48 protein-coding genes and 1 tRNA gene (1 of these 49 running past the window's edge) are annotated in these 57440 nt (G+C 74.1%); 28 read left to right on the top strand and 21 right to left on the bottom strand.

What is annotated here, in order from left to right; genetic code table 11:
* Positions 1–285: the start of a hypothetical protein gene (locus tag AC067J_RS36095; RefSeq protein WP_478306572.1), read on the bottom strand. The gene continues 543 nt to the left of window position 1, outside the view; only the first 285 of its 828 coding nucleotides appear in the window; it begins with the start codon at positions 283–285; its stop codon lies beyond the left edge, outside the window.
* Between the two features lie 381 nt (positions 286–666).
* On the opposite strand from AC067J_RS36095, the gene AC067J_RS36090 reads away from it, so the two are divergent.
* Positions 667–1386, top strand: a complete 720-nt coding sequence (locus AC067J_RS36090) for a hypothetical protein (protein ID WP_478306570.1) — start codon at positions 667–669, stop codon at positions 1384–1386.
* Between the two features lie 115 nt (positions 1387–1501).
* On the opposite strand, the gene AC067J_RS36085 is transcribed toward AC067J_RS36090, so the two are convergent.
* Entirely contained in the window at positions 1502–2002 is a 501-nt protein-coding gene (locus AC067J_RS36085; RefSeq protein WP_478306568.1) for a cupin domain-containing protein, read from the bottom strand.
* 114 nt (positions 2003–2116) lie between these two features.
* On the bottom strand, positions 2117–3232 hold the full coding sequence (locus tag AC067J_RS36080) for an FAD-dependent monooxygenase (protein ID WP_478306566.1): 1116 nt from the start codon (positions 3230–3232) through the stop codon (positions 2117–2119).
* Between the two features lie 202 nt (positions 3233–3434).
* Between AC067J_RS36080 and AC067J_RS36075 the strand changes: the two genes are divergently transcribed.
* Positions 3435–4382, top strand: coding sequence for a TetR/AcrR family transcriptional regulator C-terminal domain-containing protein (locus AC067J_RS36075; protein WP_478306564.1), 948 nt, complete (start codon positions 3435–3437; stop codon positions 4380–4382).
* A 38-nt stretch (positions 4383–4420) separates the two neighbouring features.
* On the opposite strand, the gene AC067J_RS36070 is transcribed toward AC067J_RS36075, so the two are convergent.
* On the bottom strand, positions 4421–5389 hold the full coding sequence (locus AC067J_RS36070; protein ID WP_478306562.1) for a GlxA family transcriptional regulator: 969 nt from the start codon (positions 5387–5389) through the stop codon (positions 4421–4423).
* 98 nt (positions 5390–5487) lie between these two features.
* Here AC067J_RS36070 and AC067J_RS36065 point away from each other — a divergent pair, with 98 nt between their 5' ends.
* A complete protein-coding gene (locus tag AC067J_RS36065; RefSeq protein ID WP_478306560.1) occupies positions 5488–6111 on the top strand; it encodes a cysteine hydrolase family protein in 624 nt (207 codons plus the stop codon).
* Here AC067J_RS36065 and AC067J_RS36060 read toward each other — a convergent pair.
* A complete protein-coding gene (locus tag AC067J_RS36060) occupies positions 6098–6880 on the bottom strand; it encodes an SDR family oxidoreductase (RefSeq protein ID WP_478306558.1) in 783 nt (260 codons plus the stop codon). The two genes, AC067J_RS36065 and AC067J_RS36060, sit on opposite strands and share 14 nt — an antisense overlap.
* Positions 6881–7162: 282 nt before the next feature.
* Here AC067J_RS36060 and AC067J_RS36055 point away from each other — a divergent pair, with 282 nt between their 5' ends.
* Complete coding sequence (locus AC067J_RS36055) at positions 7163–8083, top strand: sigma-70 family RNA polymerase sigma factor (protein WP_478306556.1); 921 nt, start codon at positions 7163–7165, stop codon at positions 8081–8083.
* Between the two features lie 109 nt (positions 8084–8192).
* Here the strand turns inward: AC067J_RS36055 and AC067J_RS36050 are convergent, their stop codons facing one another.
* From AC067J_RS36050 to AC067J_RS36040, 3 genes are all read right to left on the bottom strand, one after another.
* Positions 8193–9659, bottom strand: coding sequence for a trypsin-like serine peptidase (locus AC067J_RS36050; RefSeq protein ID WP_478306554.1), 1467 nt, complete (start codon positions 9657–9659; stop codon positions 8193–8195).
* 108 nt (positions 9660–9767) lie between these two features.
* Positions 9768–10418 (bottom strand): DinB family protein, encoded by a 651-nt coding sequence (locus AC067J_RS36045; RefSeq protein ID WP_478306552.1) that lies wholly within the window; start codon positions 10416–10418, stop codon positions 9768–9770.
* A gap of 48 nt (positions 10419–10466) precedes the next feature.
* Positions 10467–11042 (bottom strand): nucleosidase, encoded by a 576-nt coding sequence (locus AC067J_RS36040; protein ID WP_478306550.1) that lies wholly within the window; start codon positions 11040–11042, stop codon positions 10467–10469.
* Between the two features lie 396 nt (positions 11043–11438).
* Here AC067J_RS36040 and AC067J_RS36035 point away from each other — a divergent pair, with 396 nt between their 5' ends.
* The 10 genes from AC067J_RS36035 (at position 11439) to AC067J_RS35990 (ending at position 24989) form a co-directional block, all read left to right on the top strand.
* On the top strand, positions 11439–12779 hold the full coding sequence (locus AC067J_RS36035; RefSeq protein WP_478306548.1) for a hypothetical protein: 1341 nt from the start codon (positions 11439–11441) through the stop codon (positions 12777–12779).
* A gap of 16 nt (positions 12780–12795) precedes the next feature.
* Positions 12796–13752: a glutamate ABC transporter substrate-binding protein gene (locus AC067J_RS36030; protein WP_478306546.1), complete on the top strand. Its 957-nt coding sequence runs from the start codon at positions 12796–12798 to the stop codon at positions 13750–13752.
* 142 nt (positions 13753–13894) lie between these two features.
* Positions 13895–15262, top strand: coding sequence for a hypothetical protein (locus AC067J_RS36025; protein WP_478306544.1), 1368 nt, complete (start codon positions 13895–13897; stop codon positions 15260–15262).
* Positions 15263–15267: 5 nt separating this feature from the next.
* Positions 15268–17907: a serine/threonine-protein kinase gene (locus AC067J_RS36020; protein ID WP_478306542.1), complete on the top strand. Its 2640-nt coding sequence runs from the start codon at positions 15268–15270 to the stop codon at positions 17905–17907.
* A 3-nt stretch (positions 17908–17910) separates the two neighbouring features.
* Positions 17911–19314, top strand: coding sequence for a PP2C family protein-serine/threonine phosphatase (locus AC067J_RS36015; RefSeq protein ID WP_478306540.1), 1404 nt, complete (start codon positions 17911–17913; stop codon positions 19312–19314).
* A gap of 203 nt (positions 19315–19517) precedes the next feature.
* On the top strand, positions 19518–20876 hold the full coding sequence (locus tag AC067J_RS36010) for a vWA domain-containing protein (RefSeq protein ID WP_478306538.1): 1359 nt from the start codon (positions 19518–19520) through the stop codon (positions 20874–20876).
* A 73-nt stretch (positions 20877–20949) separates the two neighbouring features.
* On the top strand, positions 20950–22242 hold the full coding sequence (locus AC067J_RS36005; protein WP_478306537.1) for an FHA domain-containing protein: 1293 nt from the start codon (positions 20950–20952) through the stop codon (positions 22240–22242).
* A gap of 155 nt (positions 22243–22397) precedes the next feature.
* Entirely contained in the window at positions 22398–23315 is a 918-nt protein-coding gene (locus tag AC067J_RS36000; RefSeq protein ID WP_478306535.1) for an ABC transporter ATP-binding protein, read from the top strand.
* Positions 23312–24487 carry an ABC transporter permease gene (locus tag AC067J_RS35995; RefSeq protein ID WP_478306533.1) on the top strand — a complete coding sequence of 392 codons (1176 nt, stop codon included), beginning with the start codon at positions 23312–23314 and terminating at the stop codon, positions 24485–24487. The genes AC067J_RS36000 and AC067J_RS35995 overlap by 4 nt, the downstream gene beginning before the upstream one ends.
* A 97-nt stretch (positions 24488–24584) precedes the next feature.
* Positions 24585–24989 carry a globin gene (locus AC067J_RS35990; RefSeq protein WP_478306531.1) on the top strand — a complete coding sequence of 135 codons (405 nt, stop codon included), beginning with the start codon at positions 24585–24587 and terminating at the stop codon, positions 24987–24989.
* A 72-nt stretch (positions 24990–25061) separates the two neighbouring features.
* Here the strand turns inward: AC067J_RS35990 and AC067J_RS35985 are convergent, their stop codons facing one another.
* The 5 genes from AC067J_RS35985 to AC067J_RS35965 form a co-directional block, all read right to left on the bottom strand.
* The gene (locus AC067J_RS35985) at positions 25062–25757 is read right to left on the bottom strand and encodes a DUF8010 domain-containing protein (protein ID WP_478306529.1); all 696 of its coding nucleotides are present in this window, start codon (positions 25755–25757) and stop codon (positions 25062–25064) included.
* A 56-nt stretch (positions 25758–25813) separates the two neighbouring features.
* A complete protein-coding gene (locus AC067J_RS35980) occupies positions 25814–26257 on the bottom strand; it encodes an acyl-CoA thioesterase (RefSeq protein WP_478306527.1) in 444 nt (147 codons plus the stop codon).
* 107 nt (positions 26258–26364) lie between these two features.
* A complete protein-coding gene (gene ettA / locus AC067J_RS35975; protein WP_327681382.1) occupies positions 26365–28029 on the bottom strand; it encodes an energy-dependent translational throttle protein EttA in 1665 nt (554 codons plus the stop codon).
* Positions 28030–28266: 237 nt separating this feature from the next.
* Positions 28267–29775: a Cys-Gln thioester bond-forming surface protein gene (locus tag AC067J_RS35970; protein WP_478306525.1), complete on the bottom strand. Its 1509-nt coding sequence runs from the start codon at positions 29773–29775 to the stop codon at positions 28267–28269.
* Between the two features lie 361 nt (positions 29776–30136).
* A complete protein-coding gene (locus AC067J_RS35965; RefSeq protein ID WP_478306524.1) occupies positions 30137–30670 on the bottom strand; it encodes a single-stranded DNA-binding protein in 534 nt (177 codons plus the stop codon).
* Positions 30671–31316: 646 nt separating this feature from the next.
* Between AC067J_RS35965 and AC067J_RS35960 the strand changes: the two genes are divergently transcribed.
* Positions 31317–31389: transfer RNA gene (locus tag AC067J_RS35960), tRNA-Arg, on the top strand.
* Positions 31390–31687: 298 nt separating this feature from the next.
* On the opposite strand, the gene AC067J_RS35955 is transcribed toward AC067J_RS35960, so the two are convergent.
* Complete coding sequence (locus AC067J_RS35955; RefSeq protein WP_478306522.1) at positions 31688–32401, bottom strand: TetR/AcrR family transcriptional regulator; 714 nt, start codon at positions 32399–32401, stop codon at positions 31688–31690.
* A gap of 119 nt (positions 32402–32520) precedes the next feature.
* Between AC067J_RS35955 and AC067J_RS35950 the strand changes: the two genes are divergently transcribed.
* The 3 genes from AC067J_RS35950 to AC067J_RS35940 all read left to right on the top strand — a co-directional run bounded on the left by AC067J_RS35950 (position 32521) and on the right by AC067J_RS35940 (position 34830).
* Positions 32521–33096 carry a GNAT family N-acetyltransferase gene (locus tag AC067J_RS35950; protein WP_478306520.1) on the top strand — a complete coding sequence of 192 codons (576 nt, stop codon included), beginning with the start codon at positions 32521–32523 and terminating at the stop codon, positions 33094–33096.
* Between the two features lie 138 nt (positions 33097–33234).
* Complete coding sequence (locus AC067J_RS35945; RefSeq protein ID WP_478306681.1) at positions 33235–34047, top strand: enoyl-CoA hydratase/isomerase family protein; 813 nt, start codon at positions 33235–33237, stop codon at positions 34045–34047.
* A 195-nt stretch (positions 34048–34242) separates the two neighbouring features.
* Positions 34243–34830 carry a phosphatase PAP2 family protein gene (locus AC067J_RS35940; RefSeq protein WP_478306518.1) on the top strand — a complete coding sequence of 196 codons (588 nt, stop codon included), beginning with the start codon at positions 34243–34245 and terminating at the stop codon, positions 34828–34830.
* A gap of 230 nt (positions 34831–35060) precedes the next feature.
* Here AC067J_RS35940 and AC067J_RS35935 read toward each other — a convergent pair whose 3' ends face one another.
* Positions 35061–36278 carry an acyl-CoA dehydrogenase family protein gene (locus AC067J_RS35935; protein ID WP_478306516.1) on the bottom strand — a complete coding sequence of 406 codons (1218 nt, stop codon included), beginning with the start codon at positions 36276–36278 and terminating at the stop codon, positions 35061–35063.
* Between the two features lie 114 nt (positions 36279–36392).
* Between AC067J_RS35935 and AC067J_RS35930 the strand changes: the two genes are divergently transcribed.
* Positions 36393–37037, top strand: a complete 645-nt coding sequence (locus AC067J_RS35930) for a TetR/AcrR family transcriptional regulator (protein ID WP_478306514.1) — start codon at positions 36393–36395, stop codon at positions 37035–37037.
* Positions 37038–37238: 201 nt separating this feature from the next.
* Positions 37239–38693 (top strand): cellulase family glycosylhydrolase, encoded by a 1455-nt coding sequence (locus AC067J_RS35925; protein WP_478306513.1) that lies wholly within the window; start codon positions 37239–37241, stop codon positions 38691–38693.
* Between the two features lie 116 nt (positions 38694–38809).
* On the opposite strand, the gene AC067J_RS35920 is transcribed toward AC067J_RS35925, so the two are convergent.
* Entirely contained in the window at positions 38810–40834 is a 2025-nt protein-coding gene (locus AC067J_RS35920; protein ID WP_478306512.1) for a M3 family metallopeptidase, read from the bottom strand.
* 216 nt (positions 40835–41050) lie between these two features.
* Between AC067J_RS35920 and AC067J_RS35915 the strand changes: the two genes are divergently transcribed.
* On the top strand, positions 41051–42766 hold the full coding sequence (locus AC067J_RS35915) for a bifunctional 3'-5' exonuclease/DNA polymerase (RefSeq protein ID WP_478306510.1): 1716 nt from the start codon (positions 41051–41053) through the stop codon (positions 42764–42766).
* An 81-nt stretch (positions 42767–42847) separates the two neighbouring features.
* Here AC067J_RS35915 and dhaM read toward each other — a convergent pair whose 3' ends face one another.
* Positions 42848–43240 (bottom strand): dihydroxyacetone kinase phosphoryl donor subunit DhaM, encoded by a 393-nt coding sequence (gene dhaM, locus AC067J_RS35910; protein ID WP_478306508.1) that lies wholly within the window; start codon positions 43238–43240, stop codon positions 42848–42850.
* 130 nt (positions 43241–43370) lie between these two features.
* On the opposite strand from dhaM, the gene dhaK reads away from it, so the two are divergent.
* Together dhaK and dhaL are read left to right on the top strand one after the other, a co-directional pair.
* The gene (gene dhaK, locus AC067J_RS35905) at positions 43371–44366 is read left to right on the top strand and encodes a dihydroxyacetone kinase subunit DhaK (RefSeq protein ID WP_478306506.1); all 996 of its coding nucleotides are present in this window, start codon (positions 43371–43373) and stop codon (positions 44364–44366) included.
* A gap of 189 nt (positions 44367–44555) precedes the next feature.
* The gene (gene dhaL / locus AC067J_RS35900) at positions 44556–45194 is read left to right on the top strand and encodes a dihydroxyacetone kinase subunit DhaL (protein ID WP_478306504.1); all 639 of its coding nucleotides are present in this window, start codon (positions 44556–44558) and stop codon (positions 45192–45194) included.
* A gap of 147 nt (positions 45195–45341) precedes the next feature.
* Here the strand turns inward: dhaL and AC067J_RS35895 are convergent, their stop codons facing one another.
* Entirely contained in the window at positions 45342–46514 is a 1173-nt protein-coding gene (locus AC067J_RS35895) for a PP2C family protein-serine/threonine phosphatase (protein WP_478306503.1), read from the bottom strand.
* 174 nt (positions 46515–46688) lie between these two features.
* Between AC067J_RS35895 and AC067J_RS35890 the strand changes: the two genes are divergently transcribed.
* From AC067J_RS35890 to AC067J_RS35880, 3 genes are all read left to right on the top strand, one after another.
* Positions 46689–47630: a PrsW family intramembrane metalloprotease gene (locus tag AC067J_RS35890; protein ID WP_478306502.1), complete on the top strand. Its 942-nt coding sequence runs from the start codon at positions 46689–46691 to the stop codon at positions 47628–47630.
* Between the two features lie 369 nt (positions 47631–47999).
* A complete protein-coding gene (locus AC067J_RS35885; protein WP_478306500.1) occupies positions 48000–48218 on the top strand; it encodes a heavy-metal-associated domain-containing protein in 219 nt (72 codons plus the stop codon).
* Positions 48219–48291: 73 nt separating this feature from the next.
* Positions 48292–50625, top strand: a complete 2334-nt coding sequence (locus tag AC067J_RS35880) for a heavy metal translocating P-type ATPase (RefSeq protein ID WP_478306498.1) — start codon at positions 48292–48294, stop codon at positions 50623–50625.
* A gap of 90 nt (positions 50626–50715) precedes the next feature.
* Here AC067J_RS35880 and AC067J_RS35875 read toward each other — a convergent pair whose 3' ends face one another.
* The 3 genes from AC067J_RS35875 to recD2 all read right to left on the bottom strand — a co-directional run bounded on the left by AC067J_RS35875 (position 50716) and on the right by recD2 (position 55714).
* Complete coding sequence (locus tag AC067J_RS35875) at positions 50716–51435, bottom strand: SDR family NAD(P)-dependent oxidoreductase (protein WP_478306496.1); 720 nt, start codon at positions 51433–51435, stop codon at positions 50716–50718.
* A 563-nt stretch (positions 51436–51998) separates the two neighbouring features.
* On the bottom strand, positions 51999–53288 hold the full coding sequence (locus AC067J_RS35870) for a citrate synthase (protein ID WP_478306494.1): 1290 nt from the start codon (positions 53286–53288) through the stop codon (positions 51999–52001).
* Positions 53289–53512: 224 nt separating this feature from the next.
* The gene (recD2, locus tag AC067J_RS35865; RefSeq protein WP_478306679.1) at positions 53513–55714 is read right to left on the bottom strand and encodes an SF1B family DNA helicase RecD2; all 2202 of its coding nucleotides are present in this window, start codon (positions 55712–55714) and stop codon (positions 53513–53515) included.
* Positions 55715–55876: 162 nt separating this feature from the next.
* Here recD2 and AC067J_RS35860 point away from each other — a divergent pair, with 162 nt between their 5' ends.
* Positions 55877–56668 (top strand): VOC family protein, encoded by a 792-nt coding sequence (locus AC067J_RS35860; RefSeq protein ID WP_478306492.1) that lies wholly within the window; start codon positions 55877–55879, stop codon positions 56666–56668.
* A gap of 168 nt (positions 56669–56836) precedes the next feature.
* The gene (locus tag AC067J_RS35855; protein ID WP_478306490.1) at positions 56837–57313 is read left to right on the top strand and encodes an N-acetyltransferase family protein; all 477 of its coding nucleotides are present in this window, start codon (positions 56837–56839) and stop codon (positions 57311–57313) included.
* Positions 57314–57440 lie beyond the last annotated feature (127 nt).

Here is a 57440-nt window from a genome sequence, read left to right as displayed (position 1 = left end):
GGCCCGCCACATCACCGGTTCGGCCTCGTCCCGCCACTCGACACCGGCCAGCCACACGGGCTTCGCGATGCCGCTCAACGCCTCCGCCGAGGGCGTGCCGTCACCGCCCTGCACACCGATCCGGTCCAGCCCGCGCCGTTCGATCCGCACCCAGGTGTCGCGCTCGGTGCGGGCGCCGACGGACCGGCGCTTGCGGACCACGGTTGCCCGGTCGAACCGTGTCGCCAACGCGCCCTCGACGCGTTCCAGTACCCCGTCAACCGGCACCCGGCGCAGATCCGTCATGGGACAACGGTAGCGATTCCCTGCGGAGTCGGAGGTGATTCGGTGGCCTGGAGCGCTCCGGTCCGATCGTGTGACGCCAGGGTGCCGGCATGCGGTGACCACTCCGGCCGGGCTCCCCGCCCGGCCCGCACGGCTGCGCGACAACGTCGGTGCCAAGGGCATGTGGGAGGTCGGCCCCATCCCTGAATGGCCGGACCCCCTGCCCTCCGCCTCGCGCCGACCGCGAGCACCACACCCCTCTTGGTCGGCGCTTCTACGTGGTCTGCGCCAACGCCTGATCCCGTAGGCCGACTTGCTGCGGCCCCGGGTCCGCGCGCCGGTCGCGGACCCGGGGCCGGAGACCCACTTCCACAACCCGTACGACCGACCTACCGTCAAGTCATGCAACCGGTGCGGATGGACCGTTCGGTCCCGGGCGTGCTCGACCTGGTCCTCTGGGAGCGCGGCGGCTCCCTCCGGTACGCGGTCACGACCTCGCTCGGGTCGGTGATGGCCGTACCCGCGCTGTTCCTGCTCGGGGTGCTCGTCTCCACCCCCGTGGCCGTCGTGATGCTGTTCACCGGCACGGGGTGGGGGCCGGTCTGGTCGGTGGCCGCGGTCATCGGCGGCGCGGCGGCGGTCGCGGGGTGGGCCTTCCTCACCCGCAGCGCGTTCCACGAAGTGCACCGGCTGCGGTTCGCGCCCGCCGACGGGCCCGCCACGGTCACCCTGGTCCGGGGAGCGCGGGCCGGTCGGCCCCTGCCCGTCTCCGCACTGCAGTGCATCCGGATCGAGCACTCCACCGAGGAGCCGTACGACGGCGACCCGCGGCCGACCACCGTCACGGTCACGCTGACCGCCCTGCTGGCCGGTCACCGGCTGGCGCCCAAGTCGCTCCCGGCGGACACCGACACCGCCGCCCTGCACCGCGAGCTGCGCGCGGCCCTCTCCCCGTCCGTGCCGGTGGAGCTGCACGTCCGGCACCGGCGGCGCCCCCGGCCCGCTCCCCCGACCATGCCGCCACCCGCGCCGCCCACCGCTCCGTCCCGCCCGGGTTCGCGCCGCCGGCCGGGCGCCTCGCGGAGCACCCCCGGTCGCGGCGGACCGTCCGCCGGAGGCTGAAGCCGGGGCCGGGGAAGCGGGGCCATGACCACCCGCGCTCCCGTTCCCGCTCCCGCCCTTCCCCCGCTCCTACTCCCGCCCGCCCCCGTTGCGGCACCAGCCGCTTGCCCGCGGGTCACTTGCCGGCCGCGGCCTCCAGGGCGGCGCGCCACACCGGGCTGTCCACGTAGTGGTTGTCGTACAGCTCGGAGGAGTCCTTGATCTCCTGCGGGTCCGCCTCGCCGCGCACCACCCGGCCGAGCAGGCGCAGGTAGTCGAAGCGGGGCATGCCGGGCGTGAACACGAAGAGCACGTCGGCCTCGGAGCCGGGCGCGGCGGCGAACGCGTGCGGGGTGCGCGGGGGGACGAGCAGGAAGTCGCCCTCGCCGAGGGTCTCGACCTTGTCCTCGACCAGCACCTGGAGCGACCCGCCGATGACGAAGAACATCTCGGAGGCCCGGGTGTGGAAGTGGGCCGGGGCGCCGACGGCGCCCTTGGCGAAGGAGGAGCGGTAGCTGGTGATCGGGCTGCCGTCGGTGCCGCAGTCCGCGAGCAGGGTCATGACGCTGCTCGGGTCGCTGGTGGTCTCGGCGGTGGCGGCGCGGGTCAGCAGCGGCTTCAGCGGGCTGGTGCTCATGGTGGTGTCTCCCTCTTCTCGGGCGGTCCCGGCTCCCTGCCGCGACCTCGTGATGATCACTCTATTGCGTTGATCGACCCTGGATATGGTGCATTTTCGTCCCGGAATCATGGGTCAATCGATGTCCAGCGAGATCGCGTTCTTCGCCCGCTCGATCGACTCCTCGGACGCCGGGCCCCCCGGGTTCTCGGTGGCCAGCGCCTGGTTGAGGCCGACGAACGGGCGCATCCGCCGCTCGTACCGCTCGAAGGCGGCGGTGTGGCCCTCGCCGGCCGTCCGGGCGCGGCCGAGCTCGTCCGCCAGCAGGTAGGCGCCGACCAGGGCCAGGCTGGTGCCCTGGCCGGACAGCGGTGAGGCGCAGTAGCCGGCGTCCCCGAGCAGGACCGTCCGGCCGGCCGACCAGTTCTCCAGGTGGACCTGCGCCATCGCGTCGGCGTAGAAGTCGGTCGAACGGTGCAGCGCCTCCAGCAGCCGGGGCGTCTCCCAGCGCAGCTCCGCCATCCGTTCGGCGACCAGCTTCCGCACCGCTTCGGCGTCCCGCTCGGCGGGCTCCTCGCTCATCCAGCCGAAGGTGACCCGCAACTCCCGGTTGTCGCGCACCGGGTAGACGCCGTAGCCGGCCTCGCCGTCGCGCTGCCAGACCTGCCAGTCCTCCAGGCCGAGGAAGTTGTCGGCCCCGAAGATCGCGACGTGGGTGCCGAGCGGGCGCAGGAACCGCTCCTCGGGGCCGAAGGCCAGCCGGCGGACCCGCGAGTGCAGGCCGTCCGCGCCGACCACCAGGTCGAAGGTGCGCGGCTGCCCGTGCTCGAAGGTGACGTGGACGCCGTGCTCGTCCTCGCGGAGCGCGGTGATGCTGTCGCCGTAGACGAACTCGGCCTGGCCGGCGGCCCGTTCGTGGAGGATCGCGACCAGGTCCTCGCGCAGCAGCTCGACGTCCGCGCTGTCCAGGCGGCCACTGCTGTAGGTCGCCTCGGTGGAGCGGTGCACCTCGTTGCCGTCGGCGTCGAGGACGGACATGCCGCGCATCCTGGTCCGGACGGCGCGGACCGACTCGCCCGCGCCCATCCGCTCGACCACGTCGAGGGCGACGCCCCGGATGTCGACCGCCTGGCCGCCGGTGCGGTGGCCGGGGGCCAGCTCGACCACGGTCGGGGCGAAGCCGTTCCGGTGCAGCCAGTGGGCGAGGGCGGTGCCGGCGATGCCTCCGCCGGAGACGAGGACGGTCTTCATGGGTACTCCCTGGTCGGTGTCGTACGCTGTAAGCGCTCTGAATGTACGACGTAAATTCAGAGCGTCGCAAGCGCCCACCAGGCCTCCCACCACACGATCTGACCTAGGACAGCCGTCCCTGCCGGGCGATCACCGCTGCTAGGGTCTGAGCTAGTACAGGACATCCGCGCCCGCGAAAAACTTCTCCCGAGGAGCCCGACCCATGGCACCGGAGACCGCCCCGCCCTTCCAGCGCATCGCCGCCGACCTCCGGCGACGCATCGACACCGGCGAGCTCGCCCCCGGCGACCGGGTGCCCTCGACCCGGCGGATCGCCCAGGACTGGGGCGTCGCCCTCGCCACCGCCACCAAGGCACTGACCGTGCTCCGCACCGAAGGCCTGGTCGAGGCCCGGCCCCGGATCGGCACCGTCGTGGCCGGGACCACCGCGCCGACCCCCGCCGACCCCCACCGGCCACCCCGACCGGCCGCGCACGAAGGCGAGTTGAACCGCGAGCGGATCGTCCGGGCGGCCCTGGAACTCGCCGACACGGAGGGCCTGCCCGCACTCTCCATGCGCGCCGTCGCGGCCCGGCTCGGAGTCTCCGCGATGTCCCCGTACCGGTACGTCACCAGCAAGGACGAACTCGTCCTGCTCGCCGCCGACGCGGCCTTCGGCGAGGCCTCCTACCCCGCCGAACCGCCCGCCGGCTGGCGGCCCCGGCTGGAACTCGGCGCCCGCACCCTCTGGGGACTGTTCCGCCGCCACCCCTGGCTCGCCCAACTCAGCCCCGTCACCAGGCCGCTGATGCTGCCGAACCTGCTGGCGCACGCCGAGTGGGCACTCGCCTCACTGGACGGCCACGGCCTCGACACCACGGCCATGATGGACATCCACGTGCTGCTGTACAGCTACATCGAAGGCATCGCCGTCAACCTCGAACGCGAAGCCCAGGCGGAGTCCGCCACCGGCGTCACCGCCGACCAGTGGACGAACAGCCGGATCCCCACCCTCGACCCCCTCACCACCGCGCGCCGCTTCCCGGTCTTCACCCGGCTGATGACCGAACTCACCAACGGCTACGACCTCGACCTCGACGCCCTGTTCGAACTCGGCCTCGCCAACCTCCTGGACGGCCTCACCCCCCGCATCGAGAACGCCGGCCCCTGACGGCCGTGCCACGCCCCGGGGGCGGGCCCGCCCGTCGTTCAGCCCCCGTCCCGGCCGCGGAAGGTGCGGCGGTACTCGCGCGGGGCGACGCCGACGCGGGCGGTGAAGGCCGGGCGGAGCGAGACGGCGGAGCCGAAGCCGCAGCGGACGGCGACGGCGTCCACCGGCAGGTCGGTGTCCTCCAGCAGCCGTTGGGCCGTCAGCACCCGCTGCTCCAGAAGCCAGCGCAGCGGTGTGGTGCCGGTGGCGGCGACGAAGCGGCGGGCGAAGGAGCGTTCCGACATCAGGGCGAGCCCGGCCATCCGGCGGACCGTCCACGGGGAGTCGAGGGCGGCCAGCACCTCGGCACGGGCCCGGACCAGCGGGTCCTCACCGTCCGCGCCGCCGTCCTCCGGGACCGGGGACGGGATGAACTGCGCCTGCCCGCCCGAGCGGAACGGCGCGGTGACCATGGCGCGGGCGATGCTCGCGGCGGCCCGCTCGCCGTGGGCGGCGCGGACCAGGTGCAGGCAGAGGTCGATGCCGGCCGCCACCCCGGCCGAGGTCCAGATCCGGTCCTCGCCGGTGAACAGCACCTCCGGCCGGACGTCCACCGCCGGGAAGCGGCGGGCCAGTTCGCCCGCGAGCGCCCAGTGCGTGGTGGCCGGGCGGCCGTCCAGCAGTCCGGCCTCGGCGAGCACGAACGCGCCCGCGCAGAGCGAGGCGACGGTGACGCCGCGCTCGTGTGCGGCGCGCACGGCGGCCGGCACGGCGGGATCGCGCGGCTCGTAGGGCCGTTCCATGCCGGGGACGACGACGAGGTCGCACTCGGCCAGCGCGTCCAGCCCGTGGTCCGGTACCCGTTCGAGCCCGCCGCCGAGCCGGGCCCGGGCGCCGGACGGCCCGCAGACCCGCAGTTCGAAGCCGGGCAGTCCCGGCCGGCTCGGCCGGTTGTCCCACACCTCCCCGATCACCGCGTAGTCGAAGGCCCGGACGCCGTCGAAGACCAGACAACCCACCGTACGCACGACGACGGCCCACCCTCCTGTCGGTTTGGCAGGATCGTATCGATGGGTGGCTCCACCGCCCATCACCCCGCCGGGCGGGCCCGCCGCAGGATGGACGCATGACGAACACCAGCGCCTTCGACGCCCCGCTCACCATCGACTCCGACGCCGTCCTGGTGGTCATCGACGTCCAGAAGGGCTTCGAGGACACCGCGTTCTGGGGCGGGCGCGACAACCCCGGTGCCGAGCAGCGGATCGGCGAGCTCATCGACGTGTGGCAGGACACCGGACGGCCGATCGTGACGGTGCAGCACACCTCCCCGACCGGGCCGCTCGCGGAGGGCACCCCGGGCCACGAGCTGAAGGACTTCGTGGCCGCGGTCGAGCCGGACCTGCACATCACCAAGACGGTGAACAGCGCCTTCTACGGCACCCCGGACCTGCACGCCTGGCTCCAGGAGCGGGGCGCGAAGCAGGTGGTGACCGTGGGGATCATCACCAACGTCTGCAACGAGACCACCGCGCGGATGGCCGGCAACCTCGGCTACGACGCCGTCTTCCCGATCGACGCGATGCACGCCTTCGACATGGCCGGCCCCGACGGCGTCACCGTCCCGGCCGCCGAACTGGCCCGGGCCACCGGCACGGTGCTGCACGCGATGCGGTTCGCCAAGGTGGTCACCACGGAGTCGGTGGTGACGGCGGCGAGGACGGGCGCGTCGGCGGTGGTCAGCCGGCCGTGACCCGCTCCGCGAGGAACGCCTCCCAGGTGCGGGTGCCGAGTTCGGCACCCGCCAGGGTGAGGTTGTCGCCCGCCCGGTAGGCGCGGCCCAGGCCGCCCGGGACGCGCACGGGCAGCATCGGGCGGCGCCGGCCGGTGGCCCCGAGGTGGTCGCGGACCAGGTCGGCGAGCGTGCGGACGGCGGGGCCGGCGAGGTCCGGCACGTGACCGGCGGGGGCGTCCAGGGCCAGTTCGACGAGGCGGGCGGCCACGTCCCGCGCGTCGACGGGCTGCCAGCGGACGCCGCCCGGGGCGGGGACGACGGGGAGCCTGGCCATGCCGGCCGCCACCTTCAGGGCCAGGTCGTGGAACTGGGCGGCGCGCAGCACGGTGAACGGCAGGCCCGAGTCGGCGACCGCCCGTTCGGCGGCGTGCTTGGCCCGGAAGTAGCCCAGCGGCACCTTGTCCGCGCCGATCACCGAGATGTGGACGAGGTGCCGCACCCCGGCCCGGCGGGCCGCGGCGACCAGGTTGCGGGTGGCGACGTCGTCGCCCTTGGCGCCGCCGGCCAGGTGGAGCACCGTCCCGACGCCGGCCACCGCCGCGTCGATGCCCTCCCCGGCCTCGCCCTTGAGCAGGTCGCCCGCCACGTAGTCGACGCCGTCGGCGGCCGGGCGCGGGGTACGGGTGAGCACACGGACGTCCCGGCCGGCCGCGCGGAGCAGGGGGAGGACGTGGCCGCCGAGGGTGCCGGTGCCGCCGGTCACGAGGATGGGTGCGTTGTTCGTCACGGTCGTCTCCGTTTCGCCGTCGCGTCGGGTGGACGCTCGGTCCGGGCGCTTCGTCGCGCCGGTCCGTCGGGTGCTTCGTCACGCTGGTTCGTTGCGCTGGTTCGTTGCGCCGGCTCGTCGGGGTGCTTCGTCGCGCCGGTTCGGGGTGCTTCGTCGGATGTGCGTCGTTCGGTCGATCCGTCGGGGCACTTCGCCTCCCGGCCGGAAGTTGATCTTCCGGCGGGAGCCGCTAGTTTCGTGCTCCGGAGCAATGACCCTCGGCGGCGAAGGAATGTGACACGGGTGGACGAGAAAGTTCTGTCGGCCGAACTGTTCGAGGCGCACCGGCCCCATCTGCGGGCCGTCGCCTACCGGATGCTCGGCTCGATCAGCGAGGCCGAGGACGCCGTCCAGGACACCTGGCTGCGGTACGACCGGACCGACACCTCCGACGTCGAGAACCTCGGCGGATGGCTGACCACGGTGGTCGGGCGGCTCTGCCTGAACCAGCTCCGCTCGCGCGCCCAGCGGCGCGAGGAGTCCTTCGAGTCGCGGGCCGAGGCGGGCGCCGCCGAGGTGCCGCGGATACCGGACCCGCTGATCGGGCGCGCGGACGCGGTCGACCCGGAGCAGGAGGTGCTGCTGGCCGACTCGGTCGGGCTGGCGCTGATGGTCGTGATGGAGTCGCTGGCACCCGCCGAGCGGGTGGCGTTCGTGCTGCACGACATGTTCGCGGTGCCCTTCGAGGAGATCGCGCCGCTGATCGAGAAGACCGCGGCCGCCACCCGCCAGCTGGCCAGCCGGGCCCGCCGCAAGGTCCAGGGGCAGGCCCCCACCCCGGACCGGGACCTCGCCAGGCAGCGGGTGGCCGTCGACGCCTTCTTCGCCGCCACCCGGGAGGGCGACCTGGAGGCGCTGCTCGCCGTCCTCGACCCGGACGTGGTGCTGCGCGCCGACGGGTCGGCCGGCCCGCGGGACCGGCGGCCGGTGGTCCTCAACGGCGCCCGGACGGTGGCCGGCCAGGCCGTCATGTTCCACAGCCTCGCGCCGTACGCGCGCCCGGCGCTCGTCAACGGCGCGGCGGGTGTCGTGGTGATCGGCGCGAACGGGCGGCCGATGTCGGTCATGGCCTTCACCGTGGTCGGCGGGGCGATCGTGGCGATCGACGTCCTGAGCGACCCGGAGCGGCTGGACGCGCTGGACCTCACGGCGTTCGACGCGTAGCCGGACACCGCGGACGGCCGCGGCCGCCCGCCGCACCGGTTTCCCGGGCGGGGGCGGCCGCGGCCGTGCCCGGCCCCCGCGGTGTGCGGGGCCCGGGCGTGTGCCGGGCTCAGCCCTTCTTGGAGATGAAGTCGTACGCGCCGGCCGCGACGTCGTCCAGGTACGGGCCCGCCTGGAACTTCGGCTCACCGGTGTGCTGGCCGACCGACACGTTGCTGACCAGGGCCGGCTTGCCGTCCTTCGCCGCCAGCCAGCCGCCGCCGCTGGAGCCGCCGGTCATGGTGCAGCCGATCGCGTGCATCGGCGGGCGGCTCGGCTCGTACGACAGGCGGGTCGGCCGGCCGCTCTCGCAGCGGTTGAGCTCCATGCCGTCGAACGGCGGGGCCGCCGGGTAGCCGTACTCGGTGACGGCCAGCTGGTCGCGCGGGGCGTTGAACCAGACCGGCACCGCGCCGCCGACCGTCTCCTCCAGCGACTTGGCGCCGTCGGCGGGCTTCACCCGGATGATCGCGAAGTCGTAGTGGGTGGCCGGGTCGCCGCCCGTGCCGCCCTCCGCCTTCCACTGCGGGGAGGTGACCGCCTGGGTGGCGCTCCAGATGCCGAGCGGCGCGTACTGGGACTCGTCGGCCTGCTTGCCGCCGCTCAGCGCCCCGTTGCTGTTGAACGCCGGGATGAAGGAGATGTTGCTGAAGAACGCGCCGCCCTTGCCCTGGTGGACGCAGTGGCCGGCCGTCCAGACCAGGTTGCTCTTGCCGGGGTGGGCCGGGTCGGCGACCACGGTGGCGGAGCACTGGTAGTGGTTGAGCCCTGCGGCGGCGTCCGCGCTGCTGCCCGGGGCGTCGGCGAACAGCTTCCCGTGCACGCCGAGCTTGGTGTACGGGTGCGGGAGGGGCTGCGCGTTGACGGTCTTGGGCAGCGGGTCGTTGCCGTTGTCGGCCGGCTGGGCGGGCTGAGACGGCTGCGCCGGCTGCGCGGGCTGGGAGGGCTGAGCCGGCGCCTGCGTCGGCTTGCCCGGCTGCGTCGGCTGGCCGGCGGGCGGCTGCGGCGGTGCCTGCGTCGGCGGTGCCTGCGTCGGCTGGGCCGGCGGCGCCGGGACCTGCGAGGCCGGCTGCTGGGTGCTGGACGGCTTGGGCGCCGCCGGGGTGGTCGGGTGCCCCGGCTGGGTGGGCTGACCGGACGGAGGCTTGGTGCCCGGCGCGGACGGCACCCCCGGCGCCGTCGGCTGGGCGGGCGCCGTCGGCTGGGCCGCGGGCGGCTGCGCGGGCGGCGCGATCGGCTCGACCGGCTTCGCCTTGAGCAGCTTCTCCAAGCTCCAGAAGCCCTTGGTGGCGGCCGGGAGGGCGTAGTCCTTCGCCCACTTCTCCCAGTCGTCGAACTTCCACTTCTTCAGGTCTTCGAGATTGGCGGGCAGTCCGAGATTCGGTTGCGCGCCCGCCGTGGCGGCGGCATCGGCCGAGCTGTTGTCCGGGCCGCAGGCCGCGGTGGTGAGCAGGGTCAGCGCGAGAACGGACGCCCCGAGGGCGCTCCCTGCGGTGCGAGCCGTGCGACGGCCCGCATTCCTACCTGACGATGACATGAACTTGTGAATCCCCCTGTGTGAAAGCGCACGGCGCCGCCGGAGCGGCGCCGATGGTGCGCGGGGGAGTATTCCACTGTCCGTCAGCGAGCCGCCCACCCGCCCCCGTCAGCGACCGACCGCGCCGTCCAGCCGCTCCCGGAGGATGTCGGCGTGCCCGGCGTGCCGCCCGGTCTCCTCGATCATGTGGACCAACAGCCAACGCATCGACGGCGCTTCGGCGTTGGGTCGCAACGACCGCACCCCGGGGCGGTCCAGGCCGGCCGCCGCCGCGCCGATCACCTCGTTGGCCCGGGCGATCGCCTCCCGGTACGCGGCCACCGACTCCGCCACCGTCTCGTCGCCGGGCGAGGGCGCGTCGTCGTCCCACGGCTCGACGTCGTCGCCGCGGTAGGCCCAGAGGAACCAGTTCAGTTCGACGGCGGTGAGGTGGCGCACCAGCCAGAGCAGGCTGGTCCCGGACGCCACGCCGGGCCGCCGGGCGTCCTCGTCCGACAGCCCCTCCGTCTTGGCGATCACGCAGGTGCGCAGGTAGTCCAGGAAGGTGAGCAGCGTGGTGTGCTCGTCGGCGTTGACCCCCGGCGGCCGGAGGTCGCTGCTCCCGACCCCGGGAGCCCCGTTCGCGAGGCCGCCGACAGCGGCACCGCCGTCAGTGGTCCGCCCGGTCGCGGCGTGCTCGGTCGCGGTGTTGTCGGTCGCGGTGTTGTCGGTCGTGGCGTGCTCGGTCGCGGCGCGCTCGGTCGTGGTGTCGTCGGTCACGCCCGCCACCCTAACCACCCCGACCGCCGGCGCAGCCCTGACGGACCTTCACCACCCCTGGGCGTGAAGCCAGTCGGCGAGGTGGCGGGCGCAGGTGTCGACGGACTCGCGCCAGGTGTGGACGGCGCCGTCACCGGCCTCGTCGCTGACGTGCTTCACCAGGCGGACCGGGACGCCGGCGCGGTGGGCGACGGTGGCGACGGCGTAGCCCTCCATGTCGACCAGGTCGGCCTGCTCCGCCAGCCGGTCGCGGGCGGCCGGGTCGGAGACGAACAGGTCGCCGGTGGCCAGCACCGGGCCGTCGCCCTTGCCGACGACCAGCGGGGCGCCGTACGTCCGGCCGGTCAGCGCGAACAGGGCCGGGGTGTCGATGTCGTGCTGGAGCACCTGGGTGACGGTGTGGGTGCCCTCCCAGCCGGGGCGCAGGGCGCCGGCGGTGCCGAGGTTGACCACCTCGGAGGGGTGCTCCCCGCCGGCGAGGACGGTGGCCAGCGCGGCGGCCGCGTTGAGCTTGCCGATGCCGGTGAGCAGCACCGGAAGGCGGTCGCCGAGGTAGGCGGCCTCCTCCCGGACGGCGACGACGAGCAGCGGACGGTCGGCGGAGATCGTTCCCAGAAGGCGCATGGCGCCCATCGTACGGAGCACCCGCGTCCACCACCGGACCGGCACAACCGGACCCCAGCCCTCCGGCCGTCCCGGGAACCGCATAGGGTGCATCCCGCGTCGACCCGATCGCCGCCCGCCCCGCACCCTGGGGGCGCGGAGCCCGGGAGACCCCCGGTCCGGCGGCGCACAGCGGTACGGAGAAGCTCAAGATCGGCGCAACTCGGGTGTGGCCGCGGGGAGTGACGGCCATACTGCTGGCAACGGCCGGGCCCCGAATACGGGTGCGGGTCACAGGGGAGGGTGAGGCTGGTGGCGACACCGGTACGTACGAAGGGGTCGGGCGCGCTCGCACCGGGGCGGCCGGACGGTTCATCAGCGGCCTCGCCGGGGCGCAGCGGCGGCCCGGCACCGGGCATGGCGGCCGTGGCGGCCGCCGCGGCCGGGCCGGTCGCCCGGCTCGCGCAGGCCACCCGGACGGCCCCGGGCCGGCTGCGGCTGGCCGGGGCGCTGCTGGCGGTGCTGACCCTCGTCTTCGGCGCGCTGACCGCCGCCCAGCTGAACTCCCGCGCGCAGGCGGCGAAGCGGGTCGTGAGCTACAGCCAGCCGCTCAGCCAGGCCGCCGCCGACATCCACCTCTCGCTGGCCGACGCGGACACCACCGCGGCGACCGGCTTCCTGCTGGCGGGTGCCGAGCCGAGGGCCGTCCGGGCGCGCTACGAGGAGGACCTCAGGAGGGCCTCCCAGCTGATCTCCGAGGCGGCGGCCCGGACCACCACCTCCTCGCCCGCCCAGGAGTGGCTCTCCGCCCTGAACCAGCAGGTGCCGGTGTACGCCGGGCTGGTGGAGAGCGCGCGGGCCGAGAACCGGCAGGGCTTCCCGCTCGGCGGCGCCTACCTGCGGTACGCCTCCGAGCAGATGCGGACCGTGCTGCTGCCGGCCGCCGCGAAGCTCACCGCCGCCGAGAACGAGGCACTGGCCGACGACCTCGCGGACGCCCGGGCGACCCCGTGGGCCGGGTACCTGCTGGGCCTGCTGGCGCTGACGGCGCTGGTCTGGGTGCAGACGGCGCTGTTCCGGCGGACCAACCGGGTGTTCAACGTGGGGCTGCTGGCCGCGACGGCCGCCGTCCTGTCCGGGGTGCTCTGGCTGACCGTGGCCGCGACCGGCGCCGACTCCACGCTCCGGCGGGCCGAGCGCGAGGGCGCGGCGCCGCTGCGGGTCCTCAACGCCGCCCGGGTGGACGTGCTGACCGCCCGCCTGGCGGAGAACCTGCACCTGGTGGCGCGCGGCTCCAGCACCAAGTACGCCGACCTCTGGTCGAAGACCACCGGGCACCTGTTCGACGGCACCGCGCCGGGCCGCGCGCCGGCCGGCACGCTGATGGAGGCGCGCACGCTGGCGCCGCCGGACGCCGTGGGGCCGGTCGACCAGGCGTTGCGCGACTACCAGCAGTGGCGCGAGCGGCACGCCGCGGCGAGCGACCTGGAGAACAAGGAAGGCGACTACCAGGCCGCGCTGGACGCCACGGTGACGGTCAAGGAGGCCGACGTGCCGAAGACGGCCGACGCCTCGTTCAACGCCGTCGGCCAGCAGCTGGACCGGGCCGCCCTCCTGGAGGAGGGCGAGTTCCGGGACGCGGCGCTGGGCGTCGACGGGGACCTGCGCAACGCGGCCGTGGCGGTCGCACTGCTGGGCCTGCTCGCGGCCGTCGCCGCGGTCCGCGGGCTCGGCCGCCGACTGGCCGAGTACCGGTAGAGGGGGGACGGGAACGATGGGCAGGGCAACGGTACGGGCGGCCCGGACGGCGGTGGCGCTGACGCTGCTGGCGTCCGGCGCGGTGGTGCTCGGCGCGAGCGGTCCGCAGCGCGCCGCCCTCACGGCCGGCGCGCCGCTGGAGCTGCGGCCCGCCGCGGCACCGCAGCAGGCGCAGGCCGGCAACGACTGCGACGTCTACCAGAGCGTGCCGCCGAGCGGTGAGGACGGCGCGGCGGTCAAGGCGATCAAGGCGAGGCGCAACCTGGTGATCGGGGTGGACCAGAACAGCTACCGCTGGGGCGCCCGCAACCCGAACACCGGTCAGATCGAGGGCTTCGACATCGACCTGGCGCGGGCGATCGGCACCGCGATCATGGGCGACCCGGAGAAGGTGACGCTCAAGGCCGTGCCGACCGCCGAGCGGATCAAGTTCGTCCAGGAGGGCCGGGTCGACCTGATCGTCCGGACCATGACCATCACCTGCGAGCGGCTGCAGCAGGTCGGCTTCTCCAAGCCGTACTTCAAGAGCAGCCAGCGGGTGCTGGTGCCGAAGTCGTCGCCGGCGCGCACGATCGACGAGGCGGTGGACGGCAAGACCGTCTGCGCGGCGTCCAGTTCCTCCGCCGAGGACGAGCTCAAGTCCCGGCCGAAGGTCGGCAAGGTGGTCTCGGTGGAGAACCACCTGGACTGCCTGGTGCTGATGCAGCTCGGCAAGATCGACGCCACCATGACCGACGACGGGCTCGCGGCCAGCCAGGCCGCCCAGGACCAGACCGTCCGCGTGGTGGACGGCGAGGTCCGGCCGGCCGTGATGGGCATCGCGATGCTGAAGAACAGCACCGACCTGACGGCCCGGGTGAACCAGGTGCTCACCGAGTACCACAACAGCGGCGCCTGGCGGGCGGGCTACGACAAGTGGCTGAAGCCGTACATGCTCAACGACGCCGAGCACTACTGGCCGACGCAGCGGTGAGGGCTCGGTGAGGGCCGCACGGGCCGGGGGCGGGGCGTCCCGGGGGGGCACCCGCTAGGGTCGGGACGGATCTCGGAGACCCCCCGGGGCGCGCGACCCGGGGACACCGGACCACGGAGCAGGCGAAGGAGGAGAGAGGGCGTTGGCGGCTTCTGCTGGCCCGGTGCTGAGCCGGGACGAGGTGGACCGCGCGCTGGCGCGCCTCGGCGCGGAGCGCGACGCGGTCGAGTCCGCGCTGCTCTCCCTCCAGGACCACCCCGGCCTGCGCCTGCTCGACGGCGCCGCGCTGACCGGCCGGACGCAGGAGCGCTGGTCCGTCGCCGGGCAGGGCCTGCCGATGCTCTGGGCGCTGTTCGACCGCTACTCGGAGGCGCTCGCCTCGGCCCGCGCGGTGCGGGCCCGCAAGGCCAGGCCGGGCGGGCCCGAACTCGCCGAGCTGAGCGAGCTGCTGACCGGCGACGCGGTGACCGTCCCCGGCGGGGCGCCGGACGGCGCGCAGCTGCTCGGCGCGCCCGCCCGGCTGGTCGAGCGGGTCAGCCTGGACGGGCTGATGAGCAGGATGAACTCCTGGTACGCCACCGTGCTGGAGGTGGTCTCCGCCGCGGACGCGGTCTGGACGGCGCTGCCCGCCCGGATCGACCTGCTGCTCGCCGAGCTGCGCCGGGTGCAGACCCTGGCCGGCTCGCTCGGCGTGCACGCCGGCGGCCACCCGCTCGGCGACGACCTGGTGGGGCTGGACGCCGACCTGACCGGGCTCCGGGCCGAGGTGCGCAGCGACCCGCTGGCGCTGTGGCGGCCGGCCCGGGTCCCCGCCCAGCGCGGGACCGTCCCGGACGGCGGCGCGCTGGCCTCACCGTCCGGGGTGGTGGACACCGAGCGGTTCGACCGGGCCGGGCGGGCGCTGGACGGCGTCCGGCTGGAGCTGGAGAACCTGCTGCGGCTGCGCGACGACGCCGAGGAGCGCCTGCAGGGCGTCGGCGACCTGCTGCAGCGGGCCGACGCCACGCTGGCCGAGGCCCGCCGGGCGCGCGGCGAGGTGCTGGCGAAGATCGCCGCGACCGAGGTGCCGGCCGTCCCCGGACCGGCTTCGGCACTGCGCGAACGGATCGTGGTGGCACTGGAGTTGCGGCAGAGCGGGCAGTGGTACCGGCTGGCGCCGCTGCTGGACGCGCTGGAGGACGCGGCCGCCAAGGAGCTGGCCCGGGCCCGGCAGTCGCTCACCGAGGTGACCCAGCCGCTGGCCGTCCGGGCCGAGCTGCGCGGGCGCCTGGACGCGTACAAGGCGATGGCGGCCCGGCTGCGGGTGGCCGAGGACCCGGTGGTGGTGGAGCGGTACGAGAAGGCGCGCTGGCTGCTGTGGAGCGCGCCCTGCGACCTGCGGGCGGCGGCCGCCGCGGTGGCCCGGTTCCAGCAGTCGCTGCGGCCCGCGCAGGGCGAGGCGGCACAGGCGGCGGCCGGCGGGGAGCCGGTCGACGGACAGGCAGCACAGGGACAGGGACTGGGGGGCTGAGGGTGATGGGCGAGACGTGCGTACGGCCGGAGTGCACCGGCACCGGGACGATCGACGCGGACGGCTACTGCGACGAGTGCGGGCTCGCCCCGGCGGGCACCTCCTCCGTCTCCTCGAAGACCGCCTCCGGGCAGGCTTCCGGGCAGGCTTCCGGGAATGCCGCGGGAGCGGGCACCGGAGCGGTCCGCGTACCCGCCGCCCGGCAGCCCGCGCAGGCGGCGGGCCCCGGCCTGCCGTGCCCGCGCCCGTGCTCCGGGACGATCGACGCGGACGGCTACTGCGACGAGTGCGGCCTCACCCCGCCCGAGGCCCCCGCCGCGCAGTCCACCGCGTACTCCTCGACCCTGCACGTCGTCCTCGACCCGGACACCGGCTCCTCGCGCGCCGGCTCGACCCGCACCGGCTCGTCGCGCACGGGTTCCTCCCGCACCGGCTCGTCCCGCTCGCTGTCCGGCCGCTCGCGCTCGCACCGGTCCACCCGGACCGGCAGCGGCCGGTCGGTCTCGGTGCGCAGCAGCCGGGGCAGCGGCACCGCCGGCACCCGCCACCGGCTGGGCGCCGGCCTGGTGACGGTGCCGACCGTCACGGCGGCCGACCCGGCGCAGGCGGTGCTGGAGAACCCGGAGGTGCCGGAGCGCAAGCGGTTCTGCTCCAAGTGCGACACCCCGGTCGGCCGGGAGCGCAACGGCACGCCTGGCCGCCCGGACGGGTTCTGCACCAAGTGCGGCACCCCGTACTCGTTCACCCCGAAGCTGCGCCGGGGCGACCTGGTCGGCGGCCAGTACGAGGTGGTGGGCTGCCTGGCGCACGGCGGGCTCGGCTGGATCTACCTGGCGGTGGACCGGCGGGTCAGCGACAAGTGGGTGGTGCTCAAGGGCCTGCTGGACACCGGCGACGAGGACGCGCTGGCGGTGGCCGTCGCCGAGCGGCGCTTCCTGGCCGAGGTGGACCACCCGAGCATCGTGCGCATCATCAACTTCGCCGAGCACCCGGACCTGCGCACCGGCGCGACCGACGGCTACATCGTGATGGAGTACGTGGGCGGCAAGTCGCTCAAGGACATCGCGAACGAGCGCCGCACCCCGGACGGCCGGCGCGAGCCGCTGCCGGTGGAGCAGGCGATCGCGTACGCGCTGGAGGCGCTGCCCGCGCTGGGCTACCTGCACGCCCGCGGGCTGATCTACTGCGACTTCAAGATCGACAACGTGATCCAGAGCGGCGACACGCTCAAGATCATCGACATGGGCGCCGTCCGCCGCCTCGACGACGACGGCCCGATCTACGGCACCATCGGCTACCAGGCGCCGGAGATCGCCACCGACGGCCCCTCCCCCGCCTCCGACCTCTACACGGTGGCCCGCACCCTCGCGGTGCTCAGCTTCGACTTCCAGGGCTACTCCACCACCTACCGGGACACCCTGCCCGGCCCGGAGTCCGTACCGGTCTTCGCCGCGTACGAGTCCTACTACCGCTTCCTGGTCCGCGCCACCGACCCGGACCCGGCCCGCCGGTTCGCCTCCGCCGAGGAGATGGCCGACCAGCTCACCGGCGTGCTCCGCGAGGTGCTGGCCCTCCAGGACGGCCGGGCCCGGCCCGCGCCCTCCACCCTCTTCGGCCCCGAACTGCGCGTCGTGGACAACGAACTGGTCGCCCCGACGGTCCGGCCCGGCGTACTGCGGCTGACCGCGCTCGACCCGGCCGCCGCCGCCCTCGCCCTGCCCGTCCCCCGGGTCGACCCGGCCGACCCCAACGCCGGCTTCCTCGCCACCCTGCTCGCCGCCGACCCGGAGGAGGCGCTCGCCGCGCTGAACGGCGCGCCCGCCGACTCCGCCGAACGCCGGCTGCGCGAACTGCGCGCCGTCCTCGAACTCGGGCGGCACGACCGGGCCGCCGAGGCGCTCGCCGCCCTGGAACGGGAGTACCCGGACGACTGGCGGGTGGTCTGGTACCGGGGCCTGGCCTCGCTGGTCTCGGCCACCCCGGCCGGCACCGGCGACGCCCCCGACGAGGACGCGCTGCGCGCCGCCGCCGAGGCCTTCGACGCCGTCTACGACGCCTTCCCCGGCGAGGCCGCCCCCAAGCTGGCCCTCGCCGCCTGCGCCGAACTCCTCGGCGACGGCGGCGACGCGGCCGAGTTCTACCGCCTGGTGTGGAGCACCGACCAGAGCTACCTGAGCGCCGCCTTCGGGCTGGCCCGGGTCCGGCTCGCCGACGAGGACCGGGCCGGCGCCGTCGCCGTCCTGGAGTCCGTGCCGGCCACCTCCAGCCAGTACACCTCCGCCCGGATCGCCGCCGTCCGGGCCCGGCTGCGCGAGCGGCCCGCCACCGACCCGCTCGGCGCCGACCTCGGCGCGAGCTCCGAGCAGCTGACCGCGCTGCACCTGGACGACCGCCGCCGCGAGGAGCTCGCCGTCGAGGTGCTCGGCGCCGCGCTCGGCTGGGTCACCGCCGGGTCGCCCGGCGAGACCGGCCTCGGCCGGACGACCGGCGAGGTCAGCGTGCTGGGACGGCCCGCGGTGGAACGGGAACTGCGGTTCGCCCTGGAGCAGTCATACCGGGTGCTCGCCCGGTTGGCCGACCGGGCCGAGAACAGGATCGAGATGGTGGAGCGGGCCAACCGCGCCCGCCCCAGGACGTGGGTGTAACAGATGCCGCAGCAGACCGTGTGCCAGAGCTGTGCCGAGCCGATGGACCCGGAGGACGTCTTCTGCGGCTCCTGCGGGTCGAGCCGGGACGGCCGGCCCGCCCCCGGCGCGATGCCGCCCAGCTGGTCGGCCGCCCGGGGCGGTGACGGGGACCACCCGCCGACCCTGCCCGACGCGCCCGCCGTCCCGGCGCAGGGGGGGCAGGGAGGTCAGGGAGCGCAGGGCGTCCAGGGAGCGCAGGCTGCGCACGGCGGCCCGGCCTGCGTGCACTGCGGGCTCCAGCAGGTCGCCGGCGACGGCTACTGCGAGGCCTGCGGCGGCGCCCAGCCGCGCCCGCGCGACCACATGGAGAAGGCCCTCGGCGGCGTCGCCGGGGTCAGCGACCGGGGCGTCCGGCACCACCGCAACGAGGACTCCTTCACCGTCGCCGCCACCTCGCTGCCCGGCGGCGAACCCGTCGTGGTGGCCGTGGTCTGCGACGGCGTCTCCTCCTCCGACCGGCCGGACCAGGCCTCCGAGACCGCCGTCGACGCCGCCTCCGAGTCGCTGCTCAGCTCGCTGGAGGCCGGCCGCGAGCCGACCGCGGCCATGCGCCGGGCGATCGCCGACGCGGCCGCCGCCGTGGCCGGCCTGGCCACCGACGGCACCAGGCCGCCCAGGCCCGACCTCAACGCGCCCGCCTGCACCTACGTCAGCGCGATCGCGGCCGGCGGCCGGGTCACCATCGGCTGGGTCGGCGACACCCGCGCGTACTGGATCCCGGACGACCGGGTCTCGGCCGAGCCGTTCCGGCTCACCCAGGACGACTCCTGGGCCGCCCGGATGGTCGAGGCCGGGCTGATGGGCGAGGCCGAGGCCTACGCGGACCCGCGCGCCCACGCCATCACCGGCTGGCTCGGCGCCGACGCCGAGGAGGTCGTCCCGCATACCCTCGACTTCACCCCGCACGTCCCCGGTGTGCTGCTGATCTGCACCGACGGGCTCTGGAACTACGCCGAGGCCGCCACCGACCTCGCCTACTTCGTCCGCCCGGACGCCCGCACCGAGCCGCTGGCGGCCGCCCAGACCCTGGTGAAGTTCGCCATCGCGGCCGGCGGGCACGACAACATCACCGTCGCGGTGCTGCCGATCGACCCGCCGCCGGCCCCGGCGGCCGGGGCGCCGGACGCCGAGGACGGCCGCACCGCGACCGCGCTGGACCTGCCGGTGATCACCGCGGCCGGGTCCGTGCCGGCCGGCGCCGACGAGGACGAGGACTACGACCCGACCCTGCCGGACATCCCGGTGATCGGCTCCGCCGCCGCGCCCCTGCCGCCGGCCCCGCCGCTCCCCCCGCAGCCGCCGGCCGTCCCGCCGCGCCCGGCCCAGCCGCCGGCGCAGACCCCGGCACAGCCGCCGGCCCGCTGAAGCCGGGCGGCCGGGAGGCCGCGCACCACCGGGCCGGCGGACGAGCGGACGGCCGCCCGTCGGCCCGCCCCGCACGGCACCGCACCGCCCCGTGACCCTCCGGCCGCACCACCCCGCCGCCCGCACCACGGCGGCCCGCACCACCACTGCCCACCCCACCGACCGCTCGCACCATCCGACCATCCGACGGGAGCCACCGGCCCATGGCAACACTGGCTAAGCCGAACCTGCCCAGGTTCGATGTGGAGATCTTCCAGAACGAGTTCCTCGCGGACGGCGCCCGGGAGGTGAACGCCATCGTCACGGTCACCGCGACCGGTGGCGGCACCTCGGGCGGACGCCCGCTCGGCCTCACCGACGCCGGACCGGGCGGCGCCGACGCGCAGTCCGCCGCCGTGGTGATCCTGGTGGACTGCTCCGGTTCGATGGACTACCCGGCCAGCAAGCTGCGCGGCGCCCGCGAAGCCACCGCCGCCGCCATCGACACCGTCCGCGACGGCGTCGCCTTCGCCGTGGTCGCCGGCACCCACGAGGCCCGCGACGTCTTCCCCGGCGACGGCACCCTCGCCATCGCCTCGGACACCACCCGGGCGCAGGCCAAGGACTCGCTGCGCCGGCTCACCGCGGCCGGCGGCACCGCCATGGGCACCTGGCTGGCCAAGGCCGACCAGCTCTTCCTGACCCGCCGCGACATCGCCATCCGGCACGCCATCCTGCTCACCGACGGCAACAACGAGCACGAGAACGCCGCCGACCTGGAGCGCGCCATCGAGCGGGTCAGCGGCCACTTCACCGCCGACTGCCGGGGCGTCGGCACCGACTGGCGGGTCGACGAGCTGCGCAGGATCTCCTCCGCGCTGCTCGGCACCGTCGACATCGTCGCCGAGCCCTCCGGCCTCGCCGAGGACTTCCGCTCGATGATGACCGGCGCGATGGGCAAGCAGGTCGCCGACGTCGCGCTGCGGATCTGGACGCCGGCCAACGCGGTGGTCAGGTTCGTCAAGCAGGTCGCCCCCTCGGTCGAGGACCTCACCGACCGCCGGGCCGAGGCCGGGCCGCGGGCCGGCGACTACCCGACCGGCTCGTGGGGGGACGAGAGCCGCGACTACCACGTCTGCGTCGAGGTCCCGGCCGCCTCCGTCGGCAACGAGATGCTCGCCGCCCGGATCAGCCTGGTCCTGCCGCCGTCGGTCTCCGGGGGGACTCCCGAGGTGCTGTCGCAGGGCCTGGTCAGGGCGTTCTGGACCGACGACCTCGCCTCGTCGACCCGGATCAGCCCGCAGGTCGCCCACTACACCGGGCAGGCCGAACTGGCCTCGTCCATCCAGGAGGGGCTGGAGGCGCACCGCGCCGGGGACGTCGACCGGGCCACCGCCAAGCTCGGCGCCGCCGTCCGGATCGCCCACGCGACCGGCAACGAGGGCACCTTCAAGCTGCTGCAGAAGGTGGTGGACGTGGTGGACCCGAAGGAGGGTACCGTTCGGTTCCGTAAGAACGTGAGCGAGGCCGACTCGATGACCCTTGAGACCCGGTCGACCAAGACCGTCCGTGTGAAGAAGTGACCGCCGAAGAGCCGACCGGGCCGCGACCCGGCCGGACACTGCCCCGGCTTGCTTGGAATTGAGGGGGGACCTGATGCCGATCTGCCCGAGGGGCCACGAGTCGCAGGCCGAGGACTGGTGCGACTTCTGCGGCTTTCCGATGACGCCGCCGCAGCCGGTACCGCCGCCGCCCGGCACGCTCCCCGGCGCGCCCGCGGGCCCGGGGGCGCACGGCGTCCACGGTGCGCCCGGAGCGCCGTACGGCGGTCCGGCGCACCCGGGGGCCGCCCCGCCCGGCGCGGTGCCGCCCCCGCCGCCGAACCCGCAGGGCTTCCCGGACCTCACCGAGGGACTCGCGGTCTGCCCGATCTGCCGCAGTCCGCAGACCGGCCGGTTCTGCGAGGAGTGCGGGTACGACTACGACCTCTCGGCCCCCCAGCGCCCCCAGCAGCCCTTCGGCGTCCCCGCCCAGGCGCCGCCCGCGCCCGCGCCGCTGAACATCCCGGCGGCGTACGGCGGCGCCCCGCAGCCCCCCGCGGCCCCGCAGCCGCCGGCCGCCCCGCCGCAGCCCGGCCCGCCCTCGGGCTACGGCTACCCGCCGCCCGCCCGCGGACCGGAGGGGCCCGCCCCCGTCCACGCCGGCCCGCCCTACCAGGAGGCCCCGTACCAGGAGGCTCCCTACCAGGAGGCGGCCGGGTACCAGGAAGCCCCCTACCGGGAGGCGGCCCCGTACCAGGAAGCGCCGTACCAGGAGCCCGCGTACCAGGAGACGGCTCCCTACCAGGAGGCGCCGTACCAGGAAGCCCCCTACCAGGAGGCCCCGCACCCGGCCGCCCCGCCGCGCGAGGACTCCGGGCCGGTGTACGCCCAGCCCGGCCCGACCCGGCGCGGCGACGAGTTCGGCACCTCGTTCAACCTCGCCCCGCCGATGCCCCCGCGGGCCCAGCCGGCCCAGGCGCCGGCGCCCGAGCCGGTCCGGAGCACCTGGTTCGCGGTGGTCGCGGCCGACCGCGAGTACTTCACCGAGATGATGGCCCGCAGCGGCCCCGAGGCGGCCGGCCTGTTCTTCCCGCCATACTGCCCCGAGCGCCGGATCCCGCTGACCGGGCGCGGCCAGCTGCGGATCGGCCGGCGCAGCCAGCACCGCGGCACCGTACCGGAGATCGACCTCTCGGTCCCGCCGGAGGACCCGGGCGCCTCGCACCAGCACGCCCTGCTCGCCGAACAGGCGGACGGCAGCTGGGTGCTGGTCGACCAGGACTCCACCAACGGCACCACCGTGAACGGCGGCGGCGAGCCGATCGCCCCGCACACCGCGATCCCGCTGAACGACGGCGACCGGGTCCACGTCGGCGCCTGGACCACCATCACCCTGCACCGCGCCTGAGCCGCCGGCCCGGGCAGGAGGGCCACCGGACCGCCCCGGCTGATCGGACGTCACCGTCCCTTCGGCCGGGGCGGTTTGCATCGTTGTAAAAATGATCATCAAATCGTCCGCAGAGCCCTGCCCAAGACTCCCCGGCGCCCGTACGCTCACTGCTCATGACTGCTGCTATATCCGCCGACGGAATCCGTCAGCGGTACGGGGACGTGCAGGCCGTCGACGGGGTGTCGCTCACCGTCGAGGCCGGCGAATTCTATGGAATCCTGGGCCCGAACGGCGCCGGGAAGACCACCACGATGGAGATCCTGGAGGGGATCCGCAAGCCCGACGAAGGGCGGGTCGAGCTGCTCGGGCTGGCGCCCTGGCCGCGCAATCCCAAGCTGCTGCCGCGCATCGGCGTGCAGTTCCAGGCCTCGGCCTTCTTCAACAAGCTGACGGCCCGCGAGACCATCCGCACCTTCGGCTCCTTCTACGGCGTCGGCCCCAAGCGCGCCGACGCGATGCTGGAGCGGGTCGGCCTGACCGAGTCGGCCGGCGTGATGACCGACAAGATGTCCGGCGGCCAGGCGCAGCGCCTCTCGATCGCCTGCGCCCTGGTCCACGGCCCGGAACTGGTCTTCCTCGACGAGCCCACCACCGGCCTCGACCCGCAGGCCCGCCGCAACCTCTGGGACCTGCTGCGGGACATCAACGCCGAGGGCCGCACCGTCGTCCTGACCACCCACTACCTGGACGAGGCCGAGGTGCTCTGCGACCGCGTCTCGGTGATGGACCGCGGCAAGGTCCTCCGCACCGGCGCCCCGGCCATCCTGGTCCGCGAGATCGACGACAGCGTCCGGATCAGCGTGGAGTCCGGCCAGCTGGCCGTGGACACCGCGCGCGAGCTGTTCACCGCCGCCGGGGCGGAGATCACCTCGCTGGAGGACGACGGCATCACGTTCTCCCTGTCCACCCGGCTCCCGGCCCCGGTGCTCGCCGTGCTGGCCGAGCGCAACGCGCTGCGCGGCCTCGAAGTCCGCGGCGCCACCCTGGAGGACGTCTTCCTCCAGCTCACCGGACGGGAGTACCGCGCATGACCGCCGAACGCACCGAGCCCGCCGCCGTCCCGGGCCAGCGGTCCACCGCCCCCGCGGGCGCGCCCGCAGGACCGGGCGGGGCGGACGATCCGGCCGGGCGCGAGCGGGTCTCCGCCTTCGCGAGCCTCTCCCGGGTGATGGTGGTCGCGTTCCTCCGCGACCGCACCGCGCTGTTCTTCGTGATGCTCTTCCCGCTGATGTTCCTGCTGCTGTTCGGCACCCTGCTCAAGGGCGCCTCCAGCCCGCACGCCAAGGTGGAGCAGGTCGGCGCGGTCAAGGTCCTGGACGCGGTGCAGGGCGAGGGCCGGGCCGGGCTGGAGCAGGTCCTGACCATCACCCGCGGCGACGACGAGGCCGCCGCGCTGGAGAAGGTCCGCAAGGGCGACCTGGACGCGATGATCAAGGAAGGCCCGGACGGCAAGGTCGTGGTGCGCTACAGCGCCGCCGACCAGGTCCGCGCCGGATCGGTCCAGGGCATCGTCAACTCCGTGGTCCAGCAGGCCAACCAGGCCGCCTCCGGCAAGCCGCCGGCGTTCACCATGGAGGCGAGCCGGGTCGAGGACGAGGCGCTGAAGCCGATCCAGTTCCTCACCCCCGGCCTGCTCGGCTGGGCGGTGGCCACCGGCGCGGTCTTCAGCGCCTCGCTGACCCTGGTCGGCTGGCGGCAGAAGAAGGTGCTGCGGCGGCTCCGGCTGGCCCCGGTGAGCGCCGGCTCGATCGTGGCCTCCCGGATCGCCGTGTCGGTGCTGACGGCGCTGGCCCAGACCGCGATCTTCCTGGTCGTCGCCACCACGCCGTTCTTCGGGCTCCAGCTCACCGGCAACTGGTGGCTGGTCATCCCGCTGGTGGTCTGCGCGACCGTCGCCTTCATGTCGATCGGCCTGCTGGCCGGTTCGATCGCGAAGACCGAGGAGGCCGCCAACGGCCTCTCGCAGATCATCGTGCTGCCGATGTCGTTCCTGTCCGGCTCGTTCTTCCCGACCGACGACATGCCGGGCTGGCTGAAGGCGATCTCCGAGGCGCTGCCGCTCAAGCACCTGGTCACCGCCGCCCAGTCGGTGCTCTCCCGGGGCGGCGGCGTGACGGACGCGCTGCCGGCCATGGGCGGCCTGCTGGCCTTCGCCGCCGTGTTCACCGCCATCTCCTGGAAGCTCTTCCGCTGGGAGGACTGATCCCACGCAGCCTCCGCAGCCCGCGGGGTCGTACACCTCCGGTCCTGGTCCCCAGGTCCCGGTGTACGGCCCCGCCGTCGTCTGCGACCATGGTCGGGTGAAAGAGATCCGGCGTGGCACGCTCAGCGAGGAGACGTTCTTCGAGCAGGTCGGCGGCGAACCGACCTTCCGGCGGCTGGTCCACCGGTTCTACCAGGGCGTCGCCGAGGACGAGTTGCTGCGGCCGATGTACCCCGAGGAGGACCTCGGCCCGGCCGAGGAGCGGTTCACGCTGTTCCTGATGCAGTACTGGGGCGGCCCGCGCACCTACAGCGAGCAGCGCGGCCACCCGCGGCTGCGGATGCGCCACGTGCCGTTCCGGGTGGACCGCGCGGCGCACGACGCCTGGCTCAAGCACATGCGGGTGGCCGTCGACGAACTGGCCCTGCCCGCCGACGCGGAGCGCCAGCTCTGGGACTACCTCACCTACGCCGCCGCCTCGATGATCAACACCGAGGGCTGACCCGGCAGGTGCCCGCCCGCCGACGCCTGACGCTCCGCGGCGCCACGCGTCGGCGCTCCGCGGCGCCGGGCGTCAGCGGACGGGGCTGAGCCCCAGCCCCGCGCCGGGCGCGGCCGCCGTACGGACCGCCACCGACCCGGCCGGGGCGCTCAGCCTCAGCCAGCTGCCGGCCCGGTGCACGGTGAGCCGGGCGGCCGGGGTGAGGAAACCGATCACGTAGGCCGCGTGCGCGGCGCGCAGCGGCAGTTCGGGCAGAGCCGCGACCGGGCGCGACCAGATCTCGTCGGCCAGCGCGTCCAGGACGGCACGGGTCCGGTGATGGGCCGGAACGGCCTCGCTGCGCTCCCGGAACTCCCGCACCGCGGCCATCAGTTCCGGATACACCCGGGCCACCGGGGGTTCGCCGACCGGCCGCCAGCCGGTGCGCGGCGGCAGCAGACCGGCCCAGGCCGGGCCGGTGACCGGGCCGGGCAGGGTGACCGTGTTGGCCTCCCCGTCGACGCCGTCCAGGAGCTGCCCGGCCGAGACGGTCAGGTCGATCGGCCCGCCGAGTCCGGCCAGCCGCGCGGTCCGCACCGCCAGCGCGCCCGAGCCGCCCAGCGGCAGCCGCCCGAAGACGGCCAGCACGCCGCCGTCCCCAGCGGGCCGCGGCACCCCCTGCAACCGGACCGCCGCCGCCCGGTCGAAGCGCAGCAGGCGGACCAGGAAGGCGGCCAGGTCGGCGGCCTCCCCGGTGTCGGCGAGGACGAGGGGGGCGGTACTGATCAACGCTTCAGCTCACATCCGGTAGCGGGGCGGGGGTCCTGCGGGTCCGACGGGCCCGCTCAGACCGCCGCGACGGCCGGCTCCTCGTCCATGAAACGCTCCAGGAAGCCCCGCTCGACCGGGCTTATCCGGCGCGGCCGGCCCTCGGCCAGGTCGTAGGGGACGACCACGGTCGACGCCCGGACGTACACCGTCTCGGTGCCGTCCTCGGCGGTGTCCTTGATCTCGTAGGAGACCGTCAGGGAGGCGACGCCGATCCTGGTCACCCAGGTCTCGACGGTGACCGGCTCGGGCCGGTGCACCAGCGGGCGCTTGTAGTCGATCTCGTGGCGGGCCACCACCGAACCGCCCGCGAACTCCCCCGCGCCGGCCTCGGCGGCCTGGGTGAACATGAAGTCGATCCGGGCCTCCTCCAGGTAGCGCAGGAAGACCACGTTGTTGACGTGCCCGAAGGCGTCCATGTCGGACCAGCGCAGCGGGCAGGCGTAGATGTGGCGTGCCACGGGTTCTCCTCGACGTCCGGTGACCCGCCGGGCGTCGGTGCCGGTGGGCCGCGGCCCGGCAGGCCGCCCAGAGGGCGAGTCTGCCGGGCCGTGGTGACGGTTGGGTGTCAGCCTCGGGTCAGCTTCTTGTAGGTGGCCCGGTGCGGACGGGCCGCGTCGGCGCCCAGCCGCTCGATCTTGTTCTTCTCGTACGACTCGAAGTTGCCCTCGAACCAGAACCACTTGCTCTCGCCCTCGTAGGCGAGGATGTGGGTGGCGACCCGGTCCAGGAACCAGCGGTCGTGGGAGATGACCACGGCGCAGCCGGGGAACTCCAGCAGCGCGTTCTCCAGCGAGGAGAGGGTCTCGACGTCGAGGTCGTTGGTCGGCTCGTCGAGGAGCAGCAGGTTGCCGCCCTGCTTCAGGGTGAGCGCCAGGTTGAGGCGGTTGCGCTCACCGCCGGAGAGCACGCCGGCCGGCTTCTGCTGGTCCGGGCCCTTGAAGCCGAACGCCGAGACGTAGGCGCGCGACGGCATCTCGACCTGGCCGACGTTGATCCAGTCCAGGCCGTCGGAGACGACCTCCCAGAGCGTCTTCTTCGGGTCGATGTTGGCGCGGCTCTGGTCGACGTAGCTGATCTTGACCGTCTCGCCGACCTTGACCGAGCCGCTGTCCGGGGTCTCCATGTCCTGGAGCATCTTGAACAGGGTGGTCTTGCCGGCGCCGTTCGGGCCGATGATGCCGACGATGCCGTTGCGCGGCAGGGTGAAGCTGAGGTCGTCGATCAGGACCTTCTCACCGAAGGCCTTGTTGAGGTTCTCGACCTCGATGACGACGCTGCCCAGACGCGGGCCCGGCGGGATCTGGATCTCCTCGAAGTCCAGCTTCCGCATCTTGTCGGCCTCGGCGGCCATCTCCTCGTAGCGGGCCAGACGCGCCTTGGACTTCGCCTGGCGGCCCTTGGCGTTGGAGCGGACCCACTCCAGCTCCTCCTTGAGCCGCTTGGCGCGCTTGGCGTCCTTCTGGCCCTCGACCTTGAGCCGCGACTGCTTCGACTCCAGGTAGGTGGAGTAGTTGCCCTCGTAGCCGATGGCGCGGCCGCGGTCGAGCTCCAGGATCCAGCCGGCCACGTTGTCCAGGAAGTACCGGTCGTGGGTGACGGCGACGACGGTGCCCGCGTACTTGGCCAGGTGCTGCTCCAGCCAGTTCACCGACTCGGCGTCCAGGTGGTTGGTGGGCTCGTCGAGGAGCAGCAGGTCGGGCGCCTCCAGCAGCAGCTTGCAGAGCGCCACGCGGCGCTTCTCGCCACCGGAGAGCTTGGTGACCGCCCAGTCGCCGGGCGGGCAGCCCAGCGCGTCCATGGCCTGCTCCAGCTGGGCCTCCAGGTCCCACGCGTTGGCGTGGTCCAGCTCCTCCTGGAGCTTGCCCATCTCGTCGAGCAGGGCGTCCGAGTAGTCGGTGGCCATCAGCTCGGCGATCTCGTTGAAGCGGTCGAGCTTCCCCTTGATCTCCTTGACGCCGTCCTCGACGTTCTCCAGGACGGTCTTGGTCTCGTCGAGCGGCGGCTCCTGGAGCAGCATGCCGACGGTGTAACCGGGCGAGATGAAGGCGTCGCCGTTGGAGGGCTGCTCCAGGCCGGCCATCATCTTCAGCACGGTGGACTTGCCCGCGCCGTTGGGGCCCACGACGCCGATCTTCGCCCCGGGGAGGAAGCTGAGCGTCACGTCGTCAAGGATGACCTTGTCTCCGTGCGCCTTGCGCACCTTGCGCATCGTGTAGATGTATTCCGCCACGTGAGATCGCTCCGGCGTCGTCGGGAGTATTCGGCTTGCAGCCTTCCATTGTGCCGCACCCGGCCGGGAGCCCAGAACCGCCCGTCGTGCCCCGGTGGGGTATCCGGACAGGCCCGCCGGGCGCGAACTCCCCGGCGGCCTCCGGACGCGGAACGGCCCGGCCCCCCGCACACGCGGTGCGGGGGGCCGGGCCGTTCTCAGTGCCTCGGCGCCTCAGCGGACGCCTCGGTCGCTGCCTCAGGCGGCGGTGCCACCGTGGCGGCCGCGACGGCGCAGCAGGAAGACCGCGGCACCGCCGGCCACGACCAGACCGCCGGCGACGGCGGCGATGACCGGGGTGGCGTCGTTACCGCCGGTCGCGGCCAGGCCACCGGTGGTGCCGGGGGCCGAGCTGGTGGCCGCCGGGGCCGGGTGGGCTGCCGTGGTGCTGGCGGACGCCGACGGGGTGGCGGTGGCGGTCGGGGTGGCCGACGCGGTGGCGGTCGGGGCCGGGGTGGTCGGCGCCGGGGTCGACGGCTTGGCCGTCGGGGTGCCGGTCGGGGTGGCGCTCGGGCTCGGGGTGACGCCGCTGGCCGTCTTGCAGTCCAGGATGCCCTTGAAGTTCTTGGTGAAGCCGTTCGGGCCGGTCACCGTGATGTCGTAGGCGGTGTCCTCGGCGACCGGGACGACGACGGTCTCGATCTTGCCCGGCTGGACGGTGAGGTCCTTGCCCGGCTTCACCGAGACGGTGGCCGCCTCGTCGCCGCCGTTGGCGACGGAGACCTTGACGCCGTTGGCGACGCACTCGACCACGGCGGTGCTGTCGACCAGCGGGCCCTTGGCGGCCTTCCAGGTCGCCTTGGTGGCGTCCTTGACGCTGAGCTTGGTGGAGCCCGCCAGGATCATGGTCTGGCTGTGCTTCTCCGGGGTGTAGCCCTTGCTGAGGAAGACGCGGCCGCTGGGCACGACCGTCTCCGCGGCGGCGTTGATGGTGGCCGTGCCGTCCGGGGTGCCGGCCGGGACGTCCAGCCACAGCTGGGTGTCCTTGGCGATCGGACCGGCCAGGTCGGAGACCGGCTTGTTGTCCTTGTCGACCAGCTTGACCTTGTCGGCGGCGTCGCCGGCGAGGGCGAACTTCACCTCGTTGGCGCTGGAGTTGACGGTGAACGGGCCGAGCTTGGCGCCCGGCTTGCCCGACACCGAGTCCGGGGTGAGGCTCAGCGACGGCTTGGGCTCGGCGGCGATGCCCTTGTTCTTCTCGCTGACCAGGTAGTCGCGGAGCTGCTTGGCCTCGGCGTCGACCGGGATCGCGTTCTTGCCGTCGGAGAACTTCCAGATCGCGGCCTGGGTGCCGGCCGCGGCGTCCTCCTTGGTGAGCTCGCCCTTGACGCCCGCGTCGGTGGCCAGCTTCTTGAGGTCCGTCACCTGCGGGTAGGAGTTCTCCAGGATCCAGCGGATCTTGGAGGCGTCCTGGGCCTTCTCCGGGCGGCCGAGCGAGCTCGACTTCCAGTCGGACTCCCGGTACTCGATGGCCTTGGTGATGTCGACCGGGTGGTCGATGTCGATGCAGTACGTCTTGATCTCGCCGTCGGCCGTCTTGAGGGTGAACAGCCCGCCCTGGATCGAGTGGCTCCCCTCGATGGCGATCTCCTCGCTCATCAGGGTCGGCTGGACCACTGCCGTGACACCGCCGCCCGGCGCGTCGGCCGCAGCCGCCGCACCGGCCGCGAACAGGCCCCCGCCCAGCGCGGCGCTGGTCGTGAGCATGACAGTGGTTATGCGCGGAAGACTCCGCCCCTGCCTCTTGAACATCTTGGGATCCCTCCGGGGCCGGGCCTTGCCGATGGGCAGCCCGCCTTGCTTGCCGCGCCCCCTGTGGCGCTGCTTCACGATGTGAACCAGACGAATCCTATTGAGCCCCAGAGGCCCGGAAACCCCCATGCGAAATTAGGACGATACCGTATCTGTATCGTTATCAACGCTCCCAGTATCCACACAAGCTGACGATCTGCCAGAAAACGAGGATCTTTCCGTTAACCGGAACGGGATTGCGCACGCGGGCTCAACGGCCTTCTCGATCAACATATTTGTCGACAGTCCAGGCGTCCGCCCATCGCCCCCGGACCCGCTAGCCGTCACCTCCGATCCCCTCGCCCGACACCTCCCCGACGCCCGCCGCCTCCGCGGCCGAGGCCTTCCGCACCCTCAGGGCGTCCACGATCCACCCGGGGATCACCTCGCCGTCACCCCCTCCGGGGCGCTCCCCCGCCGCCCCGGCACCGCCCGCCGGCTCGTCCCGGACACCCGACGCCCACGTGAAGACCGCCGTGCCACGGCTCAGATCGTGCCCGACCGACCGGGCGTCGATCTCGACCCTGCTGCGCCGGCCCTCCCCCTCCGTCCACTCACGCACCCTCAGCCGCCCGCTCACCACCACCGGGTCCCCCTTCGTCAGCGAGTCGACCACGTGGCCCGCCAGCGTCCGCCAGGCCGTCACCGTCACCCACTGCGTCTCGCCGTCCACCCAGCCCTCCCTGGTCCGGTCGTACCGCCGCTCGGTCGACGCCAGTCGGAAGTTCGCGACCGGCACCCCGCCGGCCGTCCGGGTACAGGTCACCTCGGTGGCGACATTCCCGATCACCGTCACGAGGGTCTCGTTCACAGCCACGCTCCGTCCTCTCGGTTGCACCGTACGGAATCGACCGGTGCGCGTTGAGAGTGCGCTTCTCCGGAAATCCGCACCAGGGGGGATCGGAAATCCTGTGGACAACTCGGGCCTGTGGAAAACCACCGTCACTCGCAGGGGTGAATTTCGGCCTTTGTGCGACCATCCGACCCTGGATCTGCGGGTCCATGACAACAAACGCCCCGGCCACGGCCCCGCCCGGCACGCCACCACGGCTCCCCCGTCGACCGTCCGCGCACGTCATCCGACCGGACGAACCCGAATACGGCCCCCCACCCGCACCGGGACCGGCCTCGACGACGGCGCTTTCTCCGTGCCGAATCCATAACGGGTGGGGAGACAGCCCCGTAACGAGTGCACAACGTCCGGCGCGGAACACCGCCAGACCGCTGCACTCACGGCCTTCACCTGCGATTATCGGACCGCTCCACCGAGGCCGACACACCAACGGCGGTGTCGTTACACCCGGCCGAGGATCTGGACACCCTTATCCTGTCCCCGACAGGGCAAGGGCCCGCCTACCCCCACACCCCACCCTCAGGTACGGGGACGGACAGCGGACGCCACGCGCCCACCGTCCGGTCCCGGCAACGGTCACGCCCATCAGGGCGCCGTCCGTCCCGCCCCCATAGCTCAGCGGATAGAGCACCCGCCTTCTAAGCGGTAGGTCGCAGGTTCGAATCCTGCTGGGGGCGCAACACCGTTTTCCCCGCAGGCCACACACGCGGTGGACCTGTCATCACGCCCCCCGCCGCGGTGAATGCCGGGCACCCACCGCGCATAACCCGTGACCATCCGTGTCATGACCGCGCACAAAAGCGCGGCGAAAAGGGACCACCGCAAACCGGGCCCGGCGGAATGCCCGTTTTCGAACCTTCCGCCGCCCGGCGGTCCGACCCGGCCGACCGACCCGGCGGTCCGACCCGGCCGACCGACCGTCCGCCCCCGCCGGCCACTCCCGCACCCGCACCCGCCGGCCGTCCCGGCCGGCGCTCAGCCCCCGGCGCCCACGGCACCCGCGGGCGCGCCGGCCGCACCCGGCACACCGCCCGGACCGGCCGCCCCGCCCACCGCACGGTCCACCCCCGCCCCCGCCACGGCCACCAGCCCCGCCAGGTAGGCGTCCAGCAGTTCCACCTGCCGCTCCGGCGGGAACTCCCCCGGAGCGAACAGCGACTGCACCACCAGCCCCAGCGTGAAGGCCTGCGCCCCGGCCGCGAGCTGCGCCGCCGGCACGTCCGCCGACAGCTCCCCGCGCCGCTGCGCGGCCTCGACGTGCTCGGCCAGCGCCTCACGGGCCCGCCCGTACCGCGCCGCGTGCGCGCCGGCCAGGTCCGGATCGGCCAGTGCGACGTCCCAGGAGCAGACCCAGATCCGGTTGCCCGCCGTCGCGGCCTCGTCCAGCGGCAGGATGTCGAGCAGTGCCGCCCGCAGCCGGACCAGCCCCTCGGGCGGCGGCGGACTGCCGTCGGTCGGCGCGGTGCGCCTCGGCCGCGCGCCCGAGCGCCGCTCCAGGACGTCCAGCGCGTGCGCGACCAGGGCCTTCTTGCTCGGGAAGTAGTGCGTCAGCAGCCCGGTGCTGGCCCCCATCTCGGCGGCCACCGCACGCAGCGTCAGCCCCTCGAAGCCCCGCGTGGACAGAACCCGCCACACCGCCTGCGAGACCTCGGTACGGCGGGCTTCATGATCTCCACGGGCCGGCGTCATGGGGCTATCTTACGTACCAAACGTTTGTTATGTATGGACCGGTACGAACACCGACACGAACGACCAGCACCGCCCACGTCCGCACCACGCCCGCACCACGCGCCGCGAAAGGCCCGCCCATGTTCGCCATCCCCCTCGCCGAGAACGCCGTGCTCCGCCCGCTGGAGCCCTGGCAGGCCCCCGAGTACCTGGCCCACATCGAGCGCGGCCGCGCCCACATCGACCGGTGGATCGGCTGGGCGGCCCTCGCCACCGACCTCGAATCGGCCCGCACCGTCCTGCAGCGCTACGCCGACCGGCAGGCCGCCGACTCCGCCCGGCTCTTCGGGATCTGGCTGGACGGCACGCTGGTCGGCGGCGTGATGTTCGTGCAGTGGGACTCCAAGACCGGCACCTGCGAGATCGGTGTCTGGACCGAGCCCGCCGCCGAGGGGCGGGGGCTGATCGGCACCGCCGTGCGGCTCCTGATCGACTACGCCTTCACCACCCGGGGCATGCACCGGATCGAGTGGCACAACCGGCCCGACAACCTCCGCAGCCGGGCGGTCGCCCAGCGGCTGGGCTTCACGCTGGAGGGCGTCATGCGGGAGAGCTACCTGCACCAGGGCGTCCACCACGACGGCGAGGTCTGGTCGCTGCTCACCCACGAGTGGAAGCCCGGAGCCGGCGCGGCCGGGGCACCCGCGGCGTCCTGACCGCGACCGCGGCGTCCTGACCCGCACCCGCCGCACCCGGGGCCGGCGCCGGGCCCCACCCGGCCCGGCGCCCCCGGTCCGCTCCGGGCGGGCCCCTCCTGAGAGAGTGGCCGCACCCACACCCTTCCGGAGGTGCCCATGGCCGCCCGGCCGCTGCTGACGCGGGACCGCGCCCCGCTGCCCACCCACGTCGACGGCCTCAACGCCCACCTCGGCGAGGATGGCGTCGCGGTCCTGGAGTTCGACCGCCCGCACCGCCGCAACGCCGTCACCCTGGAGATCTGGCAGGCCCTGCCAAAGGTGCTGCTGCGGCTGGCCGAACAGCCCGGCGTGCGCGTCCTGCTGGTCACCGGAGCGGGCGGCACCTTCAGCGCCGGCGCGGACATCGACGAACTCTCCGGGGTCTACGGCGATCCGGACCGCGCCGACGACTACCACGCCGTCAACATCGCGGCCGAGGAGGCGCTGGCCGCCTTCCCGCACCCGACCGTCGCCGTGGTGCACGGCGCCTGCGTCGGCGGCGGCTGCCAGCTCGCCGTCGCCTGCGACCTGCGGTTCGTCGCCGAGGACGCCAGGCTGGGGATCACCCCGGCCAAGCTCGGCGTGGTCTACCCGGCGGTGCCGACGCTGCGGCTGGCCCGGCTGGTCGGCCCGTCCCGCGCCAAGTACCTGCTGTTCTCCGGCGAACTGCTGCCCGCCCCGGAGGCCGCCGCGTTCGGCCTGGCCGACCGGGTCCTCCCGGCCGGCGAACTGGACGCCGCGGCCCTGGACTTCGCCCGCCTGCTGACCACCCGCTCGCCGCAGACCATCGGCGCCGTCAAGGCCGCCCTGGCGGTCGCCCCCGAGCAGGCCGCGGCCGCCCTCGCCCCCTGGGAGCGCCGTTCCCGCGAGGCGCCCGACGTCCGCGAGGGCCTCGCCGCCTTCCTGGAGCGCCGGCCGCCCCGCTTCTGACCCATCACCCGGGCCTCGCGTCCGGGCCTCGCGCGCGGTGCCCGACGGCCGCCGCCCGCGCCCGGGAGCCGGATCCGGGTACGGGTCCGGGTCCGGCCCCGGGCGCGGGCGGGTCATCGCGATTCCGATCACACGGCAGCAGATCGATACGATCATCCGACCCTTCTGCCGCCGAACCCCTGGAGCACCCGCGCGATGACCGAGCCCACGCCCACGACCGTCCGGGCCCGGCAGATCACCGACGGCCTGGAGCCGAAGAACGTGATCATCTGCCTGGTACTCCTGCTCGGCGTCCTGCGTCACGGCTGGAGCGGGCTCGGCTGGGCGGTGTTCGCGGCGCTCTTCGCGGCCGTGATCCCGACGCTGTTCATCCGGCACGGCATCCGCAGGGGCACGCTGGAGGACCGGCACGTCGGCCACCGGCAGCGTCGGCTGACGGTCATCCCGTTCGTCATGGGCTCGGTCGCGACCGCCTTCGCGGTGATGCTGGGACTGGACGCGCCGACCGACCTCACCGCGATCGTGCTGGCGATGTTCGCCTCGCTGGTCCCGATCCTGGTGATCACCGTCCGGTGGAAGGTCTCCGTGCACACGGCCGTGGCGAGCGGCGCGGCGGTCTGCCTGGCGATCGCGCTCAGCCCGTGGTGGCTGCTGCTCTACCCGCTGGTCGCGCTGATCGGCTGGTCCCGGGTGGTGCTGCGGGACCACACCACCGCGCAGACCGTCGTCGGCGCGGTGGTGGGCGGCCTCACCGCCGGCCTCACCTTCTGGGCCGCCCGCTGACGCCTCTTTGCAAAGTGCGCTGTTTGCAAAGAGCAGCCGGAGGCCGGACGGCGGCCGGCCCCGCCGCCCCACGGGCTGCCGCTCCGGGCCCCCACCGCCTCTCCGCCGGACTCCCCGCCGGCCTCACCCTCCGGGCCGCCCATTGACGCCTCTTTGCAAAGTGCACTGTTTGCAAAGAGCAGCCGGGGCCTGCAGGCGGCCAGGCCGCCCCCGCCCCCGGCCCCGGCCGCTCAGCGGATCGGGAGGCCCGAGACGGCCCGGGCGATCACCAGGCGCTGGATCTCGCTGGTGCCCTCGAAGATCGAGTAGATCGCGCTGTCCCGGTGCATCCGCTCGACCGGGTACTCGCGGGTGAAGCCGTTGCCGCCGAGGATCTGCATCGCCTGCGCGGTGACCCACTTGGCGGTCTCGCCCGCGTACAGCTTGGACATCGAGCCCTCGGCCGAGGTGAACGGCAGGTTGTTGGCCGCCATCCAGGAGGCCCGCCAGACCAGCAGCCGGGCCGCGTCGATGCGGGTCTTCATGTCGGCCAGCTGGAAGGCCACCCCCTGGTTGTCGATGATCGGGCGGCCGAACTGCACCCGGGTCTTCGCGTAGTCGAGCGCCACCTCGTACGCGGCCCGGGCGATGCCGATCGCCTGTGCGCCGACGGCCGGCCGGGAGGCCTCGAAGGTGGCCATCGCGGCGTTCCGCCCGCCCTTGCGGACGCCCTCGCGGGCCCGGGCGAGGCGCTCGTCCAGCTTCTCCCTGCCGCCGAGCAGGCAGTGCCCGGGCACCCGGACGGAGTCCAGCACCACCTCGGCGGTGTGCGAGGCCCGGATGCCGTGCTTCTTGAACTTCTGGCCCTGGCTCAGTCCGGCCGTGCCCGGCGGCACCACGAAGGAGGCCTGCCCGCGCGCACCGAGCTCCGGGTCGACGGTCGCCACGACGACGTGGACGGCGGCGATCCCGCCGTTGGTGGCCCAGGTCTTGGTGCCGTTCAGCGCCCATTCGTCCTTGGCCTCGTCGTACACGGCCCGGGTGCGCAGCGCGGAGACGTCGGATCCGGCGTCCGGCTCGGAGGAGCAGAAGGCGGCCACCTTGACGTCGTCCGGGGTGCCGAACATCTGCGGTGCCCAGGTGCCGATCTGCTCGTCGGTGCCGTTGGCGAGCACGGCGACGGCGGCCAGCGTGGTGCCGACGATGGAGAGGCCGATCCCGGCGTCGCCCCAGAACAGTTCCTCCATGGCGATCGGGATGCCGACGCCGGAGGGGTCGAAGTACTGCTGGGCGTAGAAGTCGAGCGAGTAGATGCCGAGCTTGGCGGCCTCCTGGATGATCGGCCAGGGGGTCTCCTCGCGCTCGTCCCACTCGGCGGCCGCGGGCCGCATCACGTCGGCGGCGAAGCCGTGCAGCCAGTCGCGTACGGCGAGCTGGTCCTCGCCCGGGTCCAGCGAGAAGGTGCTCATGGGTGCGTGCCTCCGAAGAAGGGTGCGGCCGACCGGGGTGTTACCTCGGGTAACATCGACGGAGTCTGCTACTGCTTGGTAACCGGTGTCAACGCCCTAGCGAAGGAACAGCGCATGTCCCCAGAGCCCCGCCGGGAGCAGTTGCTCAACGCCGCCGACCGGGTCATCCAGCGCGAAGGCCCCGGCGCCAGCATGAACGCGATCGCCGCCGAGGCCGGCATCACCAAGCCGATCCTCTACCGGCACTTCGGCGACCGGAACGGCCTGATCCGGGCGCTGACCGAACGCCACACCGTGGGCCTGCTGGCCGCCGTCCGGGCCGCCCTCGCCGAACCGCTGGAGCGGCGCGACCGGGTCGAGCACGTGCTCGACACCTACCTGGCCGGGATCGAGGCCCGCCCGCAGGTGTACCGGCTGCTCACCCACCCCGAGCCGGGCGACCCGAGCGGCGCCGGGAACGCGCTCGCGCCGGCGCTGAAGCAGATCGCCGAGGAGATCACCCGGGCCGTCGCGGGCCAGGTCGACCTCGGGGCCGACCGCGAACTCCTCGCCGAGGCCTGGGGGCGGGGCATCACCGGCATGGTGCTGGCGGCCGGCGACTGGTGGCTGGAGTCCAAGCCCTGCACCCGGCCCCGGATGGTCCAGGCGCTCGCCGACCTGCTCTGGGGCCGGCTCGCCGCCGCGGGCGACCTTCCGTCGGCCCTGCCGACCGGGCCGGCCGCACCGGAGCCGACGGCACCGGAGCCGACGGGCGACTGAGACGCGCGGCCGCGGGGCCCGCCGCCGGACTCCTGCGGCCGGGCCCCGCCCCCACGCCCCCCATACCCGCTCCCCGTACCCACGCCTCGCGCCGAACCCCCGCGCCGACCCCCGCCGCCGAACCCCCGCACCGCACTCTTGTGCCGGGCATGCCCGCACCGGCATCATCGGGCCCCACCCTCCCCCGCCCCGGAGGCCCCGATGCGCCTGCGCCGCACCGCCGTTGCCCTCCTGCTCACCGTCTCCGCCGCACTGTCGGCCCCGCCCGCCCTGGCCCGGCCCCCGCACCCCGCCCCGGCGTTCCCCACCGGCACGGCCACCGGCCCGGACGGCCGCACCGACCCGGTCGACGCCGCCGGCCGCCGGCTCCAGCTGCGCGGCTTCAACCTCGACAAGTACGCCGAGGCCACCGAGCAGGACGTCGAGTCCCTCGCGGCCCGGGGCTTCACGCTGATCCGGGTGGCCGTCTCCTGGACCAGGCTGGAACCCCGACGCGGCCGCCTGGACCGGGCCGAGCTGAACCGCCTGCACCGGCTCCTCGGCTGGGCCGACCGGTACGGCGTGCTCGCCCTCGTCGACTTCCACCAGGACGTCTACGGGCCGAAGTTCGGCGGCGGCGACCGCGGCATCCCGCTCTGGGCCACCCGAGACGACGGCCTGCCGTTCGAGGCCGACCCCGACGACTGGTTCGCCGGCTACTTCCAGCCCGCCGTCCAGGCCGCCTTCCGCCACCTCTACGACGACCCCGACCTCCGCGCCTGGCAGGCCGACTTCTACACCCGGCTGGCCCGCGAACTGCGCGGCCACCGCTCGCTGCTGGGCTACGACCTGTTCAACGAGCCGTTCGGCCCGGTGGACGGCGACCCGACCGACCCGGCGGTGCTCGCGGCCGCCGCCGCCGCACTGGAACAGGGCCGGCTCGCCGACATGTACCGCCGGCTGATCGCCGCCGTCCGCCGCGCCGACCGGGACGCCTGGCTGTTCGTCGAACCGACCGTCCTGGTCGGCCAGGGCGTGCCCACCCGGCTGCCCGGCTTCGCCGACCCCCGCCCCGGCTCCCCCCGGCTCGGCTACGCGCCGCACTTCTACGACACCGCCGTCGAGTCCGGCGCCGACTGGGACCCGGCCGGCGGCTTCGTGGAGGACTACACCGCCGCGATCACCGCCTACCCGGCCGAGCACCGGCTCCCCGTGCTGGTCGGCGAGTGGGGGCCGCCCGACTCCCGCAGGCCCGGCAACACCCTGCTGGTCCGCCGGCAGGTCGACGCCATGGACGGCTTCGCCGCCGGCTGGGCGATGTGGTACTGGTGCCGGGGCAACGGCGGCTACTGCGCGCTCGACCCGGCCGGGCGCCCGGCCCCGGGCGACGAGCCGGCCTTCGGCCCGTACCCGGCCGCGGTGGCCGGAACGGCCGCGCGCACCACCGCGGGCGGCACCGCGCACACCGTCCGGTGGGCCGCCGACGGCACCGGCCACGCCACCGAACTCGTCCTGCCCGCCGCCGCGTTCCCCACCGGCGTGCGGGTCGCCGTGCAGCCGGCCGGCGCGCTGGTCGAACTCGACCAGCCGGCCGGCGACCGGGCCGGCACCGCCCGGATCCGCCTCCCGCGCTCCCGGCCGGGCACCCCGGTCACCGTCACGCTGGAACGGCGCTGACGCCCGAGCCCGACGCCCGACCCCGACGCCCAGCCCCCGAAACCCGACACCCGACACCCGACGCCCGGCGGCCGGTCCGCCGGGCGTCGACCACACCGGTGGCCCGGAACCCGGCCCTACGCCAGCCCGCGGCGGGCCAGCAGCGGACCGGTCTCCGGGTCACGCCCGACCACCGCGCGGAAGGAGTCCAGCGCGTCCCGGCTGTCCCCGCGCGCGAGCAGCTCCCGACGGAACACCTCGCCGCTCTCCCGCACGCTCCTGCCGTTCGCCCCGAACCACTCCACGGTGTCGGCGTCCAGCACCTCCGACCAGATGTACGCGTAGTAGCCCGCGCTGTAGCCGCCGGCGAAGATGTGCCCGAAGTACGCCGTCCGGTAGCGCGGCGGCACCGCCGCCACCGCCAGCCCGGCCCCGGCCAGCGCCGCCGCCTCGAACTCCTCGGCGTCGGCCACCTCCCGGCCCTCCGGCAGGGTGTGCCAGGCCCAGTCCAGCAGCGCCGCGGCCAGGTACTCGACGGTCCGGAACCCCTGCCCGAACGACTCGGCCGCCTCGATCCGCTCGACCAGCTCGGACGGCAGCGGCTCGCCCGTCTCGTGGTGCTTCGCGTAGTTGGCCAGCACCTCCGGCCGGACCATCCACATCTCGTTGACCTGGGAGGGGAACTCCACGAAGTCGCGCGGCACGGCCGTCCCCGCGAAGTACGGGTAGCGCACGTCCGAGAAGAGCCCGTGCAGCGCGTGCCCGAACTCGTGGAACAGCGTGCGGACCTCGTCCCAGGAGAGCAGCACCGGCTCCCCGGGCGCCGGCTTCGCCACGTTCAGGTTGTTGTACACCACCGGCCGGTGGCCCAGCAGCCCCGACTGGGTGACCAGTTCGTCCATCCAGGCGCCACCGTGCTTGGACTCGCGGGCGTGGAAGTCGCCGAGGAAGAGGCCCAGCGGGGAGCCGTCCTCCTCGAACACCTCGAAGACCCGGACGTCCGGGTGGTACGCGATGAGGTCGGGGCGCTCGGTGAAGGTCACCCCGTAGGCCAGGTTCGCGGCGAAGAAGACGCCGTCCCGCAGCACCCGCTCCAGCTCGAAGTACGGGCGCAGCGCCGCCGAGTCCACCTGGTACGAGGCCTGCCGGACCTGCTCCGAGTAGTACGCCCAGTCGTGCGCGGCGATCTCCTCGATGCCGTCGGCGGAGGCCAGCTTGGCCAGCTCGGCGGCCTCCCGGCGGGCGTTGGCGACCGCCGGCGGCACCAGCCGGGCCAGCAGCGCGTCCACCGCGTCGACCGAGCCGGCCGTCTCGTCCGCCACCACGTACGCGGCGTGGGTGTCGAAGCCGAGCAGGCGGGCGCGCTCGGCGCGCAGCGCGGCCATCCGGATCGCCAGCGGGCCGTTGGTGTCGGCCGCGCGGCCGAGCGAGGCGGCGAGCAGCCGCTCGCGCACCGAGCGGTCGGTGAGCGAGGCCAGCTCGCTCTGGTTGGAGAAGTTCTTCAGGCTGAGCACGTACGCGCCGTCCCGGCCGAGCGCCCGGCCGTTCTCCGCCGCCGCGGCGATCGCGTCCGGCGACAGGCCGGCCAGCTGCTCGGCCGAGTCCAGCACCAGCGCCCCGGCCTTGGAGCCGGCGGACACGTTCTGCCGGAAGGCCGAGGCGCCGACGGCCAGTTCGGCGTTGAGCCCGCGCAGCCGGGTCTGCTCCGCGGCGCCGAGCCGGGCGCCGGCCCGGACGAAGGCGGTGTACCGGCGCTCCAGCAGGCGCAGCGACTCCTCGTCCAGCCCCAGTTCGTGACGGCGCCCGTGCAGTTCCTCGATCCGGGCGAACAGCGCGGCGTCCAGGTGCACGGCGTCCCGGTGCGCGGCCAGCAGCGGGCTGATCTCGGCGTCGATCCGGTCCACCTCGGGCGTGGTGTCGGCGGAGGACTGGTTGTCGAAGACCCCGCGGACCCGGCGCAGCAGCGCCCCCGAGCGCTCCAGCGCGATCAGGGTGTTGTCGAAGGTCGGCGGCTCCGGATCGGCGGTGATCGCGGCGATCTCGGCGAGCTGCTCGGCCATCCCGCGCTCGAAGGCGGGCAGGTAGTGCTCCGGCCGGATCTCGGCGAACGGCGGCAGTCCGTAGGCCAGGATGCTGGGCCTGAAGAACGGGTTCTCGGTCATTTCGCCGACCCTACGCGGTGTCATCGGCCCTGCCTACGCCCCCGCCCGGCTGCCGGGCGCGCTCGGCGGCCCGGTGCGCCCGGGTCCCGGGGGCCGGCCGGCGGAGCGGTTCCCGGACCGCCTCGCTCCGGTTGTCGCACCCACCCGCTACCGTCGAGTTCCGCCCGCCGCGCGCCCCTTCGCGCGGCACCCGTACCGACGAGAGGAGGAGCCCCCGTGGCACCCCGGATCGCCCTCGCCCCCGACCCGCACGGCCCCGGCGGCCGGCTCCAGCCGCTCGACGACACGGGCACCCCGCTCGGCCCGCCCGTCCCGGTGCCCGACCTCGCCGCCGCCGTCGCGGGGCGGGAGGCCGCCGAGCACCCGCGCTGGGTCTGGGCCGCCGCCGACTCCGGGTACGCGCCGCTGCTGCCACGGCTGCCCGACCGCCTCGGCCGCTGCCACGACCTGCGGCTGGTCGAGGCGCTGCTGCTGGCCCAGGAGGGCCGGTTCGGCGCGCCTCGCTCGCTCGGCGCCGCCTGGGCCCGGCTGCGCGGCCTGCCCGTCCCCGCCGACCTGCCCGAGCCCGGCTCCGCCGAGGCGGGCGACGGCCAGGACACGCTGTTCGCCCCGGACCGGCTGCAGCTGCCGCCCGGCGCCGACCCGCTGGAAGCCGTCGTCGCCGTGCACGCCGAGCAGCAGCGCCGGCTCACCGCGATCGCCGACCCGGCCGCCCGGTCCCGGTTCCGGCTGCTGATCGCCGCCGAGTCGGCCGGTGCGCTGGTCGCCGCCGAGATGGCGCACGACGGCCTGCCCTGGCGCGCGGACGTCCACGACCGGCTGCTGACCGAACTGCTCGGCCCCCGGCCGACCGTGCCGGGCACCCAGCCGAGGCTGCTCGCCGAGCTGGCCGCCGAACTGCAGCAGGCGCTCGGCGGCCGCCCGTTCAACCCCGACTCGCACAGCCAGGTGCTGCGCGCCTTCGCCGAGGCCGGCGTCCAGCTCGGCTCCACCCGGTCCTGGGAGCTGAAGGCCGTGGACCACCCGGCCGCGAAGCTGATGATCCGCTACAAGGAGCTCTCCCGGATCCACGCCGCCCACGGTTGGGCCTGGCAGGACGCCTGGGCGCGCGGCGGCCGGTTCCGGCCCGAGTACGTCGTCGGCGGGGTGGTCTCCGGGCGCTGGGCCAGCCGGGGCGGCGGCGCGCTGCAGATCCCCCGTATCCTGCGCCGCGCGGTGGTCGCGGACCCGGGCTGGCTGCTGGTGGTCGCCGACGCCGCCCAGCTGGAGCCCCGCGTCCTGGCCGCCCTCTCCCAGGACGCCGGGCTGGCCCGCACCGCGGCCGGCGGCGACCTGTACGAGGCGCTCGCCGCCAACGCGTTCCAGGGCGACCGCGACAAGGCCAAGCTCGGCCTGCTCGGTGCCATGTACGGCCAGACCAGCGGCGACATCGGCCCGCTGCTCGCGACGCTGCGCCACCGCTACCCGGCCGCGATGGGCTACGTGGAGGCGGCCGCCCGGACCGGCGAGGACGGCGGTGTGGTCGTCTCCCGGCTGGGCCGGCCCTGCCCGCCGGCCTCGGCCGCCTTCCTCGACCTCACCGAGGCGCCGGAGACGGCGGGCGACGCCGGCGGGCGTTCGGCCCGTGCCCGCGGCCGGTTCACTCGCAACTTCGTCATCCAGGCGAGCGCCGCCGACTGGGCGCTGGCCCTGCTGGCCGCGCTGCGGCGCCGGCTCCACGCGCTGCCGGTGGCCGACCCGGCCGACCGGCCGCACCTGGTCTTCTTCCAGCACGACGAGGTGGTGGTGCACACCCCGGCCAATCTGGCCGACGAGGTGGCGGCCGCCGTCGCCGAGGCGGCGGAGGAGGCGCGGCGGCTGGTCTTCGGGGAGACGCCGGTGCAGTTCCCGCTCTCCAGCGCGGTGGTGGAGTGCTATGCCGACGCGAAGTAGCCCCGGCCGGCGCGGACCGGCCGGCTGCCGCGGCGGCCGGCGCGGACCGGCCGGCTGCCGCGGCGGCCACCGCGGCGGCCGTCAGAGCTTGCGGAAGCCGCGGGCCTCCTCGGCGGCCGCGACGACCTCGGCCAGCGGGGCCCCGGTGGAGGCGGTCACCGCGGCGGAGACGGCGCCCTCCACCAGCGGCGCGTCCACCAGCACCACGCCGGGGCGCGGTTCGTCCTCCAGCACGGTCACGGCGGTCAGCACCGAGCTGCCGAGGTCCGGCAGCACCACCACGCCCGCCCCGGTGTCGGCCTCGGCGACGGCGCGGGCGATCAGGTCGTAGCTGGTGCCGAGCCCGCCCTCCTCGGTGCCGGCGGCCACCACCACCCGTACCGCGTCCGAGGCGAGTTCCCCCAGCAGTTCCTTCAGCCCGGCGCCGAGCCGCGGACTGTGCGAGACCAGGACGATGCCCACGTAGTCGCTCATGGCCCGACCCTACGACGCTGCTCCACCCGGGTGACCCGTACCGGCCGTGACCGCGTGTCGGAATCCGTGCCGCCGTCCCCCGTCTGGCGTAGCGTCGGATCAGCACCGTCTGCCGAGGGAGCCCGACGCCGTGAAGAAGCTCATCAACACCGCGGAGACCGTCCTGGAGGACGCGCTGACCGGATTCGCCGCCGCCCACCCGGAGTTGGCGGTGGACGTGGCCAACCGGGTGATCACCCGCGCCGTCCGGCCGGGCACGCCCAAGGTCGCCCTGGTCTCCGGCGGCGGCTCCGGCCACGAACCCCTGCACGGGGGCTTCGTCGGCCCCGGGATGCTGGACGCGGCCTGTCCCGGTGAGGTCTTCACCTCCCCCGTCCCCGACCAGATGCTGGCCGCCGCCCGGGCGGTGGACTCCGGCGCGGGCGTGGTCTTCGTCGTGAAGAACTACACCGGCGACGTGATGAACTTCGAGCTCGCCGCCGAGCTGGCCGCCGAGGAGGGCATCGAGGTCCGCACCGTGCTGGTCGACGACGACGTCGCGGTCGAGGACTCGACGTGGACGGCCGGCCGCCGCGGCACCGGCGCGACGGTCCTGGTCGAGAAGATCGCCGGTGCGCTGGCGGAGCGCGGCGCCCCGTTGGACGAGGTGGCCGCCCTGGGCGCGCGGGTCGACGCGGCCTCCCGCTCGTTCGCGATCGCGCTGACCTCGGCGACCGTCCCGGCGGCGGGCAAGCCCGGTTTCGACCTGCCGGAGGACGAGATCGAGGTCGGTGTGGGCATCCACGGCGAGCCGGGCCGCCGCCGGGAGAAGCTCCGCCCGGCCGGCGAACTGGCCGCGGAGGTGGTGGAGACGATCCTCGCCGAGAACCTCCTGAGCGCCGGCGACGAGGTGATCGCCCTGGTCAACGGCCTGGGCGGGACACCGCTGCTGGAGCTGTACATCGTCTTCGGCGAGGTCGCCGCCCGGCTCGCCGAGCGCGGCATCACGGTGGCCCGCAACCTGGTCGGCAACTACGTGACCAGCCTGGACATGGCGGGCTTCTCGCTCACCCTGACCAGGGCCGACGGCGAGCTGCTGGAGCTCTGGGACGCCCCGGTGGACACCCCGGCCCTGAAGCGCGCCTGATCCCGGGGGGAGCCCGATCCCCGCGGCCCTGACCCCAAAGACGCCCTGACCCCGGAGGCCTCCGATCCCGGAGGCGTCCGATCCCGGAGGCGTCCGATCCCGGAGGCGTCCGATCCCGGAGGCGTCCGATCCGGGGAGTGTCCGATCCCGGGGGAACCCGACCCCGGGGAAGAGAACGGAGAGACCGGCATGGACTTCGACACCCCGCTCGCCGAGGCCTGGATCCGCGCGGTCGCCGCCGCGGTCGAGGCGGAGCAGGAGCGGCTCACCGAGCTGGACTCCGCGATCGGCGACGGCGACCACGGCAGCAACCTGCGGCGCGGCTTCGCCGCCGTGCTGACCGCCCTGGACGGCCTGGAGCCGGCCGGACCGGGTGCGGTGCTGACGAAGGCCGGCACCACGCTGATCTCCAAGGTCGGCGGTGCCTCCGGCCCGCTGTACGGCAAGGCGTTCCGGGCGATCGGTGCCGCACTGCCGGTGTCCGCCGACGGGCCGGCCGGCGCGGCGGCGGTCGGCGAGGCGCTGGCGGCGGGTCTGCGGGCGGTGCAGGACCTCGGCAAGGCCGAGCCGGGCGACAAGACCATCGTCGACGCCTGGGCGCCCGCGCTGGCCGCCTACCGGGAGGCGGTCGCCGCCGGGGCCGGTCTGCCGGACGCGGCCGGGGCGGCGGCCGCGGGGGCGGAGCGTGGTGCGCTGGCCACCGTGCCGCTCCAGGCCCGCAAGGGGCGCGCCTCGTACCTGGGCCCGCGCAGCGTCGGCCACCAGGATCCGGGCGCGACCTCCACCGCGCTGCTGTTCCGCGCGCTGGCCGAGGTCACCGCCGGCTGATCGCCGGGCCCGGGCGTTCCGGCCGCCGCACCGGAACGCCCGGACGGCCCCCGGACCGTCCTCCGACGGCCGCCGAAGAGCGGGCGGGCCCCCGGGCGGCAGGCAGGGCCCCCGGGCGGGCGGCCGCCCGGCGCGGGCCGCCGGGCGTCAGTCGTCCGTCCGGGTGATCAGGAGCAGCAGTGCGTCGTCCTTCAGCTCGCCGCCGGTGTGCTCCAGCAGGTCGGCGTAGACCCGGCCGACCGCCGCCTCCAGCTCCGCCGAGGAGCGGGCCGCGCCCTGGACCAGCCGGCCGACCCGTTCCTCCAGCGGGTAGAACTCGCCGCTCCGGCGGTGCCTGGCCTCGATGACGCCGTCGCTGCAGAGCACCAGCACGTCCTCGGGCCCGAACGGCTGGCCCCAGCTCGCCGGTTCGCCGACGGCGAGCCGGCCGAGGCCGAGCGGGACCCACGGGTCCGGCGCGTCCAGGACGTGCGCCCGCCCGTCCGGGTCGACCCGGATCGGCGGGACGTGCCCGTACTGGAGCAGCTCCACCTCTCCGGGCGTGCGGAACTCGGCGAACAGGGCGGTGGTGAACTCGCCGTCCGGCGCGTGCCGCTCGACGCTGGCCTCGACCCGGGCCGCCACGCCCCGCAGTCCGGCCTCGTCGTACGCGGCCTCGCGGAAGGCGCCGAGCACCACGGCGGCGGTCTGCACCGCCCCGAGCCCCTTGCCGCGGACGTCGCCGACCGCGACCCGGGTGCCGTGCGGGGTCTCCAGGACGGAGTAGAGGTCCCCGCCGATCCGTGAGGCGTCGGCGGCGGAGACGTACCGGACGGCCAGGTGGAGCGGTCCGACGACCGGGCCGGGCAGCCGGAGCAGCGCCCGCTGGGCGGCTTCCGCGACGGAGCTGACGGCGGCGAAGGCCGCCGCCCGGCGCATGCGGATCTTGGCGACCCAGGCGGAGAAGACGGTGAGCAGCAGGTAGCTGATCATGGCACCCCAGAGGAAGCGGGTGTCGTTGATGGTGTCGACCTCGTCGTAGTGGCTGAGTCCGAAGACGGCGAGCAGTCCGAGCAGGCAGACGGCGAGCAGTTCGAGCGGGCGCAGGGTGAGGGCGGCGATGCTGGGCACGACGGTCATCAGCGGGGCGAGGTAGCGGTCGCGGCCGGAGAGCAGGTCGGTGAGCCCGACCAGCAGGATCGCGAGCAGTGCGGGCGAGGCGCGGCGCCAGAGCGGGATGTCCTGGAGGTCGACCGCCAGCAGGACGCGGCGCCGGCGGGCCCAGGACAGCCCGCTGCCCGTCGGGACGGAGGGCGACTGGGCCTGGCGGTACGGGGACACATATCGAACATAACGGACGATCAACAACCCCACCCCCGCACCCCGGCCCCGCACCCCGCCCGCGGGCTCCGCCCGGCCCGACTCGTACTCCTCCCACTCGTCCAAAAGGTACCAAAGAGTCCGATTTGTCATACAGTGCGACGAAAGCGGCTCACGCAAGGGAGGCCCTCACCGGTGTCCGGATACCGCAACACCCCCCGCATCTCCGGTCCGCCCGCCCGCACGGCGGCCCGCCCCGCCCAGTGGCCCCGGATCTTCCTGGTCGGGCTCCTGCTCTGGATCGCCACCGTCGCCGTCACCTTCCTCACGGGCAACAGCAACCTGGTGCCGACCGTCGTACTGCTCGGCAGCTTCCTCGTCCCCGCCACCGTGACGGTCTGGGCGTACGAGCACTACGCGGCCGACCTCGGCGCCGACCGGATCTTCGCCTGCTTCGGCATCGGCGGCGTCATCGGCGTGCTCGGCGCCTCCGTCCTGGAGACCTACCTGCTCTCCCCCTCCGTCTGGATGTACGTCGGCGTCGGCCTGATCGAGGAGGCGGTCAAGCTGGGTGCCCTGATCATGGTCAGCCGGCGGCTCCGGGTCAGCGGCCTGCGCTACGGCCTGGTCCTCGGCGCCACCGTCGGCGCCGGCTACGCCGCCTTCGAGAGCGCCGGCTACGCGTTCAACGCGGTGCTCGGCATCCAGGGGCTCTCGCTCAGGAACCTGGTGGAGACGGAGATCCTGCGCGGCGTCCTCGCCCCGGTCGGCCACGTCCTCTGGACCGCGATCCTCGGCGGCGTCCTCTTCCGCGAGCGGCGCGCCGGGCACTTCCGCTTCACCGCGCCCGTCCTGTTCACCTACCTGGGCGTCGCGCTGCTGCACGCGCTCTGGGACTCGATGAGCGGCATCGCGGTCTGGCTGGTCGCGAAGACCACCGCCGCCGACTGGCAGCGCGCCCTGTTCGACCTCGGCTACATGCCCGGCCCGACCGGCGAGCAGGCCCACCTCTACACGCTGTACGACACGGCGGGCCTGGTCGCGGTCTCGCTCGGCGGGCTGCTCTGGCTGCGGCTGCTGGTCCGCAGCGAGCGGACCAGTCCGATCCCCGCCCAGTACCCGGCCGCCCCGGCCTAGGACCCGGCGCGGGCCCGGCACCCAGGCCCGGCACCCAGGCCCGCCCCCGGGTCCGCCCCAGCCCCGGGTCCGCCCCAGACCCGGCCCGCCCCGGGACCCGGCCCAGCACCCCGCGCGCGGGACCCCGCACCCCCGGTTCGAACACCCGGCTCCGCCGCGCTCGAATCCGCCCACGTCACGGCGCGGATTCGAGCGCGGCGTGTCCGGACGCCTACGCTCTGCTCTCGGGCCGCGCTCCGGGAAGATCCGGAATGCGATCCACACCACATCATCCGTATCCCTACGGAATACCCCCCGAGGGTACGGTGTCATCAGAAGCAGGGCCCGGGCGTACGCTCGCGGCCGTACCGAACTTTTCGGAGGCCCCGAATGTCCAGCACCATCACCTACTCCGTGACCGGCATGAGCTGCGGCCACTGCGAGAACTCGGTCAGCAAGGAGCTCTCGGCACTGACCGGCGTGACCGAGGTGTCCGCCGACGCCAAGGCCGGCACCGTCACCGTCTCCGCCGCGACCCCGCTGGACGACGAGCTGGTCCGCGCCGCCGTCGACGAGGCCGGTTACGAGCTGGTCGGCCGGTCCGCCTGAGCCCCCGCCGCGCGGCGGGGCCGGGTGACCCCGCTTCCCCCGCCGCGCTCCTCCCCAAGGAGCTGATCAGCACATGAGCACCTCCACCTCGGGCCCCACCTCCCCGGACGCCGCCACCGCCATAGCCGGCCAGGACGGCCCGGCCGCCGTCCGGGAGCGCGTCGAACTGTCGATCGGCGGGATGACCTGCGCCGCCTGCGCGGCCCGCATCGAGAAGAAGCTCAACCGGATGGACGGCGTCGAGGCCACCGTCAACTACGCCACCGAGAAGGCCCGGGTCGACTACGGGCCCGGCGTGAGCGTGGCCGACCTCATCGCCACCGTCGAGAACACCGGCTACACCGCGGAGCTGCCCCCGCCGCCGGTGGTCGCCGCCCCCGCCGCCGCACCGGGCGCCGGGGCCGAGGCGTCCGCCGCCGCCGCACCGCCCCAGGCCGATCCGCTGCTCGACCGGCTGCTGATCAGCGCCGTGCTCACCGTGCCGGTGGCCATGCTGTCGATGATCCCGTCGCTCCAGTTCACCAACTGGCAGTGGCTGGCCTTCGCGCTCACCGGCCCGGTCGTGGTGTACGGCGGGCTGCCGTTCCACCGCGCCGCCTGGACCAACCTCAAGCACGGCGCGGCGTCCATGGACACCCTGGTCTCGCTCGGCACCCTGGCCGCCTTCGGCTGGTCGTTCTGGGCCCTGTTCTGGGGCGACGCGGGCATGGCCGGGATGCGGCACGAGTTCTCGCTGTCGGTCGGCGACGCCGACGCCTCGTCCATGCTCTACCTGGAGACGGCCGCCGCCGTCACCGTGCTGATCCTCTTCGGCCGCTACCTGGAGGCCCGCTCCAAGCGCCGGGCCGGGGCCGCGCTGCACGCCCTGCTCGACCTCGGCGCCAAGGACGTGGCCGTCCTCGACTCCGGCCGCGAGGTCCGCCTGCCGGTGGCGCAGCTCGCCGTCGGGATGCGGTTCGTGGTCCGCCCGGGCGAGAAGATCGCCACCGACGGGGTGGTGGTCGAGGGCGCATCCGCCGTGGACGCCTCGATGCTGACCGGCGAGTCGGTGCCGGTGGAGGTCGCGGTCGGCGACGCCGTCACCGGTGCCACCGTCAACGCCGGCGGCCGGCTGGTGGTCGAGGCGACCCGGGTCGGCGCCGACACCCGGCTCGCCCGGATGGCCCGGCTGGTCGAGGAGGCGCAGAACGGCAAGGCCGCCGCCCAGCGGCTCGCCGACCGGATCTCCGCCGTCTTCGTGCCCGTGGTCATCCTGATCGCGCTCGGCACCCTGGTCGGCTGGCTGCTGGCCGCGAACAGCCCGACCGAGGCGTTCACCGCCGCCGTCGCCGTGCTGATCATCGCCTGCCCGTGCGCGCTCGGCCTGGCCACCCCGACGGCGCTGATGGTGGGCACCGGGCGCGGCGCCCAGCTGGGCATCCTGATCAAGGGCCCGGAGGTGCTGGAGACCACCCGCAGAGTGGACACCGTCGTCCTCGACAAGACCGGCACCATCACCACCGGGAGCATGGCGCTGGCCGCCGTGCACACCGCCGAGGGCGTCACCGAGGACGAGGTGCTGCGACTGGCCGGCGCGCTGGAGCACGCCTCCGAGCACCCGATCGCCGCCGCCGTCGCCGCCGCGGCCGCCGAGCGGGTCGGCCCGCTGCCCGCCGTCGTGGGCTTCCGGTCCGTGCCGGGGCTCGGGGTGCTGGGCACCGTCGAGGGCCACGCCGTGGTCGCCGGCCGGGAGCTGCTGCTGGCCGACCACTCCCAGCCGCTGCCGCCCGCGCTCGCCGAGGCGAAGCGCGCCGCCGAGGCCGCCGGGCGGACCGCCGTCGCGGTGGCCTGGGACGGTGCGGCGCGGGCCGTCCTGGAGGTCGCCGACGCGGTCAAGCCGACCAGCGCCGAGGCCGTCGCCCGGCTGCGGGAGCTGGGCCTGCGGCCCGTCCTGCTCACCGGCGACAACCGGGCGGTCGCGGACGCGGTCGCCGCCGAGGTCGGCATCGCCCCCGAGGACGTCTTCGCCGAGGTCCTCCCCGAGGACAAGGTGGCCACCGTCCGGGGCCTGCAGGCCGAGGGCCGCTCGGTCGCCATGGTCGGCGACGGGGTCAACGACGCCGCCGCGCTCGCCCAGGCCGACCTCGGCCTGGCGATGGGGACCGGCACCGACGCGGCCATCGAGGCGAGCGACCTCACCCTGGTCCGGGGCGACCTGCGCTCGGCGGCCGACGCCATCCGGCTCTCCCGCCGAACCCTGGCCACCATCAAGGGCAACCTGTTCTGGGCGTTCGGCTACAACGTGGCGGCGATCCCGCTGGCCGCCGCAGGCCTGCTCAACCCGATGATCGCCGGGGCCACGATGGCCTTCTCCTCGGTCTTCGTGGTCACCAACAGCCTCCGGCTGCGCAGTTTCGAGGCCTCCTGAGCACCCGGGGAGCCGAAGGCGCCGGGGGCCCGTACCGCATGCGGTACGGGCCCCCGGCCGTTCGGTTCCGGCGGGTCCGCCGGCCCGCGCTCAGCGGCCGAGCAGCTCGCCGCCGTTGCAGTGCAGGATCTCGCCGGTGATGAACCCGGCCTCCTCGGAGGCCAGGAAGTGGACCGCCGCCGCGACCTCGCCGGTCTCCCCGATCCGGCCGAGCAGCGTCCGGGCCGCCCGCCGGGAGACCTCCGCCTCGTCCAGCCGCGGGCCGAAGAACTCGGTGCCCGCGACCGTCCCCGGGGCGACGATGTTGGCGGTGATGCCCGAGGTGCCGAGCTGGGCGGCCAGGAAGTTGTTCCAGGCGTGCAGCGAGGCCTTGGCGGCCCCGTACGAGCCCGCGCCGCGCAGCGCGGCGATGGAGCTGATGGTGACCACCCGGCCGGAGCCCAGGGTGAGCCGGTCCCGGATCGACTCGGTGAGCAGCACCACGGTCAGCACGTTCCGCTCGAAGTCACCGCGCCAGCGGGCCAGCAGGGCGTGCGGACCGGCGCCGATCACGGTCTCCCGGCTGCCGGCGTTGTTCACCAGCACGTCGATCCGCTCCGGCAGTTCGGCGAGCGCGGCCTCGACGGCGTCCGGGTCGGCGAGATCACAGACCAGCGGGGTGACGTTCGGCCCGAGGGCCGCGGCGGCCTGCTCCAGCACCGCGCGCCGGCGGCCGACGATCACGACCTGTTCGCCGGCCTCGGCGAACCGCCGCGCCACCTCGTACCCGATTCCCGTGCCACCGCCGGTGACAACGACGTTCCTGGTCATCTGCGCACTCCCTCCCCAGCTCCGCCGCCACGCTGCGAGGTGCGGGACGGTCCGTACCGGAATGCCACGATTCCTATCACGCTCGGTTGCCGTGACTGCGGGGAGGGTGACGTCGCCGCCGCCGGAACGTGTGGTATGGGCCGGGCACCGCCCGCACACGGAGCGTGGCGAGAGGCAGCTCACACCCCCCGGGCGTAACTTCTCGCACCCTGATACGTCTTAGGTTGGTAGTGCGGCAGTTTTTCCGGTGGGCGGAGACGTGGCGAACGGCATCACGTCACCGCCCCGCCAACACTGCCGCCGACGGGGCTCCGGCGGGCCCCGGGTCGGTCGCCGACTGTTGGCGGCCTTCGCGCACGGCGCCGGGGTGTGACGGGGCCAGGGACGCTTTGAGCGGCCGTCCCGGGCTGCGACCGCCCCGGAGTCGTGCGCTGTACGTTCAGGCCCCCCGCGCCCGCTCCGGCGCGCCGCGGGGGCACGCGCGAGGGCCCGGCCGCGGAGTGCGGCCGGGCCCTCGTGGCGCCGGTGTCAGGGCGTGCGCGTCGGTGTGCGGGACGGCCGCGTCAGCGGGCGTCGAGCTCCACGTAGTCGCGGATCTCCACGCCGGTGTAGATCTGGCGCGGGCGGCCGATCCGGCTGGTCGGGTCGTTGATCATCTCGTGCCAGTGGGCGATCCAGCCCGGCAGCCGGCCGAGGGCGAACAGCACGGTGAACATGCTGGTCGGGAAGCCCATGGCGCGGTAGATCAGGCCGGTGTAGAAGTCCACGTTCGGGTAGAGCTTGCGCGAGACGAAGAAGTCGTCCTTGAGCGCGTGCTCCTCCAGCTTGAGCGCGATGTCGAGCAGCTCGTCGGACTTGCCGAGCTGGCCGAGCACCTCGTGGGCGAGCAGCTTGACCTGCGCCGCGCGCGGGTCGAACGCCTTGTACACGCGGTGGCCGAAGCCCATCAGCTTGACGCCGGCCTCGCGGTTCTTGACCTTCGTGATGAAGGCGTCGACGTCGCCGCCGTCCTGCTGGATGCTCTCCAGCATCTCCAGCACGGCCTGGTTGGCGCCGCCGTGCAGCGGGCCCCAGAGCGCCGAGATGCCGGCCGAGATGGACGCGAACTGGTTGGCGTGGCTGGAGCCCACCAGGCGGACCGTGGAGGTCGAGCAGTTCTGCTCGTGGTCCGCGTGCAGGATCAGCAGCTTGTCCAGCGCGTTGACGATGACCGGGTTGAGCTCGTAGTCCTCGGCGGGGACGGCGAACGTCATCCGCAGGAAGTTCTCGACGTAGCTCAGGTCGTTGCGCGGGTAGACGAACGGCTGGCCGACCGACTTCTTGTACGCGTAGGCCGCGATGGTCGGGAGCTTCGCCAGCAGGCGGACCGTCGACAGGTGGCGCTGGGCCGCGTCGAACGGGTTGTGGCTGTCCTGGTAGAAGGTGGACAGCGCGCCGACCACCGAGGACAGCATCGCCATCGGGTGGGCGTCCCGCGGGAAGCCCTGGAAGAAGCGCTTGACGTCCTCGTGCAGCAGGGTGTGCTGGGTGATCTCGCGGTTGAACTCCGCCAGCTGGTCGGCGTTCGGCAGCTCGCCGTTGATCAGCAGGTAGGCGGTCTCGATGAAGTCGCCCTTGGCGGCGAGCTGCTCGATCGGGTAACCGCGGTACCGCAGGATGCCGTTGTCGCCGTCCACGAAGGTGATCGCGGACTTGTAGGCGGCGGTGTTGCCGAAACCGTTGTCCAGGGTGACCAGGCCGGTCTGCGGGAGCAGCTTCGAGATGTCGAAGCCGGCGTTGCCCGCAGTGCTCTCGACGACGGGGTACTCGTACTCGCCGTCCTGGTACCGCAGTACTACCGAGTTGTCGCTCACGTCTTCCTCACCGACGAAATGAATCCTCTTCCAAGGTGCCCTGACTGTCTCTACCATCCCCCATCCGGCGGACAGCCGCGCACCCGGGGTGGCCCGAAAGGGCCCGCCCCTACAAAACCTGCCGCCGCAGCCGGTACGAACCGGACAAGATCGGCACCACCCCAGGCTCTGCCGTAAATCTCTTCACGTCAAGAGAACAATAGAGGCAACCATCCCTTGGAGAATCATCCAGCCGCCAGCCGGTGATCCAACGCGGCATGCCTCCTACCTGCACTGACGCTACGGACCGCCTGTCCGATCGCCTTCCGTGACCCGACCAGCACAACGAGTTTCCGAGCCCTGGTCACGGCGGTGTAGAGCAGATTCCGCTGCAGCATCGTCCACGCGGACGTGGTGACCGGAATCACCACCACCGGGTACTCGCTCCCCTGCGAACGGTGGATCGTCACCGCGTACGCGTGCGCGAGCTCGTCCAACTCGTCGAAGTCGTACGGCACCTCCTCGTCCTCGTCGGTGAGCACCGTCAACCGCTGGTCGTCCACGCTGAGGGAGGTCACCACTCCCACTGTGCCGTTGAAGACGCCGTTCCGCCCCTTGTCGTAGTTGTTGCGGATCTGCGTGACCTTGTCCCCCACCCGGAACGTCCGCCCGCCGAACCGCCGCTCCGCCAGCCCCTCCCTGGCCGGCGTCACCGCCGCCTGGAGCAGCGTGTTGAGGTTCCCCGCCCCCGCCGGCCCCCGGTGCATCGGCGCCAGCACCTGCACGTCCCGCCGGGCGTCGTAGCCGAACCGCTGCGGGATCCGCCGCGCCACCACGTCCACCGTCAGGCCCGCCGCCGCCTCCGTGTCGTCCTCCACGAACAGGAAGAAGTCCGGCAGGCCCTCGGTCAGCGGCGGCAGCCCCTCGTTGATCCGGTGCGCGTTGGTCACCACCCCGGACTGCTGCGCCTGCCGGAAGATCCTCGTCAGCCGCACCGACGGGATCGGACCGCCCTCCGCCAGGAGGTCCCGCAGCACCTCGCCGGCACCCACCGAGGGCAGCTGGTCGACGTCCCCCACGAACAGCAGGTGCGCCCCCGGCGCCACCGCCTTGACCAGCTTGTTCGCCAGGATCAGGTCCAGCATCGACGCCTCGTCCACCACCACCAGGTCGGCGTCCAGCGGCCGGTCCCGGTCGTACGCGGCGTCCCCGCCCGGCCGCAGCTCCAGCAGCCGGTGCACCGTCGACGCCTCCACCCCGGTCAGCTCCGCCAGCCGCTTCGCCGCCCGCCCGGTCGGCGCCGCCAGCACCACCTTGGCCCGCTTGGCCAGTGCCAGCGTCACGATCGACTTCACCGTGAACGACTTGCCGCAGCCCGGGCCGCCCGTCAGCACCGCGACCTTCTCGGTCAGCGCCAGCCGCACCGACTGCTCCTGCTCGGGCGCCAGTTCGGCCCCCGTCCGCTGCGCCAGCCAGCCCAGCGCCGCCGGCCAGTCCACCTCGCCGAACCACGGCATCCGGTCCGTCTCCGCCCGCAGCAGCCGCAGCAACTGGTTGGCCAGCGAGATCTCCGCCCGGTGGAACGGCACCAGGTACACCGCCGTGATCGGCTCGCCGCCCTCACCCGGCACCTGCTCCCGCACCACCCCCTCGGCCGCCACCAGCTCCGCCAGGCAGTCGATCACCAGCCCCACGTCCACCTGGAGCAGCTTCACCCCGTCCGCGATCAGCCGCTCCTCCGGCAGGAAGCAGTGCCCCTGGTCGCTGCTCTGCGACAGCGCGTACTGCAGCCCCGCCTTCACCCGCTCCGGGCTGTCGTGCGGGATCCCCACCGCCTGGGCGATCCGGTCCGCGGTGAGGAAGCCGATGCCCCAGACGTCCGACGCCAGCCGGTACGGCTCGTTCTTCACCACCCCGATCGAGCCGTCCCCGTACTGCTTGTAGATCCGCACGGCCAGCGACGTCGAGACACCCACGCCCTGCAGGAAGACCATCACCTCCTTGATGGACTTCTGCTCCTCCCAGGCCGCCGCGATCTTCTTCGTCCGCTTCGGGCCGAGCCCCGGCACCTCGATCAGGCGCCCCGGCTCCTGCTCGATCACCTCCAGGGTGTCCACCCCGAACCGCTCCACGATCCGCTCCGCGAACCGCGGCCCGATCCCCTTGATCAGCCCCGAGCCCAGGTAACGCTGGATCCCCTGCACCGTCGCGGGCAGCACCGTCGTGTAGTTCTCCACCACGAACTGCCGGCCGTACTGCGGATGCGACCCCCACCGCCCGTGCAGCCGCAGCGACTCCCCCGGCTGCGCCCCGAGCAGCGCGCCCACCACCGTCAGCAGGTCGTTCCCGCCCCGCCCGGTGTCGACCCGCGCCACGGTGTAGCCGGTCTCCTCGTTGGCGTACGTGATCCGCTCCAGCACGCCCTCGACCTGGGCGAGCTGGCGCACCACCGCCTCGCCGGCGCCGGCCTGCGTCTGCCTGGCCACCGAGCCCTCCTTCACCGTCCGGGCCCACTTCCGCTACGCACCGTACCGTCCGGGTGCGACAGTGCGGGTCGGGGTGCCAGGCTGGGAGGCACGGAGGGGACCCCGGCCGAGGAGCGCCGCACCATGCTCAGCACCGCCTTCCGTCCCGGCTCCCCCAACTGGCTCGACCTCACCAGCCCGGACACCGCCGCCTCGGCGGCCTTCTACACCACCCTGTTCGACTGGACCTTCGCCCCGGCGGGCCGGGAGGCCGGCGGCTACGGCTTCTTCCGGCACGCCGGCCGGACGGTCGCGGCCCTCGGCCCGTCCACCGACTCCCAGCCCCGCCCCACCTGGACGGTCTACTTCCGCACCGTCGACGCCGACCGCACCACCGACCTCGTCGAGACCGCCGGCGGCCGGATCCGCTTCACCCCGTTCGACGTCCTCGGCAGCGGCCGGATGGCCGGCTACACCGACCCCACCGGTGCCGACTTCGCGGTCTGGCAGCCGCACGACCTCCGCGGCCTGGACACCGTCACCGAGTCCGGCAGCCTCTGCTGGACGGAGTGCCACAGCGTCGACGCCGAGGCCGCGAAGGCCTTCTACCGGTCGGTCTTCTCGTGGCAGGAGCAGGACGTCCCGCTCGGCGAAGCCGTCTACACCGTCCTCACCCCGCCCGGCGGCGGCACCGACGACGCCCACGGCGGCATCATCCAGCTCGACCCCGGACAGACCGCCGCCGGCACCTCCTCGCACTGGCTCCCCTACTTCGAGGTGCCGGACGTCGACGCCCGGATCGCCACCGCCGAACGGCTCGGCGCGACCGTCCGGGTCCCCGCCGCGGACGTGCACGGAGTGGGCCGGACGGGACAGCTCGTCGACCCGTACGGAGCCGCCCTCGCCGTCATCACCAGCGCCCCGCCCGGCGGGTGACGGCCGGTCACCACGGCAGGCGGACCTCCCTGGCGGCCTCCGGAGGACCCTCCGAGGCCTTCGGAGGGCCCTCCGGGGGCCGTTCCCGGGCCTATCGGGGAAAAGGACAGGCCTCGGGGCTACCGGCCGGGTGGACGACGTCTCCAGGGCGCCGCCTAGGCTGTGATCATGAACGCTCTCCCGACCGAACCCACGACCGACCTGACGATCCGCCGCGCGACCGCCGACGACCTTCCCGCGATCGTCGCGATGCTCGCCGACGACGCCCTGGGCGCCACCCGCGAGAGCCCCGACGACCTCGCTCCGTACCTCCCCGCGTTCGGCCGCATCGACGCCGATCCGCACCAGCACCTGGTGATCGCCGAACGCGCCGGCCGGACCGTCGGCACCCTCCAGCTCACCGTCGTCCCCGGACTCTCCCGCAAGGGCTCGACCCGCACCATCATCGAGGGCGTCCGCATCCACGCCGACGAACGCGGCACCGGCCTCGGCACCGAGCTGATCCAGTGGGCGATCCACCGTTCCCGCGAGCTCGACGCCGACCTGGTCCAGCTCACCTCGGACGCCACCCGCACCGACGCGCACCGCTTCTACGAGCGGCTCGGCTTCGTGCCCTCGCACCTCGGTTTCAAGCTCGCGCTCTGACCCCGGGATTCCGAGGTTCCGGCAATTCCGGCCGGCGATCGGCCGCACAACGCAAAGAACCCCCGTCCGGATCCCGGACGGGGGTTCTTTGTGAATGATTGTTCGGCGGCGTCCTACTCTCCCACAG

The organism is Kitasatospora sp. NPDC042419 (genome assembly GCF_056437345.1).
The sequence above is the reverse complement of the archived record's forward strand: the minus strand, read 5'-3'. Positions and strand labels throughout refer to the sequence as shown.

Bases quoted from the DNA above. Each gene is read 5' to 3' on its own strand.
- AC067J_RS36090 (WP_478306570.1), top strand. From the start codon at position 667: ATGCAACCGGTGCGGATGGACCGTTCGGTCCCGGGCGTGCTCGACCTG.
- AC067J_RS36085 (WP_478306568.1), bottom strand. From the start codon at position 2,002: ATGAGCACCAGCCCGCTGAAGCCGCTGCTGACCCGCGCCGCCACCGCC.
- AC067J_RS36080 (WP_478306566.1), bottom strand. From the start codon at position 3,232: ATGAAGACCGTCCTCGTCTCCGGCGGAGGCATCGCCGGCACCGCCCTC.
- AC067J_RS36075 (WP_478306564.1), top strand. From the start codon at position 3,435: ATGGCACCGGAGACCGCCCCGCCCTTCCAGCGCATCGCCGCCGACCTC.
- AC067J_RS36065 (WP_478306560.1), top strand. From the start codon at position 5,488: ATGACGAACACCAGCGCCTTCGACGCCCCGCTCACCATCGACTCCGAC.
- AC067J_RS36050 (WP_478306554.1), bottom strand. From the start codon at position 9,659: ATGTCATCGTCAGGTAGGAATGCGGGCCGTCGCACGGCTCGCACCGCA.
- AC067J_RS36040 (WP_478306550.1), bottom strand. From the start codon at position 11,042: ATGCGCCTTCTGGGAACGATCTCCGCCGACCGTCCGCTGCTCGTCGTC.
- AC067J_RS36035 (WP_478306548.1), top strand. From the start codon at position 11,439: ATGGCGGCCGTGGCGGCCGCCGCGGCCGGGCCGGTCGCCCGGCTCGCG.
- AC067J_RS36030 (WP_478306546.1), top strand. From the start codon at position 12,796: ATGGGCAGGGCAACGGTACGGGCGGCCCGGACGGCGGTGGCGCTGACG.
- AC067J_RS36020 (WP_478306542.1), top strand. From the start codon at position 15,268: ATGGGCGAGACGTGCGTACGGCCGGAGTGCACCGGCACCGGGACGATC.
- AC067J_RS36015 (WP_478306540.1), top strand. From the start codon at position 17,911: ATGCCGCAGCAGACCGTGTGCCAGAGCTGTGCCGAGCCGATGGACCCG.
- AC067J_RS36010 (WP_478306538.1), top strand. From the start codon at position 19,518: ATGGCAACACTGGCTAAGCCGAACCTGCCCAGGTTCGATGTGGAGATC.
- AC067J_RS36005 (WP_478306537.1), top strand. From the start codon at position 20,950: ATGCCGATCTGCCCGAGGGGCCACGAGTCGCAGGCCGAGGACTGGTGC.
- AC067J_RS36000 (WP_478306535.1), top strand. From the start codon at position 22,398: ATGACTGCTGCTATATCCGCCGACGGAATCCGTCAGCGGTACGGGGAC.
- AC067J_RS35995 (WP_478306533.1), top strand. From the start codon at position 23,312: ATGACCGCCGAACGCACCGAGCCCGCCGCCGTCCCGGGCCAGCGGTCC.
- AC067J_RS35970 (WP_478306525.1), bottom strand. From the start codon at position 29,775: ATGCTCACGACCAGCGCCGCGCTGGGCGGGGGCCTGTTCGCGGCCGGT.
- AC067J_RS35955 (WP_478306522.1), bottom strand. From the start codon at position 32,401: ATGACGCCGGCCCGTGGAGATCATGAAGCCCGCCGTACCGAGGTCTCG.
- AC067J_RS35950 (WP_478306520.1), top strand. From the start codon at position 32,521: ATGTTCGCCATCCCCCTCGCCGAGAACGCCGTGCTCCGCCCGCTGGAG.
- AC067J_RS35945 (WP_478306681.1), top strand. From the start codon at position 33,235: ATGGCCGCCCGGCCGCTGCTGACGCGGGACCGCGCCCCGCTGCCCACC.
- AC067J_RS35940 (WP_478306518.1), top strand. From the start codon at position 34,243: ATGACCGAGCCCACGCCCACGACCGTCCGGGCCCGGCAGATCACCGAC.
- AC067J_RS35935 (WP_478306516.1), bottom strand. From the start codon at position 36,278: ATGAGCACCTTCTCGCTGGACCCGGGCGAGGACCAGCTCGCCGTACGC.
- AC067J_RS35930 (WP_478306514.1), top strand. From the start codon at position 36,393: ATGTCCCCAGAGCCCCGCCGGGAGCAGTTGCTCAACGCCGCCGACCGG.
- AC067J_RS35925 (WP_478306513.1), top strand. From the start codon at position 37,239: ATGCGCCTGCGCCGCACCGCCGTTGCCCTCCTGCTCACCGTCTCCGCC.
- AC067J_RS35920 (WP_478306512.1), bottom strand. From the start codon at position 40,834: ATGACCGAGAACCCGTTCTTCAGGCCCAGCATCCTGGCCTACGGACTG.
- dhaM (WP_478306508.1), bottom strand. From the start codon at position 43,240: ATGAGCGACTACGTGGGCATCGTCCTGGTCTCGCACAGTCCGCGGCTC.
- dhaL (WP_478306504.1), top strand. From the start codon at position 44,556: ATGGACTTCGACACCCCGCTCGCCGAGGCCTGGATCCGCGCGGTCGCC.
- AC067J_RS35885 (WP_478306500.1), top strand. From the start codon at position 48,000: ATGTCCAGCACCATCACCTACTCCGTGACCGGCATGAGCTGCGGCCAC.
- AC067J_RS35880 (WP_478306498.1), top strand. From the start codon at position 48,292: ATGAGCACCTCCACCTCGGGCCCCACCTCCCCGGACGCCGCCACCGCC.
- AC067J_RS35875 (WP_478306496.1), bottom strand. From the start codon at position 51,435: ATGACCAGGAACGTCGTTGTCACCGGCGGTGGCACGGGAATCGGGTAC.
- AC067J_RS35860 (WP_478306492.1), top strand. From the start codon at position 55,877: ATGCTCAGCACCGCCTTCCGTCCCGGCTCCCCCAACTGGCTCGACCTC.
- AC067J_RS35855 (WP_478306490.1), top strand. From the start codon at position 56,837: ATGAACGCTCTCCCGACCGAACCCACGACCGACCTGACGATCCGCCGC.